This window comes from Rhizobium sp. BK418 (assembly GCF_004341105.1).
Classification (GTDB): domain Bacteria; phylum Pseudomonadota; class Alphaproteobacteria; order Rhizobiales; family Rhizobiaceae; genus Rhizobium.
In genome coordinates this window covers 115,343-172,639 of sequence record NZ_SLZK01000004.1, presented here as the reverse complement: position 1 = coordinate 172,639, position 57,297 = coordinate 115,343, and the positions used below count along the sequence as shown (strand labels likewise).

At 59.7% G+C, this 57,297-nt stretch carries 54 protein-coding genes (2 of these 54 only partly in view); 23 read left to right on the top strand and 31 right to left on the bottom strand.

The window, feature by feature from the left end; all coding sequences use genetic code 11:
* From EV281_RS17755 to EV281_RS17685, 15 genes are all read right to left on the bottom strand, one after another.
* Positions 1–111 carry the beginning of a sugar ABC transporter permease gene (locus EV281_RS17755; RefSeq protein WP_132654657.1) on the bottom strand. Its footprint begins 774 nt before the window's first position, so 111 of the gene's 885 nt are visible here — the first part of the coding sequence; the start codon lies at positions 109–111; its stop codon lies off the left edge, out of view.
* A gap of 13 nt (positions 112–124) precedes the next feature.
* Positions 125–1,282 carry a Gfo/Idh/MocA family oxidoreductase gene (locus EV281_RS17750; RefSeq protein ID WP_132654655.1) on the bottom strand — a complete coding sequence of 386 codons (1,158 nt, stop codon included), beginning with the start codon at positions 1,280–1,282 and terminating at the stop codon, positions 125–127.
* Positions 1,279–1,626 (bottom strand): hypothetical protein, encoded by a 348-nt coding sequence (locus EV281_RS17745; protein ID WP_132654653.1) that lies wholly within the window; start codon positions 1,624–1,626, stop codon positions 1,279–1,281. The genes EV281_RS17750 and EV281_RS17745 overlap by 4 nt, the downstream gene beginning before the upstream one ends.
* Positions 1,627–2,094: 468 nt before the next feature.
* The gene (locus EV281_RS17740) at positions 2,095–3,123 is read right to left on the bottom strand and encodes a LacI family DNA-binding transcriptional regulator (protein ID WP_132654651.1); all 1,029 of its coding nucleotides are present in this window, start codon (positions 3,121–3,123) and stop codon (positions 2,095–2,097) included.
* A gap of 14 nt (positions 3,124–3,137) precedes the next feature.
* Complete coding sequence (locus EV281_RS17735) at positions 3,138–4,421, bottom strand: sulfatase-like hydrolase/transferase (RefSeq protein WP_132654649.1); 1,284 nt, start codon at positions 4,419–4,421, stop codon at positions 3,138–3,140.
* A gap of 16 nt (positions 4,422–4,437) precedes the next feature.
* Positions 4,438–5,274: a carbohydrate ABC transporter permease gene (locus EV281_RS17730; RefSeq protein ID WP_132654647.1), complete on the bottom strand. Its 837-nt coding sequence runs from the start codon at positions 5,272–5,274 to the stop codon at positions 4,438–4,440.
* Positions 5,274–6,161 (bottom strand): sugar ABC transporter permease, encoded by an 888-nt coding sequence (locus EV281_RS17725; protein WP_132654645.1) that lies wholly within the window; start codon positions 6,159–6,161, stop codon positions 5,274–5,276. The genes EV281_RS17730 and EV281_RS17725 overlap by 1 nt, the downstream gene beginning before the upstream one ends.
* A 27-nt stretch (positions 6,162–6,188) precedes the next feature.
* On the bottom strand, positions 6,189–7,430 hold the full coding sequence (locus EV281_RS17720; RefSeq protein ID WP_132654643.1) for a sugar ABC transporter substrate-binding protein: 1,242 nt from the start codon (positions 7,428–7,430) through the stop codon (positions 6,189–6,191).
* A gap of 177 nt (positions 7,431–7,607) precedes the next feature.
* Positions 7,608–8,387, bottom strand: a complete 780-nt coding sequence (locus EV281_RS17715) for an SDR family oxidoreductase (RefSeq protein WP_132654641.1) — start codon at positions 8,385–8,387, stop codon at positions 7,608–7,610.
* A 14-nt stretch (positions 8,388–8,401) separates the two neighbouring features.
* Entirely contained in the window at positions 8,402–9,550 is a 1,149-nt protein-coding gene (gene dgoD, locus EV281_RS17710) for a galactonate dehydratase (RefSeq protein ID WP_132654639.1), read from the bottom strand.
* Positions 9,551–9,561: 11 nt separating this feature from the next.
* Complete coding sequence (locus EV281_RS17705; RefSeq protein WP_132654637.1) at positions 9,562–11,187, bottom strand: GMC family oxidoreductase N-terminal domain-containing protein; 1,626 nt, start codon at positions 11,185–11,187, stop codon at positions 9,562–9,564.
* 25 nt (positions 11,188–11,212) lie between these two features.
* Positions 11,213–12,103, bottom strand: a complete 891-nt coding sequence (locus EV281_RS17700; RefSeq protein ID WP_132654635.1) for an aldose 1-epimerase — start codon at positions 12,101–12,103, stop codon at positions 11,213–11,215.
* Between the two features lie 5 nt (positions 12,104–12,108).
* Complete coding sequence (locus EV281_RS17695) at positions 12,109–13,116, bottom strand: ABC transporter permease (protein ID WP_132655421.1); 1,008 nt, start codon at positions 13,114–13,116, stop codon at positions 12,109–12,111.
* Between the two features lie 12 nt (positions 13,117–13,128).
* A complete protein-coding gene (locus tag EV281_RS17690) occupies positions 13,129–14,652 on the bottom strand; it encodes a sugar ABC transporter ATP-binding protein (RefSeq protein ID WP_245508301.1) in 1,524 nt (507 codons plus the stop codon).
* Positions 14,653–14,722: 70 nt separating this feature from the next.
* Positions 14,723–15,703, bottom strand: a complete 981-nt coding sequence (locus EV281_RS17685; protein WP_132654633.1) for a substrate-binding domain-containing protein — start codon at positions 15,701–15,703, stop codon at positions 14,723–14,725.
* Between the two features lie 262 nt (positions 15,704–15,965).
* Here EV281_RS17685 and EV281_RS17680 point away from each other — a divergent pair, with 262 nt between their 5' ends.
* Entirely contained in the window at positions 15,966–16,727 is a 762-nt protein-coding gene (locus EV281_RS17680; RefSeq protein ID WP_132655417.1) for a FadR/GntR family transcriptional regulator, read from the top strand.
* A 23-nt stretch (positions 16,728–16,750) separates the two neighbouring features.
* Complete coding sequence (locus EV281_RS17675; RefSeq protein WP_132654631.1) at positions 16,751–16,978, top strand: Ldh family oxidoreductase; 228 nt, start codon at positions 16,751–16,753, stop codon at positions 16,976–16,978.
* 142 nt (positions 16,979–17,120) lie between these two features.
* Here the strand turns inward: EV281_RS17675 and EV281_RS17670 are convergent, their stop codons facing one another.
* Positions 17,121–18,143, bottom strand: coding sequence for a class I SAM-dependent methyltransferase (locus EV281_RS17670; RefSeq protein ID WP_132654629.1), 1,023 nt, complete (start codon positions 18,141–18,143; stop codon positions 17,121–17,123).
* A gap of 472 nt (positions 18,144–18,615) precedes the next feature.
* Between EV281_RS17670 and EV281_RS17665 the strand changes: the two genes are divergently transcribed.
* Positions 18,616–20,277 carry a Na/Pi symporter gene (locus EV281_RS17665; RefSeq protein WP_132654627.1) on the top strand — a complete coding sequence of 554 codons (1,662 nt, stop codon included), beginning with the start codon at positions 18,616–18,618 and terminating at the stop codon, positions 20,275–20,277.
* Positions 20,278–20,726: 449 nt separating this feature from the next.
* Here EV281_RS17665 and EV281_RS17660 read toward each other — a convergent pair whose 3' ends face one another.
* Complete coding sequence (locus tag EV281_RS17660; RefSeq protein WP_245508318.1) at positions 20,727–21,080, bottom strand: YbaN family protein; 354 nt, start codon at positions 21,078–21,080, stop codon at positions 20,727–20,729.
* Positions 21,081–21,268: 188 nt separating this feature from the next.
* On the opposite strand from EV281_RS17660, the gene EV281_RS17655 reads away from it, so the two are divergent.
* Positions 21,269–22,180, top strand: coding sequence for an acetamidase/formamidase family protein (locus tag EV281_RS17655; protein WP_132654623.1), 912 nt, complete (start codon positions 21,269–21,271; stop codon positions 22,178–22,180).
* Positions 22,181–22,239: 59 nt separating this feature from the next.
* On the top strand, positions 22,240–22,995 hold the full coding sequence (locus tag EV281_RS17650) for an IclR family transcriptional regulator (RefSeq protein ID WP_132654621.1): 756 nt from the start codon (positions 22,240–22,242) through the stop codon (positions 22,993–22,995).
* Here the strand turns inward: EV281_RS17650 and EV281_RS17645 are convergent.
* The 6 genes from EV281_RS17645 to pcaQ form a co-directional block, all read right to left on the bottom strand.
* Positions 22,992–23,477 carry a VTT domain-containing protein gene (locus tag EV281_RS17645; protein WP_132654619.1) on the bottom strand — a complete coding sequence of 162 codons (486 nt, stop codon included), beginning with the start codon at positions 23,475–23,477 and terminating at the stop codon, positions 22,992–22,994. The genes EV281_RS17650 and EV281_RS17645 overlap by 4 nt on opposite strands.
* 6 nt (positions 23,478–23,483) lie before the next feature.
* Complete coding sequence (locus EV281_RS17640) at positions 23,484–24,053, bottom strand: rRNA adenine N-6-methyltransferase family protein (protein WP_132654617.1); 570 nt, start codon at positions 24,051–24,053, stop codon at positions 23,484–23,486.
* An 86-nt stretch (positions 24,054–24,139) separates the two neighbouring features.
* Complete coding sequence (locus EV281_RS17635; RefSeq protein ID WP_132654615.1) at positions 24,140–25,510, bottom strand: HAMP domain-containing sensor histidine kinase; 1,371 nt, start codon at positions 25,508–25,510, stop codon at positions 24,140–24,142.
* A complete protein-coding gene (locus tag EV281_RS17630; RefSeq protein ID WP_132654613.1) occupies positions 25,507–26,184 on the bottom strand; it encodes a response regulator transcription factor in 678 nt (225 codons plus the stop codon). Before EV281_RS17630 ends, EV281_RS17635 begins: the two co-directional genes overlap by 4 nt.
* A gap of 83 nt (positions 26,185–26,267) precedes the next feature.
* Positions 26,268–27,194: an NAD(P)-dependent oxidoreductase gene (locus EV281_RS17625; protein ID WP_348631032.1), complete on the bottom strand. Its 927-nt coding sequence runs from the start codon at positions 27,192–27,194 to the stop codon at positions 26,268–26,270.
* A 33-nt stretch (positions 27,195–27,227) separates the two neighbouring features.
* Positions 27,228–28,166: a pca operon transcription factor PcaQ gene (pcaQ, locus tag EV281_RS17620; protein ID WP_132654609.1), complete on the bottom strand. Its 939-nt coding sequence runs from the start codon at positions 28,164–28,166 to the stop codon at positions 27,228–27,230.
* Positions 28,167–28,259: 93 nt separating this feature from the next.
* Between pcaQ and pcaD the strand changes: the two genes are divergently transcribed.
* From pcaD to EV281_RS17590, 6 genes are all read left to right on the top strand, one after another.
* Complete coding sequence (gene pcaD, locus EV281_RS17615; RefSeq protein WP_132654607.1) at positions 28,260–29,063, top strand: 3-oxoadipate enol-lactonase; 804 nt, start codon at positions 28,260–28,262, stop codon at positions 29,061–29,063.
* A complete protein-coding gene (pcaC, locus tag EV281_RS17610) occupies positions 29,060–29,458 on the top strand; it encodes a 4-carboxymuconolactone decarboxylase (protein ID WP_132654605.1) in 399 nt (132 codons plus the stop codon). Before pcaD ends, pcaC begins: the two co-directional genes overlap by 4 nt.
* A gap of 10 nt (positions 29,459–29,468) precedes the next feature.
* Positions 29,469–30,218, top strand: coding sequence for a protocatechuate 3,4-dioxygenase subunit beta (pcaH, locus tag EV281_RS17605; protein ID WP_132654603.1), 750 nt, complete (start codon positions 29,469–29,471; stop codon positions 30,216–30,218).
* A gap of 1 nt (position 30,219) precedes the next feature.
* The gene (gene pcaG / locus EV281_RS17600) at positions 30,220–30,831 is read left to right on the top strand and encodes a protocatechuate 3,4-dioxygenase subunit alpha (RefSeq protein ID WP_132654601.1); all 612 of its coding nucleotides are present in this window, start codon (positions 30,220–30,222) and stop codon (positions 30,829–30,831) included.
* Between the two features lie 121 nt (positions 30,832–30,952).
* The gene (locus EV281_RS17595) at positions 30,953–31,999 is read left to right on the top strand and encodes a 3-carboxy-cis,cis-muconate cycloisomerase (RefSeq protein WP_132654599.1); all 1,047 of its coding nucleotides are present in this window, start codon (positions 30,953–30,955) and stop codon (positions 31,997–31,999) included.
* Between the two features lie 62 nt (positions 32,000–32,061).
* Positions 32,062–32,832, top strand: a complete 771-nt coding sequence (locus tag EV281_RS17590) for an SDR family oxidoreductase (protein ID WP_132654597.1) — start codon at positions 32,062–32,064, stop codon at positions 32,830–32,832.
* 2 nt (positions 32,833–32,834) lie between these two features.
* Here EV281_RS17590 and EV281_RS17585 read toward each other — a convergent pair whose 3' ends face one another.
* The 4 genes from EV281_RS17585 to EV281_RS17570 form a co-directional block, all read right to left on the bottom strand.
* A complete protein-coding gene (locus tag EV281_RS17585; protein WP_132654595.1) occupies positions 32,835–33,044 on the bottom strand; it encodes a hypothetical protein in 210 nt (69 codons plus the stop codon).
* A 79-nt stretch (positions 33,045–33,123) separates the two neighbouring features.
* Positions 33,124–34,803, bottom strand: coding sequence for an iron ABC transporter permease (locus EV281_RS17580; protein ID WP_132654593.1), 1,680 nt, complete (start codon positions 34,801–34,803; stop codon positions 33,124–33,126).
* A gap of 11 nt (positions 34,804–34,814) precedes the next feature.
* The gene (locus EV281_RS17575) at positions 34,815–35,774 is read right to left on the bottom strand and encodes an ABC transporter substrate-binding protein (protein WP_132654591.1); all 960 of its coding nucleotides are present in this window, start codon (positions 35,772–35,774) and stop codon (positions 34,815–34,817) included.
* Positions 35,767–36,882: an ABC transporter ATP-binding protein gene (locus EV281_RS17570; RefSeq protein WP_132654589.1), complete on the bottom strand. Its 1,116-nt coding sequence runs from the start codon at positions 36,880–36,882 to the stop codon at positions 35,767–35,769. Before EV281_RS17570 ends, EV281_RS17575 begins: the two co-directional genes overlap by 8 nt.
* A 496-nt stretch (positions 36,883–37,378) precedes the next feature.
* Between EV281_RS17570 and EV281_RS17565 the strand changes: the two genes are divergently transcribed.
* A complete protein-coding gene (locus EV281_RS17565; protein ID WP_132654587.1) occupies positions 37,379–38,209 on the top strand; it encodes an MBL fold metallo-hydrolase in 831 nt (276 codons plus the stop codon).
* On the opposite strand, the gene EV281_RS17560 is transcribed toward EV281_RS17565, so the two are convergent.
* Together EV281_RS17560 and EV281_RS17555 are read right to left on the bottom strand one after the other, a co-directional pair.
* On the bottom strand, positions 38,191–38,958 hold the full coding sequence (locus EV281_RS17560; RefSeq protein ID WP_132654585.1) for a polysaccharide deacetylase family protein: 768 nt from the start codon (positions 38,956–38,958) through the stop codon (positions 38,191–38,193). The genes EV281_RS17565 and EV281_RS17560 overlap by 19 nt on opposite strands.
* Entirely contained in the window at positions 38,948–40,042 is a 1,095-nt protein-coding gene (locus EV281_RS17555) for a glycosyltransferase family 4 protein (RefSeq protein WP_132654583.1), read from the bottom strand. The genes EV281_RS17560 and EV281_RS17555 overlap by 11 nt, the downstream gene beginning before the upstream one ends.
* 190 nt (positions 40,043–40,232) lie before the next feature.
* On the opposite strand from EV281_RS17555, the gene EV281_RS17550 reads away from it, so the two are divergent.
* Both EV281_RS17550 and EV281_RS17545 read left to right on the top strand, forming a co-directional pair.
* Positions 40,233–41,948, top strand: a complete 1,716-nt coding sequence (locus EV281_RS17550) for an adenylate/guanylate cyclase domain-containing protein (protein ID WP_132654581.1) — start codon at positions 40,233–40,235, stop codon at positions 41,946–41,948.
* Positions 41,948–42,826, top strand: a complete 879-nt coding sequence (locus EV281_RS17545; RefSeq protein WP_132654579.1) for an FkbM family methyltransferase — start codon at positions 41,948–41,950, stop codon at positions 42,824–42,826. The genes EV281_RS17550 and EV281_RS17545 overlap by 1 nt, the downstream gene beginning before the upstream one ends.
* Positions 42,827–42,866: 40 nt before the next feature.
* Here the strand turns inward: EV281_RS17545 and EV281_RS17540 are convergent, their stop codons facing one another.
* Positions 42,867–43,346 carry a class I SAM-dependent methyltransferase gene (locus EV281_RS17540; protein WP_132654577.1) on the bottom strand — a complete coding sequence of 160 codons (480 nt, stop codon included), beginning with the start codon at positions 43,344–43,346 and terminating at the stop codon, positions 42,867–42,869.
* A gap of 121 nt (positions 43,347–43,467) precedes the next feature.
* On the opposite strand from EV281_RS17540, the gene EV281_RS17535 reads away from it, so the two are divergent.
* Positions 43,468–44,643, top strand: coding sequence for a DUF3095 domain-containing protein (locus EV281_RS17535; protein ID WP_132654575.1), 1,176 nt, complete (start codon positions 43,468–43,470; stop codon positions 44,641–44,643).
* On the opposite strand, the gene EV281_RS17530 is transcribed toward EV281_RS17535, so the two are convergent.
* The gene (locus tag EV281_RS17530) at positions 44,633–45,976 is read right to left on the bottom strand and encodes a nucleotide sugar dehydrogenase (RefSeq protein WP_132654573.1); all 1,344 of its coding nucleotides are present in this window, start codon (positions 45,974–45,976) and stop codon (positions 44,633–44,635) included. The genes EV281_RS17535 and EV281_RS17530 overlap by 11 nt on opposite strands.
* A 425-nt stretch (positions 45,977–46,401) precedes the next feature.
* Between EV281_RS17530 and EV281_RS17525 the strand changes: the two genes are divergently transcribed.
* The 8 genes from EV281_RS17525 to EV281_RS17490 all read left to right on the top strand — a co-directional run.
* Positions 46,402–47,742, top strand: coding sequence for an adenylate/guanylate cyclase domain-containing protein (locus EV281_RS17525; RefSeq protein ID WP_132654571.1), 1,341 nt, complete (start codon positions 46,402–46,404; stop codon positions 47,740–47,742).
* A gap of 186 nt (positions 47,743–47,928) precedes the next feature.
* Complete coding sequence (locus tag EV281_RS17520; RefSeq protein ID WP_132654569.1) at positions 47,929–49,818, top strand: ABC transporter ATP-binding protein; 1,890 nt, start codon at positions 47,929–47,931, stop codon at positions 49,816–49,818.
* Entirely contained in the window at positions 49,818–51,722 is a 1,905-nt protein-coding gene (locus EV281_RS17515; protein ID WP_132654567.1) for an ABC transporter substrate-binding protein, read from the top strand. The genes EV281_RS17520 and EV281_RS17515 overlap by 1 nt, the downstream gene beginning before the upstream one ends.
* 3 nt (positions 51,723–51,725) lie before the next feature.
* On the top strand, positions 51,726–52,724 hold the full coding sequence (locus tag EV281_RS17510; protein ID WP_132654565.1) for an ABC transporter permease: 999 nt from the start codon (positions 51,726–51,728) through the stop codon (positions 52,722–52,724).
* Entirely contained in the window at positions 52,724–53,899 is a 1,176-nt protein-coding gene (locus EV281_RS17505; protein WP_165911918.1) for an ABC transporter permease, read from the top strand. The genes EV281_RS17510 and EV281_RS17505 overlap by 1 nt, the downstream gene beginning before the upstream one ends.
* Before the next feature lie 95 nt (positions 53,900–53,994).
* Positions 53,995–55,203 carry a glycosyltransferase family protein gene (locus EV281_RS17500; protein ID WP_132654561.1) on the top strand — a complete coding sequence of 403 codons (1,209 nt, stop codon included), beginning with the start codon at positions 53,995–53,997 and terminating at the stop codon, positions 55,201–55,203.
* Between the two features lie 12 nt (positions 55,204–55,215).
* Entirely contained in the window at positions 55,216–56,463 is a 1,248-nt protein-coding gene (locus tag EV281_RS17495) for a glycosyltransferase (RefSeq protein ID WP_132654559.1), read from the top strand.
* Positions 56,460–57,297, top strand: the 5' portion of a protein-coding gene (locus tag EV281_RS17490; protein ID WP_132655415.1) for a glycosyltransferase. Its footprint extends 296 nt past the window's final position; 838 of the gene's 1,134 nt are visible here — the first part of the coding sequence; its start codon is at positions 56,460–56,462; its stop codon lies beyond the right edge, outside the window. Before EV281_RS17495 ends, EV281_RS17490 begins: the two co-directional genes overlap by 4 nt.

Sequence of the window (57,297 nt, the reverse complement as noted above, 5' to 3'; positions counted from 1 at the left end):
CGACAGGATGAATGTATCGACGAGCGGATAGGCGACGATCGCGGCCACGTAAAAGACAGCTGGAAGGAGAAGAATGCAGGCGAAGATGACGGCACTTTTCTGGGCACTCATCTTGCCGGTCTCCTCAGGCTGCTCTTGAGTGAAGCGCCTCGTCGAAGCGGTCCCAGATGGGACGAAGGTCGATTACGGCCTTTTTCATGCGAGCTTCGTCCATGGCGAGCGCCAGGATGCCTGCCTCCAATGCGTTGAGCGTGGAAACCGGAAGTTCCGACCCCGTGCGCACGCTTTGCAGAATATCGGCTGCCATCTGCTCGTCGGCGCCATAGTGCTGCGACAGCTCGGTCGCGGCATATTTGTTCTCGACGATCTTGTTGCCGGTCAGCTGTTCGTGGACGTCGAGATAGCCGCGGACGAAATCGCCTTCGGCCATTCCACGCGAGCCCATGATGGCGAAGCGGCGGAACTGGTCTGGAACATTCAGATTGGTGTGGAAATTCATGCCGACGCCATTGGCGTATTCGACGATTGCCACCTGGTAATCGATGATGTCGGCATCGCTGTCGAATACCTTGTCCGAGCCCATCCAGCCGCTCGGCTTGCGGTGGAAGAGCTCCAGATCGTTGATACCTTCGCGCGTCGGGTCGTTGGCGGGGATAAAGCTCTTGCGGCCGCCGAAACTTGCAACGCGTTCGGGGCGGGCGCCGACGATACCATTGTAAAGGTCGAGATCGTGGCAACACTTTTCCAGCATGAAACTGCCGGAATAGCGCTCGTAGCGGCGCCAGTCTCGCATGAAGAAGGCGCCGTGATAGGGCTCGATATGTTCGCTGGCTTCGATGGAAACGATATGGCCGAGCTTGCCTGCGGCCTGAATGGCGCGCAGATCCTTGTAAAGCAGTGAGTAGCGCAACACGAGACCGACCATCAGCCGCTCATGGCCGAACTTCGCCATCAGATGAGCAAGTTCGATGCTCTCGCCGATTGTCGTAACGATCGGCTTTTCGCAGAAGACCTTGAGGCCAGCCTCGAGACCGAGGCGAATATGATCGAGATGCATGTGGTTGGGAGAGCCGATCATCAGGAGATCGAGCTTTTCTGAAGCGAGGAGCTCTTGCGGCGAGTCATAAGCCTTGCCGACGGGGATGCCTTTTTCCGTCAGTCCGGGAAGTCCCGCAGGGTCGGGATCGAAGTAGCCGACAATCTCGAAGCTGTTGTCGATAGTTTTGAAAACATGGCCAAGATAGCCGAGCCGGAAGCCTAGCCCAATGATTCCCACTCTCATGCCAAAATGTTCCCAACTCGTAATTTATTTTCTTCAAGTTGGGACAAAAAACGAAGCCCGTCAACTAAAAATGGGGTTAGAGCGTAAATGATGAAATTAATTTTCATCATCGATGATGTAAGCGTTATTTTGCGGCGAGACGCAAGTAAGACGTGCAGCGGCACAAGCACCAGCGCCTTTCGCGTGAGAAGTGTTCCTGGGCAGGACAAGCAAGCTCGCCCCACGGATGGCCGCCCTTCTTCCTGGAAATGCACCCTAATCCCTTCAGTCAGTTCAGAGCGACGCGCGGTAATGTCACCACGATGAAGATATTCGACAGTATCGATAGCGGCAGGATCAACCATTCTGTTCCTGTTGGAATCCTCGCCAACGCGGCCGCCGCGCGCGGAGGAATCGATTTTTGCTGTGCTGCCTGCGGCGCAGGCAAAATTGGGGGTGCCGCGATGTCCTCGACGGCGGAACGGAGGGCGCAAAATGGAAAGTCAGAGAGGTAAATCCGCGCCCTCAAGGGACGTGGCCGCTTGCCATCATCGATGGCCAGACACGTCGGCCCCGCATCCGCAAGAAGGCTGGAAGCGGCTTCGATACCGGCTCCGAAGCCCATGTTTCGGAAGGCCCCGCCTCTCCGGCGGTGCCGGCTCGTGTCAGTCCTGGCTGACGTGGCGCGACCAGATCAGGCCGGCAGCCGAGCAGCATTCACTCATTGCTCACGTCCAAACTAGTCGACCCCTGGCGGCTACTCCGACATCTCTGCCGCTATCCAACTGGATTTGGAGGTGGAAGAGATGCACTCCCCACAGGCGCTCAGCGGATCAGCAGCTCTCCCTCGGGATAAAGCGCCACGGTGTGAAAAAACGCTTCGGTGAAGATGGCTCGTTCGTTAAGAGGCAGTCGATGAGATATTGGCCGGCTTCCTCCAGCGGCAACCATTCCGGGCCGATCGTCGAAAGACGTGGCTGGCAATAGTAGCCCTCCTCCGCATTGCCGCAGCCGACGACGGCAATGTCGGTCGGAACCTTGACGCCAAGCCGCGCGAATTCCTCGATAACCGTCACGGCCGTAAAGTCGGATTCCAGCAGGACGGCGGTCGGCCGTTTCCGCATCTTCGCAATGTCCTGGGCACAGCTTGCAGCCGCGGCCCGGCTTTCGGCTCCCAACATCGCCTTGATGCTGACGGAGACACCGGCGCGTTCAGCACTATTCAACATAGCGACGAGCCGTGGGTTTTCATCCGCACCTGCGTTCTGAATATAGGTGAAATCCCTGTGGCCCTTGGCGAGCAGCGCGTCGAATGCCGCTTCGAGGGCGGATACGAGGCCGTTGTTCAGCACGCTGAAAGACGATGGGCGGGCCGTTGCGTGGATGACCAGACATTTTCTGGTAAGTCCGCTGAAGACCTCCTCGACCTCCTCTTCGGTGAGATAGCCGACATCGGCGACAACACCATCAGCCAGACCGGCTTCAACTTCACCCAGCACCTTCTGCAGTTCAGCTACGCTTGAGGCGGTTGATACGATCGGCAGCAGACTGCTTGCGACGGCAGCGCGACCGAGATCCTGGATCATCTTATCGGCATAGGGAATGCCAAGCTTCGGAAGGATGATGCAGAGCCGCTCACTTTTGAGGCGACGCAGATGCCGGGCGGTCTTGTTTGGTACATAACCCAGCACGTCGACGGCAGCACGGATGCGTTCCCGCGCTTCCGCTCCGACGCGTTTCAAATGTTCCGCCCGGTCACTGAAGTAAAATGAGACCGCAGCTGTCGAGACATTGGCGAGACGCGCGACATCCGCAACGGTCGCCGATCGTTCATGTCGAGTAGGAGCGGAACGATCAGTCATGCTTGCGTACTCATTCAGATCGGAACAATCTCAGGTCGAGGCTCTCCGGCCTCGACAATGCGACGCGACAGGTCCCTTCGCAAGATCTCGCGTACATCAGCATATTCTCCATGCCGGCACAGGTTGTCCAGTTCGTATGGATCATTCTCCAGATCATAGAGATGTGTTTCCACGTATCGCGACGCGTTCTTGTCATCCCAGCCGCTGAGCTCAGGCGCCCCAACCTCATATTTCCATCGTCGCGTGCGAAGCGCCCTCCCGACATGGTGTTCGCTGATCTGTATGAAGACGGCCTCATCGTCAGAGACCTTCCTGCCCAGAATCGACTGACCCTGCATCTCTGGCGGAACCGGAAGGCCGGCGGCCGCAAGCAAGGTCGGTGGCAGATCGATCAGGCTGACCAGGCCTTCATGCGGTCCACGGCCCATGAAGCCGGGGCCGTGAAAGAATGTTGGTACCCTGATCGACGCCTCGTGGCAGGAGCGCTTGTATTCGCTGTTGCGGGTCTTGAAGTGACATCCGTGATCGGACGTGAAGAGGATGATCGTATTGTCGAGCTGGTTGAGACTGATCAAGGCGTCGACGAGGCGTCCGAGTGCTTCGTCGAGCCGTTGGATCATTCCCATATAACCGGGGTAATGCTGATCGGACGATCCGCCGAGCGCGGCGAGATCCATCGGCAGTTGCATCTGCTTGCGGATCCGGTCTTCGTAGCCGACCGGTGCCGGATAATTGTCGAACTCGTTCTGGTGATGCGGCTCGATAAAGGACAAAAATAGGAAATAGGGATTTTCCCGCGGCCGCGAGATGTAACGGATAGCGGCATCCGCCAGTGCGTCGACGCGATATCCCGGCAGCTTGACCGGCTGGCCTGCGGCGTCAAACATCGTCGTATCATAGGCATAGGAGGTGAACTCGAGAATGTTCGAGGCCAGCCAATGCTGATAACCACCACGCTGATCCGCTGGCACCGGCTCCTGCGACGCCAAATGCCATTTGCCGATGTAACTCGTCTCATAGCCGCCCTCGGCAAACCGGTGAGCCAGAGTCTTCTGCTCCTTCGGCAGCGGAATATCGTTGCGGTAGCATCCGGTAGTGGTGGGATAAAGTCCGGTCTGCAGTGCGGAGCGCGCCGGAGCACAGACAGGCTGGCAGGTAAAGGAATTCGGTACGAACATACCGGCTTGAGCCAGACGGTCGAAATTCGGCGTCAGCTTCAACGGGTGACCGTGCAGGCCGACAGTATCCCAGCGCTGCTGATCGGTGAAGAAGACGATGACGTTCGGAGAGCTCTTCATGGATTCCTCATCTTGACTACTTCATGCCGGACATCATCACCGACTGGACGAAAAAGCGCTGCATGAACACGAAGAGCAGCAGGCTCGGAACGAACAGGATTACCCCGCCCGTCGCCGTGAGGTTCCACTGGGTGAAGAATTCCGAATTGAACAGGGTCAGGCCCGTTGTAATGGGCCGCATCTCGACCGAGCTGACGACGACCAGCGGCCAGAGAAACTCGTTAAACTGGAAGACGAAAGTCAATAGTCCGAGCGTAGCCATCGGCGGCCCGAGCTGCGGCAGGACGATGGCGCGGTAGATCCGCCATTCCGATGCCCCGTCGAGCCTTGCCGCGTCGAGAAGATCGACCGGGATCGGGCGGATGAACTGCCGCATCATGAAGATACCATAGGCGCTCATCGCAAACGGCATGATGAGCCCTTGATAGGTATCGAGCCAGCCAAGCTCAGCCGTCAGAATGTAAAGCGGGATCATGCGGATGAAGAAAGGCAGCATCAGCGTCGACAGAAGGGACGCGAACATGAAGCGCTTGCCGGGAAATTCGAGCTTCGCAAAGACATAGCCGACGAGCGGATCGAAGAGCAGGTGAAGAAACGTGATGCCGCCGGCGATCACAAAGCTGTTGACGATGAAGCGGGCGAATGGCGCCTTGTCCCAGATCGTAACGTAGTTGGAAAACTGCAGCTGCGAGGGGATGATGACTGGAACACCGCTGAACAGGTCGGCATCGCTCTGCAGCGATAGCGATAGCATGTAGAAGAACGGAAACAGGGCGAGAAGGACGAACACGCCGAGGACCAGGTAGGTCAATATCGATATGGCGGGGGGCCGCCGGTTCACGACACGCGTCATCAGTAGGTAATCTCCCGGTTCAGAAACTTGAACTGGAGGGCAGTCACAACCAGGATCACGATCAGCATCAGGAACGAAAGCGCCGAGGCATAGCCGATGTTGAGCTCGACGAAAGCGGTATTGTAGACGTGCAGCGCGTAGAGACGCGTTGCCTCTGCCGGTCCGCCTCCCGTCAGAAGATAGGGAGCAGACAGATCCTGCAGATGGGCAATCATGCTGATGACGGCGAGAAACAATGTCGTCGGAGTAAGGAGCGGCACCGTAATACGTACGAACTTCTGCAGTGGCGACGCGCCGTCGACGTCGGCCGCCTCATAGAGATCCTTGGGGATGGACTGGATGGCGGCGATATAGATCAGCATCGCATAGCCGATGTCCTTCCAGACGGTCACACCGATGATGACGGACAATGCAGTCGAGGGCGTGCTCAACCAGCTCTGCATAGGCAGGCCGAGGGTGGCGAGGACCGCATTGAGCATACCGGTATAGGGATCGAGAATGCTCTTCCACATCAGCGCGACGATGACGAAAGAGATGATATACGGAAAGAAGATGATCGCACGGATTGTCGTGGCCGCCTTCACGGGGCCACTCAGGATCGCCGCCAGACCTAAGGCAGGTAACAGAGTGAAGATGGTCCCACAGGTCGCAAAGATCGCGGTTCTGAAGAATGCGTCACGGACACGTTGGTCCGTGAGCGCCTGTATATAATTGTCGAAGCCGGCAAACTGGGACTCCCCGATCAGCGGCTGTCCCCGATAGAAACTGGCCCAGAGTTCAACCGCAATCGGGTAGAAGAAATAGATGACGAAATAGAGGATCGCCGGCGATAGAACGATGTAGGCAAAGGCTGCCTGACGGCCGCTATGACTTGCAAAGAACTTCATGCCGACGAACTCCGTCGTTGGTTTCGATCACTTCTTTTGAAGTTCCGCGTTTGCCTTGGCGGCATAGTCCGACAGCACGGCCTGCGCTGGCTTGTTGTTGTAGAGGATGTCCTGGACGGCTGCCGTAAAGAGGTCCTGCACGCTGGCGTTTTTGCCGGTAAGCGAAATATCGGCACTGTAATCGACGGCATACGGGAGGCACTGGCTGAATTTGCCGAGCACCGGATCTGCCTTGACCTTCGGATCTGCAGCCCAGGATTTGCGCGGCATTGTCATCCCGTTGGGGATGGAAGCGGCAAGCTCGGTGTCAAGCGCGACGAAACGCTTCAACAGATCCCATGCCTCCGCAGGATGCTTGGCATCTTTCGGAATGAAGAGACTGACGCCACCGGACATCGTCGCCTGACGCTTCTCCGTCAGGGACGGGGCAACATCCCAGTGAAGATTCGGATTGCCGGTTTTGATCGGACCGACGTCCCAGGGACCGGTCAGGATCATGGCGGCACGGCCGGCGGTGAAAAGTTTTTGCGGCCCTTCGTAGTCGGCACCGGCGACCGGAGCGGTCGCAGCCTTGTCCTTGTGGATCAGATCGGCAACGAACTGTAGCGCCTCGGCCGATTGCGGGCTATCGAAGGCAACTTTATTCGATGCCTTGTCGTAGAACTTGCCGTCATTCTGATAGATCCACGGCGTGAAATAGGCGGCAACCTGATTGGGCGCAAAACCAAAGCGCCCCGTCTTGGTCACCGCGATCGCCGCATCGCGAAATTCCTGCCAGTTGGATGGCGGCTTCTCGATCCCTGCCGCCTTTAGGAGGTCGGTATTATAGACGAGGGTGGCGCAGGTCAGATGCAGCTGGATGCCATAATATTTGCCGTCGATCGTATTTCGGGCGACCGAAAAATCTTGCCAATCGTCGGGATAGCCCATCGCCTTCCCGTCCTTGGCGACATAATCGTTGAGTGGCGTTATTTTTCCCTGAAGGGCAAATTCCGGAACCCAACCACCCGGTTCAGCGACAAGATCCGGTGCATTACCCACGGAAAGGTCCGCCACCAGCTTGGTGCGCAGGTCGGGCCACTGGAACCGCCCCCACTCGACGTTCCATCCCGGATGATCCTTCTCGAACTGCTTTATGACATCGGCGTAGGCCGGATAGGCGTGGCCAGCGTTCCAATAGATTTTTAAAGTCTCGGCCTTTACAGTCGTTGCGACACTTGCGAGCGCGAGCCCGAATGCGCCGACCATCAGTCGTTCAGCGAGTTTCATGCTATCTCCTCCCTAGCATATGGCAAGCCGCTACCGGACCGGTCACCCCTCCTCAAGAATGCCGGAATGCCAATAAGTTAATGGATTAACTTAGAAACGTTGAAAAGTCAATTCTTCAGCCGACTCAGAAATTTCGAGCGCGTGGGATAACCGCAGATTGGACGCGCAATCAGTTAATCAGGCCGGATGCTGCTGAACGCTCAAGCCGCCATCGACGGTTAGGCAGGTAGCGTTCATAAACGGGCACTCGTCGGAGATCATGAAGACGGCCGCCATGGCGATCTCCTCCGGCGCGGCAATTCGCCCGCCAGGATGTAGTTTCATAGTCTCGGCTTTGGCCGCTTCCGGATCGGGAAAACCGGCCCAATAGTCGATGACTTTCTGGGTCGCGACATAGCCAGGAGCAAGCGCGTTAACCCGGATGTTCTTCGGTGCATATTCGAGCCCAAGAGACTTGGTCATGCCAAGAAGCGCGTGCTTGGCGAGCGGATATGGGAACGTATGCGGGATGATCGTGAAGGAGTGCGTCGAGGTAATATTCAGGATCACGCCGCCGCCCTGTTCGATCAGCCCGGGCAGCACGGCTTTCGAGCAGTTCCACGCACCCTTGAGATTGATATCGAAACAGCGGTTCCATTCCTCGTCGCTGGTCTCCAGCGGCTCGGCAAAGACGTTGACGCCGGCGTTGTTGACGAGCGCGTTAATCCGTCCGATCTCTGATTGCGCCTGGGAGACGGCAGCGGCGATGGCTTTCGCGTCGGTGATATCAGCCGCTTGAGCGCCGACGCGATATCCCTCGTTCTTAAGCTTTGCAGCCTCTTGGTAAAGCAGAGTCTCATCGCGATCGATGAGAAAGATGCTCGCGTCCTCGCGGACAAAAGCATTTGCGATCGCAAGACCAATACCTTGGGCCGCGCCTGTAATCAGGATGCGTTTGTTGCTTAGGCGCCTCGACATAGGACCCTCTCTTCTCACCATTCGGCAAAGCTGCCGTCTTCATGGCGCCAGATCGGATTGCGCCAGCGGTGGCTTTGCTTGGCGCGCTCGATGACATAGGCTTCGTCCACTTCGACGCCGAGGCCGGCGCCTTGCGGAATGGAGACGAAACCGTCGGCATATTGGAAGACGTCCTTGTTGGAGATGTAGTCCAGAATGTCATTGCCCTTGTTGTAGTGGATGCCGAGGCTCTGCTCCTGAATGAAGGCATTATAGGAGACGGCATCGACCTGCAGGCAGGCAGCAAGTGCGATCGGCCCGAGCGGGCAGTGGGGCGCCAGCGCTACATCATAGGCCTCGGCCATGGCGGCGATCTTGCGGCATTCGGTAATGCCGCCGGCATGCGACAGATCCGGCTGGATGATGTCGACATAGCCGTCCGACAGGACCGACTTGAAGTCCCAGCGCGAATAGAGGCGTTCGCCGAGCGCGATCGGCGTCGAGCAATGGTTGGCGATTTCCTTCAGGGTTTCGCGGTGTTCGGAGAGAACCGGCTCCTCGATGAACATCAGCTTGTAGGGCTCGAGTTCCTTGGCGAGAACTTTTGCCATGGGCTTGTGCACACGGCCGTGGAAATCGACGCCGATGCCGATATGCGGGCCGATCGCCTCGCGGATCGTGGCGATGGTCTCGACCGCCTTGTCGATCTTCTCGTTGCTATCGACGATCTGCATTTCCTCGCAGCCATTGAGCTTGATGGCTTTGAAGCCGCGGGCGACGACATCCTTGGCGTTGCGGGCGACATCGGAGGGACGGTCGCCGCCGATCCAGGAATAGACCTTGATGCGGTCGCGCACCTGGCCGCCAAGCAGCGAATGAATCGGCTGGCCGAGCGCCTTGCCCTTGATGTCCCAGAGCGCCTGGTCGATACCCGAGATCGCTGACATGTGGATCGCGCCGCCGCGATAGAAACCACCGCGATACATCACCGTCCAGTGGTCTTCGATTAGGAAGGGATCCTTCCCGATAAGGTAATCGGCGAGTTCGTGGACGGCGGCCTCGACGGTCAGCGCACGGCCTTCGACGACCGGTTCACCCCAGCCGACGATGCCTTCATCGGTTTCGATCTTCAGAAACAGCCAGCGCGGCGGGACGATATAGGTGGTCAGCTTGGTGATTTTCATCTTGGAACCTATTAGCTAAGGATCAGGTCGGCGGCCTTTCCGGCCGCCGCCATAACGGCTGCGTTGGTATTCCCGCTGACGATTGTCGGCATCAGCGAGGCGTCGACGACGCGCAGACCGCGCGTTCCGCGAACCCGAAGATTGGTATCGAGCACCGCTTCCGGATCGGCGTCAGTCCCCATCTTGCAAGTCCCGACCGGATGGTATCCCGTCTTTACGGTCCGCTTGCAGTGAGCGGCGATCGCCTCATCGCTGGTTACGTCTGGACCCGGGAATATCTCCTTGTCGATGAACTCCTTCATGGGCATCGCCTCCAGCACCGTTCGAGCGAAACGGAAGCCAGCCATTGTCAGACGCAAGTCGTCCGGATGGCCAAAAATCTGGGTATCAACGATCGGATCGGCGAATGGATCACTGGAGGCCAAGGTCACTGAGCCGCGCGCCTTGGGACGAAGCAGGAGCGAATTGATGGTCACACCGTCACCCGGCTCTGTCCCCATGACGTCACGGTCTAGATAAACGGTTGGAACGCAGAACATCTGGATCGTTGGCCGGTCGTTGTTTCCATCGGGATCGTAAAAAGCGCAGGTCTCGACTCCAGTAGTCGAGACAGGTCCCGACTTGAACATGAGATACTGCAATCCTGCCTTGATCATTGGCCATCCGCGATCCTGCCCGTAGTAGCCGAACGAGCCCCTGGTGGTCGCGACGACCGGGCATTCGTAGTGATCCTGCAGATTTTTTCCGACGCCTGGCAAGGCGACGGTAGTTTTTAAACCGTGGCGCTTCAGGTCCTCCTGCGGGCCGATACCGGAAAGCATCATCAGCTTGGGAGTTTGATACGCACCGGCAGCAAGAATGACTTCGTTGCCGGCCTTGGCTTGCTTCCGCGCACCCTTCTGCACATAGAAAACGCCCACGGCGCGGTCACCATCCATTTCAAGAGACGTGACGGTCGCCTCAGTCTCGATCGTCAGCAACGGGTCGTTGATGACGGGAGCGAGGAAAGCGTCGACGGCGCTCGAGCGCTTTCGTGTCGTCCAGTCGATCGTATGCTGCATGAATCCGACGCCGAACTGATGCGCGCCGTTGAAGTCGGGATTGTACGGTATGCCCATTGCCTGAAGCGTTTTCACATAGGTTCGCGTCATCGGGCTGGTGTGACCGAGATGGGAAATCTTGAGCGGCCCACCAACCCCGTGAAATTCGTTGGCGAGATGGTCGTTGTCTTCCTGGGCCTTGAAGTATGGGAGCAGATCGGCGTAGGACCACGCATTGTCATTCGATCCTTCCGGCTTGATCAGCGCGTTCCAGAGGTCGAAATCTGCTGCCTGCCCGCGCATATAAACCATGGCATTGACCGTGCTGCCGCCGCCGAGCACCTTACCTTGCGGGACGATCGGGCCGCGTCCGTTCAACTGCGGCTGCGGCTTCGTCTGATGCATGGACAGGTAGGTGTCTTTGGCAAGGAACTTCATGTAGCCGGCAGGAAAATGCATGATTGGGCTTGCCTTGGCGGGTCCCCGCTCAAGCAGAAGGACTTTCGCCTTTCCTTCTCGAACAAGCTTAGCCGCGACCACACAGGCGGAGCTTCCGCCGCCAACGATAATGTAGTCGTAACGGTCTTCCGTAGACATTCATGAACTCCGATATGGATATCTGTTAGATATTTTCGGGATGCAATCGGACACTTCCGGACAGGTGCCCGCCCGGGCCAAGAACCTTCAGGCCGCCAAGATCGGGAAGGTTATGGCCATTGGCCAGATGCGTCATGGGCTCAAAGCAGAAGTAGTCACACTCGAAGTTCGGATCGAAGGCCGTATCAGACACGAAAACAAACGCATGCTTGAAGATCGGATCCGCCGAAAGCCTCAGCGCGGTGCGGCGTTCGGGCCATGCGATCCTCGCCTCGCCATTCCAGTCCTCGAATCCGTTATTGACCCATCGATGCGGCAATTCGGCAGGTTTGCTGAAATCAAGATCGACCGGAATATCGGTGCGCTCACCTGGCAACCACTCGTCCACTTCGGTCCAGAATTTCTCCGATCGAGCCTGAAGCGTTGTTTCCGGCGTCATCGGGAAATACGGATGCCAGCCAAGACCAAACGGCATAGCGCGTTCACCAAGGTTCTCGACTGTAAGCGTCATCGTGAGGCTGGCGTCGTTCAATACAAAACCCTGGCTCGCGCGGTAAGCGTAAGGCGTATTGCCTCCGCGGTGGAGGAAACTCATTTCGACTGAAGTCTGTGTTTGCCCGTTGATCGACCAGTCCGCCTGCCAGCCTTCGCCGTGCAGGTAATGCTTATCCCACTTGGTATTTGGCTCGAACCGATATTCGATGCCCTCAAAGGCGAACCGGTTGCCTTTGACACGGTTGCCAAAGGGGATCAATGGATAGCAGGAGGACGAGAGTGCATCAGCCTCGGCCGATGGCGCAGGACGCAATAGCGGCACTCTACCGACATCTGCTTCTTTCCAGAAACCCAGCACCAGCCCACCCTTCGATGAAACACGAAGCGAGAGCGGTCCGGACTGCAGGTCCACGATCGTCATCGCCCTCACCCCCTGTTGCGTGACATGCTGCGCTTGATCGCCTGGATATTGGCGAGAACGGCGATGACGATGATGAGACCACGGACAACCTGCTGGAAGAACGGGTTGATACCGAGAAGAACCAGGCCGTTTCCAATCAGGGTGATGACGAGAACGCCTAGCAGCGTGCCAAGCATCGACCCGCGTCCGCCCGAAAGCGAGGTGCCGCCCACGACGACAGCCGCGATGACGTCAAACTCCAGTCCCGTTGCTGCCGTGGCATTACCAGAGCCCAGACGTGAGACAAGAAGGATGCCCGAGATTGCAGCCATTGCTCCCGCGATCGCAAAGAGCGCTACGCGGATGCCCGAGACGCTGATACCGCTCAGAAAAGCCGCATGCGCATTGCCGCCGATTGCAAATACGGAGCGGCCGAATGCGGTTTTCCGGCTCACAAAGGCAAAGATCGCGAACAAGACCAACATGATGATTGCGGCTGGCGGTATCCCCAGAACCGAGCGATCGAGGGCGTCCAGCGTGTCGTTTCGACCGATGGAAACTGGCAGCGCGTCCGTTACGAACAGAGCCGTGCCCCTGAGCGCGCTCCAGAGCCCGAGCGTCGCGACGAATGAGGGAACGTCACAATATGCTCGCAAGGCTCCGGCGATGGAGCCGAGCAATGCTCCAACCACGATCGCAAGAGCAAAGGAAATTGGTGTCGGCACACCCCATTGAAGCAGGAACGCCAGCACGACCGAAATAAAGGCGACCATAGGGCCGACGCTGACGTCGATTTCGCCGGCGATGATGATCAGCGTCGCCGCCCAAGCCGCAATACCAATCGTGGCCGCATCACGCAGGATATTGATCTGGTTATTGAAGGAAAGGAAACCATTGGCAGTCGATGTGAAGACCACGTAGAGCACGAGGATTGCCACAAACAGGCTTAGCTCGTTCATGTGCTGCGAAAATGTAAAACCCGATTTCTTGGAAGTCCGGGCGGATGTGGGCTTTGCAGCCTGGTCGAGTGACATCATATGTCTCCCTCAATGTCCGGCGATGCAGGCAGCCATCAAGGCATCCTGATCGATGTTTGGCGATTTGAATTCTTCGCGAAGCCTACCGTCCCGGAGCACCAGCACACGGTCGCAAACGAGTGGCAATTCTTCGATTTCGCTGGAGACGAAGATGATGCTGCGTCCTTCAGCCGCCAACTGACGGATGATCGCGTAAATCTGCGCCTTCGCCTCCACGTCAACGCCTCTGGTGGGCTCATCGAGCAAAAGGACGCGGCTGTCAGCGTAGACCCAGCGCCCGATGACGACCTTTTGCTGGTTTCCGCCTGACAGCGTGCCGATCGGAGTATTTGTCCGCGCCGTCTTGACGTGCAGCCTTTCGATAACCCTGCGTGTCGCATCGGCCATCATCCTGGCGGAGAGAATCCCGCTCCTGCTCACTCCGGAAAAATTTGTCGCCAGAATGTTTTCGTCGACACCCAAAAGCGGGATGATGCCCTCCTCCTTCCGGCTTTCCGGCGTGTAACCGAAACCCCTGGAGATCATCCGCTTGTAGTGCCCTGGCCTAACCGTAACACCATCGACCAGCACGTCGCCTTGGTCTTGCGTTCGCACCCCCATGATAGCCTGGAGCAGTTCGGTCCGGCCCGCGCCGAGAAGACCTGCAATACCGAGAACCTCACCCTCCTTGAGCTCGAAGGATACCGAGCTCAGTTTCGGGGCAAGCGCAAGGTCCCTGACTTCAAGCACGGTCTTCTCAAGGCTTCTGTTTTCCAGCCCATCGGCTTGCGAAGCGTCCGACCCGAGCATGAGCCTGACGATCTCGCGGGTATCAGCACCCTTCACATCGACCGTGTCGATGATGCGCCCGTCCCGCATGATCGTCGCGGAATGCGCGATCTGGCGTATCTCGTTCATCCTGTGGCTGACATAGATGACCGCGATGCCTTGCGAAGCGATCCGTTTCACGGCCGCCATCACCTTCTCGGCCTCCGCCGCTGCGAGCGAGCTCGTCGGCTCATCAAGAATAACGAGTTTGGGTTTTCCGAGCAGGACACGGGCGATTTCCAGCAACTGACGCTCTGCGGGGCTTAAGCTCGCAACCAGCGTGTTGGGAGCTCGATCGAGACCAAGGCGGCTCATTGCCTCGGATGCCTCAGCTTCCATATCGGCATATTGGATGACGCCACCCCTTCGCGGCCATCGCCCAAGGAACAGGTTTTCGGCAAGCGTCATTCCCGGCACCAGGCTTAGCTCCTGGTAGACGACGCGAACACCTTTGTCGAACGCATCCTGAGCACGGCTCGAACCGCTGTGCCGCAGCTCTTCGCCATCGATCTCCACGGTTCCGGCATTCGGAATTTCGGCTCCTGTCAGCAGACGAATGAGCGTCGATTTGCCAGCGCCGTTTTTGCCAAGCAGCGCCCGTACCTCACCGCCGACCACTTCAAACGTCGCATTGTCAAGAGCAAGCACACCGGGATACTGCCGGGTGCAGCCTCTAACCGATGCAAGTGGGCGATGCGGCCCTTTGCTCGAACGGGATGTCTGCATAATACCTTCCACCGATCAGATGCGCCGCCGGTTTCCCGGCGGCCTCAATATATGACCTTCAGACGGGGCCTCACGGAATTCCGTCGGCATGAGCCTTGAGCCAAGCCTTGCCATCTTCCGATGACTTGTACAGATCGATGTCGTAAGGAACCTTGATGTCGGCGGGAGCTTGGCCATCGATCGACTTGATTGCCTGCGCAAGCGCGAGCTTGCCAAGACCCTGACCCGAGATGTCGACGACAGCCTTGATGACTGTAAAGTCTGCGAGCTCCTGGGCGATCTCGGTCGTCATGTCGCCGCCGAAGACCACGACCTTACCGGTTTTGCCCTGGCTCTTGACGGCCCGAGCTGCGCCAAGCGTGGCACCGCCGGCTTCGCCAAAGAACGCATCGATGTCAGGGTTCGAGGACAACATCGTGCTGGCGACCGAGACGGCCTTGTCGAGAATTGCGCCTTCCTGATTGGCAACGATTTGAGCGCCTGGAACCTTTGCCTTCAGTGCATCTTCAAAGCCCTTGCGGCGCGTTACGCAAACCTCGACGAACTCGCAGTTCAGGACCGCGATCTTAGGTGCATCCTTCTTCTCGGCGAGGAAGTAATCGGCCGCGGCATCGCCGAGCTTGTGACCAAAATCATAAGGGTCGCCGACGGCGTAAGCGGAGATGTATTGCTTCATGTCGGCATCGTTCAGGCACGTATTGTAGCATACGACCGGGATGCCCGCGTCATGCGCCCGGCGGATTGCGCGATAGGAGCCGTCCGCCGAAACCGGGGAGACGATGATCGCCTGCACGCCTGACGAAATAAGCGAGTCGATAAACGAAGATTCTTTGCTGACATCGCCCTGGGCGTTGGTCTCGACAATGTCCAGCTTCCGGCCGGCATCGCTCGCTCCGGTCTGAATACCCTTGCGAACGCCGGCATAAAAGCCTTGAGCGTCCATATAGATCGCACCCACCTTGAGGTCCTTATCCTGCGCAAAAGCAGGCGTTGCGCCAGTTGCTACAAGTGTTCCCAGCGCCAGCATGGCGGCGCGCGTGATGAGCTTCATCGCTCCCTCCCTTTAAGATCGACGGCATCATTGAACTCGGACGCATCCGGTCCCTCCAGCCGAACTCACCATAGTCCGGGTCGTATCAATGTCAATATAAATACGATTTATTTTTTTAAACGTGTGGTTTTTGGTTGGCTTTCTATGATAAATGATTTCTTAGAATGGAATGCGCGTGGAGATACATAATATTTTGGCACCAGCGCTTGACTGGCCTCCGGCCGGAAGCAAGTTGGAGCCAACCGAATGGGGAGGGAAATCGGTGGCGATTACGCGAACTGATTGGAAATTGACTGAAGGCGGAGATGAGATTCTCTCCCGAGGAAAAAGGACAGTGCGCGAATCCCTCCTGTCCCGCTTCGTTCACATGATTGTGGCGGGGGAGTTCGTCGAAGGATCAACGCTTCCCAATGAAGCAGAGTTGGCCGAAAAGTTCGACGTCAGCCGGACGAGCCTGCGTGAAGCGATGCAATATCTGGCCGCTCTCGGAATGGTCCGGTCTCGCACGAGAGCAGGGACAATCGTTCTGCATCGGGAGAACTGGAACCACCTCGACCCACTGGTGCTCGACGTTATGCTTTCAATCGGCGGCGACGAAGCATTCTACACCTCGCTGATCGATGCTCGCCAGCTTCTGGAACCGGCTGCAGCCGCACAGGCGGCGGCCAAAGCCACGGCCAAGCAGCTGGCGCGAATTGCCCAGGCGTTTGAGGACATGGTTGACGCAAACGCGCGCGATAACGAAGAATGGAGCCGGGCGGACCTCGAGTTCCATACAGCAATTATCAATGCCAGCGGCAATTGGGTGTATCGCCAGTTTGCCAGCGCAATACGCGCAGCGCTCCTTGCAAGCTTCCGCCTGACAAATCGCGCCAGCCAATCGCACGAGCAGGCGATCCAAAAACACCAGGACGTTTTAGAAGCCATTCGCATGCGCAATCCTGAAGATGCAAGGCACGCAATGGAAGTCCTGATCGGGGTTGCCCGCGCCGAAATCACAGACGCCCTCAAGCGAAACATCTGAATTGCGATGATGTCGCGCGTGGGATGGCAGCGCATCAAAGGGACACTGACATTCCGGATAACTGGGCGCTCGACGCTGATAGGACACGAACCAGAAGCCCCGGCGACGCTTTGATTGGCACGATGATGCTCCTTGGCGAAGCGAGGGACACTGCGCTGGCGATCATGGTCGAAATCCTTGCGGCGGGCATTATCGGCAGCAATTACTCCTTGAAGCTACCTCTCTCTTCGATGACCGCAGCAACCGCCTGAGCTTGGGGCAGATGATCATCGCGATCGATCCCAAAGCAACGGGCGGCGCCGGGACGGTCTCCTGCCTTACTCTGCTTGCGTCAGCGATTACGGCCGATCCGAAGGTGCGCCTGCCGGCCCAACGCAGCCAATGGTCCGCTGACTATTCGAAGAGAATGAGGCTTGCTGGAGTTGGCGGCATCGGTTTGACCATGACGCCGGTAAGGCCAGCCAATCTTGCCATCTCTGTCAGTTCCCTCTGCGAATAGGCCTGGCCTGCAGGCGTGCCGGCGAGCATCTCCCAAGAGAACGCCGCGGGAAAAGGAGGCGAAACGCCATCTTCATTCGGCACGAAATCGACCGCGACAATCCGACCATCCTCTGCAAGGCTCGCTCTGATCTTTCGTAAGAGCTGGGCACATGTTGGCAGATCGAAATGGTGCAGAAAATTCGGAAGCAGGACGAGATCATAACTCGTACCCCATTCCACATCGAAGGCACTGCCGGTGATCGTCCGGTACCGGTTAGCCACGCCGGCTTTTTCCGCATTCTGCTTCGACAGCTCCAATACGGCCGCCCAGTCGACGGCGACGATCTCGGCAGACGGAAAGGCCTTCGCAATTTCGATCCCGAAAACACCTGGACCTGCAGCGATGTCTAAAACCTTTTGGGGAGGCTTGGTCCAGCCGGAGATTTCGTCCGCCAGTATTTTGGCGCTTAGACCCGTAAAGGAGCCCATGCCGCGCGCAAACTTCACCCAGACGGGGTTGTCTGGCGACATGTTCGCAAGCCCGGCCGAACCGCCGTTTCGCACAACGGCGGCCGGATCGCGCAAAAAGTTATCCAATATTTCGGGCGCGGCTGTGAACTCGACGGCAGCGCCCATATAAGCCGGCGAATTGCGATCCAGGAACATTCTGGTCGAGGGCGTCATTCGGTACTGCCCGCTATCCTTTGTCAGAAAACCATGGACCACGAGGTAGTCGCACAGGATGCGCACCCCACGCTCCGAGGCGCTTATTGCCGCTGCCAGCTGCGCTGCAGACTTGCCCTCGCCAATATGAGTGAAGAGATCGAGCTCGATGGCCGCCCTGATCGCTGCAGTCTTTCGACATGCAAACAGTGCATCGACCACGAGTTCCGGTGACACGACGCCCGCATGGGCATCCTCAACGATTGTTTCCATGAGACCCTCCCAGAGCTCTCGATTGCTCTTGCCTGGCAGCGCCAGCCCGAGAAATTATGCGTGCATTCGCATATTCTACAATACTTACCGAGCTAACCCTATCTGGTACCCCCTCGTCCGCATAAACTACTAGTCTGATCGTACCACGTTGGCGTGTGCCGGAATCCATTCCGTTTGCGATAGACGCCGCGGCAGCTCTTCGCCTGGCGGCTCCCGCGCCCATCGATAATATGGACGACGTCGCCGGTGCTACCAAACATATGCCTTTCCTGCGATGAAAAAAGGAATCGCAACACAGGGTAGTATTCGCGTATGATTTGATTTAGCGAGCACTAAAGGGAAAAGCCGATGACCGCGATCGTCCAGACAGTGAAGAAGCTCGATCTCGAACATCTAAAAGTCTCGCCGGAGCAGATCAGGACCTGTCCGTGCCGCACGAAGTATTGATAGCGGAAGAGTAGACGGGGCGCCTATGTCGACCGTAATTGCCATTCTCGGCGGCGTCGGGCTGTTTCTGCTCGGGATGACCGTCATGACCGACGGACTGAAGGCGCTGGCCGGCTCGGCCCTGCGCTCGGTCCTCGGCAAAGCGGCGGCCACCCCGTTCACAGGCGCCTTCTGGGGCGCCCTCATCACGCTGCTCGTGCAATCGTCGAGCGCTGTGACGATGACGACGATCGGCCTCGTCAATGCCGGGCTTCTGACCTTCCCACAAGGACTCGGGCTCGTGTTCGGAGCCAATGTCGGAACGACGGGCACCGGCTGGCTCGTGGCGTTGCTGGGTGTGCGCGTCTCGCTGTCCGCCTACGCCCTGCCCATGATCTTCGCCGGCGCGCTGGCCAAGCTGTTGGGCGGCGGGCGGACTGCGGCAGCGGGCGGCGCGGTCGCAGGCTTTGCGTTGGTGCTCTACGGGCTCACGACACTGCAGCAGGGCATGGGGGGCCTTGCGGAAAGCCTGCACCCATCCGATTTGCCTGCTGTGCTGGGTGTGCCAGGAGTTGGCTGGATCTCAGGCTCGATCGGTCTCCTGACCCTGATCGTCGTCGGCCTGGCGATGACCGCGGTCATGCAGTCATCGACGGCTGCCATCGCCGTCACCATTGCGGCTTTCTATGCCGGAGCAATCAGCCTCGAGCAGGGCTCGGCCCTGATCATCGGCCAGAATATCGGAACGGCGACGAGCTCTGCATTGGCAGCCATCGGCGCCAGCTCAACGGCCAAGCGCCTGGCGCTTGCCTATGTGCTGTTCAAGCTCACAGCCGCACTCATTGCAATTATCGCCTTTCCTTTTACTGCGAGTGCGATGAAGGCATTTGCCGCGTCCGTCGACGGGACGACGCTCCTGGCCGCCTACCACACGGCCTATAATATCGTCGGTGTCGCGGTTCTCCTTCCGGCAACGCAATGGTTCACCCGTGTCGTGGAGCGACTTCTGCCTTCCCGGGAGACGCCGCTCGAGCGTGCGCTCGATCCAAGCGCGCTCGTCAATCCGGTGATCGCGGTCGAAACCACACGACGCGTCGTGGCGGAAATCCTGAAGACATCGGCTGCTTCAATCGCCGCCGCCCTTTCGTCCGAGGGCGGCCGCGGGATGCAGGATACGGCAGCGGCAGCCGCCGCACTCTCACAGGCACGGGATTTTCTGTCCGAGCTGAAAGAACCACCCGAGACGGAAGAGGAGCGGCTGCGCATGACGAGCACGCTGCACGCGCTTGAACACGCCTCCAGGCTCGTGGAGATCCTCGGCGAAGGCGGAATCCCTGGACGAACGCCCGGTGCTTCCGACGATCTGAGCGCTACTGAGCTTTGCAGACAGGCGATGCGGGCGACGCAGATGGTCAGTGATTCGATTACCGCCGAGTCTGCACTCACGGCACGAGCCGAGCCGATCGGCTGGACCGTTTCGGCCGAGGTTGACGCCTCGTTCGCAGACATTGAACGCGCGGCGAAGGATCTTGATGCCAAGCAGCGCGATCACCGCGCCGAAACTCTCGCCGCCGTTGCGCCCGGAAAATTGACCGCTACCGAAGCCTTTGCCCGCGTCGACGCTGTTCGGCGGCTCGATCGGATCACGCATCATGCCTGGCGCTCGGCGGCGCATCTCCTCGGCCGACACGAGGCGATCGATCCCTGAACCTGGCAATCGAGACCAGTGGCCCGACCTGAAACCCAGCAACAGGAAGGGAAGACGATGCGTCAGGAGAGACGATAGCGACAGGTTCGGAGGCCTAACGTCCTCTGGTTTCCCGTGATGCCGGCAGCGTCGTGCTTTCCCAATGCCATTCGACATTTCCGGGTACAAATCCGAGCTTGGGGTTCCTGCGGCCGATAATTCGACGGCTTCCGGTATTCGGCGCCAGGTGATCGACGTCGATCAGAAAGGCGTCAAAACTGTCGCGCCAACGTGGATCGATGTGGTGGTCGGACGCAAGCATGCGTCGATACTGTTCCCGCAGGAACTTGTGTTTATGAGTTTTTGGCATGGCGCTCAGGTGGGATGCTGGGAGTGTCGAAGCAATAGTGAGCGGGCCGTATAATTTGAGTTTACACGCGTTGTAAAGTGCCTCTTTTCGACGAGATGGGTTAGCCGCCGCTTTCGTCGGGCTCGCTGCGTCCCGCTGAGTCTGGCCGCGAGGCGACGTATGCAGCGCAAGCCAGGATGAATGCACCGACGATGATCGCGAGAAGAAGAGAGGGTCCCGCGGTCACAAGGAAAATCGCGTATCCAGCCAACATCCCCACCAGGGCCAGCATCTTGGATTTCCGGGAAATTGCGCCATTCTCACGCCAGTCACGTAACGAGCTGCCGAAACGACTGTCCATCAGATAGGCCTCCAGACGAGGCGATGACCGGCTGAAGAACCACGCGGCCAGGATGAAGAAGATCGTCGTCGGCATGAGCGGAAGGATGGCACCAATAATTCCAAGGCCGACCATCAGGAGACCAAGGCAAATGTAGATCGCTCGTCGGAGCGAACTGCGCGATGGACTTGGTGTAGAATTCAATTCGCGCACTCCTCATCGGGATGATTGACATCGACGCTCACCTGGTTGACGCGTAAGCTCATCGAACCACAGGATCGCTTCGCGCAAAACATTCCAAACATCTGATCGGAACATCTACAATGACGACCCACCATTTCGTCGCAACCGCCTTTTACAATGTCATTGGGACCATGCCTCCGGCCTTGGAGATCGCCAGCGGCGACACCGTCGTGACCCGCACTATCGATGCATGGGGCTATGATGAGAATAACGTGCAGCGGGCACACGGCCCCAACCCCATGAACGGGCCGATCTTCGTCGAAGGTGCGGAGCCTGGAGATGCCCTCAAGGTCGAAATCCTGGAAATGAAACCCACCAGGGATACCGGCTTTACGCGAAGCGTATTGGCGGCAAATGTCATTGATCCGGAGGCGGTTCGCGATCTTCCAAGGCCAGAGAAGACGCTTTGGGACATCGACCGGCAAGCAATGACTGTGAAGCTCAGGGAACCCGTTGCCGGCATCGAAAACCTTGTGCTGCCGCTGTCGCCGATGATCGGATGCTTCGGCGTAGCGCCGAGCCATGGCCAGGCGATCTCGACGGCGACCAGTGGCGCCTACGGTGGAAACATGGACTACCGCCTGCTGGGCCCGGGCGCAACAATCTGGTTTCCGGTCTCCGCGCCCGGTGCCTTGTTCTTTCTCGGCGATTGCCATGCAGTCCAGGGAGATGGAGAAATTGTCGGCACTGGCGTCGAGACCACGTTCGAAGTTACCGTCCGTCTGACCGTTGAAAAGGGAAGGCCGATCTCCTGGCCAAGGGCCGACGTTGCTGACGATATCGTCACTATCGGCAATGCGAGACCGCTGGATCAGGCTCTGCAGCATGCAACGAGCGAAATGCTGAACGTGCTTGTCGCCGACTACGGTCTGACGAAGGTCGCGGCCAGCCATTTGCTCGGCCAGGTCGTCCGCTACGACATAGGCAACGTCTTCGACCCCGCCTATACGGTTGCCTGCCGGGTTGCAAAGAAATGGCTTCCAGTGCGCTGATTAATCCAGATAGATCGGTGCCGAACTTCCGAGCCTTCATCAGGGAGCCAGACCAGCCCATGCGGGAAAGTGATTTCGTCAGCGGCTTCGCCCGCGGCCTCAAAGTGATCGAAGCCTTCGGCGAAATGCACCGCCGGCTGTCTATCACCGATGCCGCAAAGCTGACCGGCCTCGATCGGGCAACCGTCCGCCGTTCGCTGCTAACGCTTGCTGAACTCGGTTATGCCGACTACGACGGCAAGTTCTTCACCCTGACGCCCAGGATCCTGCGGCTCGGTCACGCCTATCTGGAAGCGACACCGCTGCCGGTGCTGATCCAACCGCATCTCGATGCGCTCTCCGAAAAGGCCGGCCAAAGCGCCTCGGCCTCGGTGCTTGAAGGCACAGAGATCGTCTATATCGCCCGCGCCTCGCAGCGCCGCGTCATGTCGATCAATCTGACGCCTGGCAGCCGGCTTCCCGCCTATTGCGCTTCAATGGGTCGGGTCCTGCTTGCCGCTTTGCCTCAAGCTGAAGCCCTGGCCGTTCTTTCCAGGAGCGAACTGAAAGCGAATACGCCGAGAACCAAGACCGATATTCAGGAACTGATGGCTGAGCTCCGTAAGGTTCGTGCGCAGGGCTATGCCTTGATCGATCAGGAACTGGAGCTGGGCCTCTGCTCCATTGCCGTACCAGTCCAGAACGAGCGTGGCCAGACAGTCGCCGCGATCAATATCGGTGCGCCGGCCGCTCATGTGCCGGCAACCGAGATGGTCGCGCGCTACCTGTCGCTGTTGCGGGAAGCCCAAGTCACCCTGCGCACAGTGCTTCGCTAAAGGTGCCGAACCATCCAACCGGCGAAGATCAGTGTGCCATTCCAGATTAGACAGCCAATGAAAGTGGCAATCGCGAAACGGGTCACATCGATCGTGACAACCGCCGACGCGAGGGCTGAATAGACGCGGGCGGCCGGCACGAGCTGCACCAGCGCCATGCGCGTCACGCTTTCCGAGTACCAACTCGAGGCCTGCCGCACGGCCGCGAAGCGCCCAAGCCAGTTCGACAGCAGCCGCAACTGCGGATGGGCGCCCGAGAACCGGGCCAGATAATACCAGCAGAGCGAACCCGACATCGAGCCAAAAGCCGAGATGACGATGAGCGGCATCACCGCGGAAAACTCCGAACCCGCCGTCAGCCCGAAGAGGAGATAGAGGCCGACAGAAGGGACGACAGGCACAAGCTTTTCCAGCATAGCGACGATCATCACGCCTCCGAGCCCTGTTGCGAGCAGGCAGGTGACGAAGTTCGGCAAGACCATCTTCGCTCACTCCTCTATGCGCGAGATACGGAAGACGCTTGCGGGCGGAAGATTCAGGCGCACCCGGCCGAGCCTCTCCGCCCGCAGGCCGAGTTCGCCGAGCACATCTGACGGCACCGAACAGGATTGTCCGTAGGTGAACTGGTAGAAGGCACCGCCACGTTCCAGCAGACTGAATCCACCGCCGACGATGGCGGTAATGACCTCGATCGGCATGTTACGAAAAGGCAGACCGCTGACGATTGCCACCTGTGACCCGAGCTCAGCCCTGCAGGAGGCAAGTTCGCGCGCATCCCGCTGAAGAACGGTCACATTCGGAAAGCGCTGCTGCAGCGGAGCGATGAAACGGGTTTCGAGCTCCACCAATGTCAGGTCTCGGGCCGGCAAGCCACGTTTGAGAAGTGCCGCTGTGAAAACCCCCGTGCCCGGGCCAAGCTCCAGCACTTTACCTGCCGTGGGCTCGATCTCGCTAGTCATCAGCCGCGCCAGCCGCCCTCCGGAGGGCACAATCGCGCCGATTTTCCTGGGCTCGGCGAGAAGCGCGCCAAAGAAGGCGGCCAGCGGCGGCTGTTTCATGCAGTTCTCCGGTATCGATCAGTCGACACCCGATATCAGCTCTTCAAATGATGCGAGCATGACGCCCTTCCTCAGCGCCAAAAGATTTAAGCGTTCTGGATCGCTGGTTCGAAGCTCATATTGAACGCCGCTCCGCCGCCAGTCGCATCCGACACCCACACCCGCCCGTGATGTATTTTGACGATCTCACGCACAAGGTGGAGGCCGAGGCCAATACCCTGGCCGCCCGCGTTGGCGCGCTGGAAGGGCTCGAAAATCCGCTCCCGGTCTTCCGGCGCAATGCCTGGGCCCTCATCGCTGACGCAAATCTGCGCCGGACGCTCCACGGCAATGGTGATCGTGCCGCTCCTGCCGCCGTGCTGGATAGCATTCTGCACCAGATTGGCGATTGCCCGTTCCAGCGCAGTCTCGTCCCCGAGAATGCGTTCCGGCATCGAGCGCAGCTCGAAATTGGCCTGATAGCCGGCAGCGATGATCAGCGGCGCAAGCTCCGCAGCCTGTCGTCTTGCGACCGACGCAAGGTCGATCGTGCAGTTCGGCACCGGTTCCTGATTGAGCCGCTGCAGGTCGAGCAATTGCTGGGCTAACGTCGAGAGGCGAGCGACATCCTCCAGGAGCCGATTGGTCGCGTCCGTTGGCGGCATGGTCTCCAGCCGGTTCTGCAGGATGGCAATCGGTGTGCGCAATTCATGGGCAGCGGCCAGCATGAAACGCCGCTGTTTGTTGTGATCATCGTCGAGGCGCTGCAGCGTCTCGTTCATGGCAATGACCAGCGGCGCGACTTCCTCCGGCACGTTTTCCAGCGGCAGGCGATAACCGCGTGTCGTTCCGTCAATACCTTGTGCTGCCTGCGCCACCTCATTCAATCCTCGGTGGATACCGCGCGCAACGAAGGGCGTAACCGCCAGTGTGATCAGACCCGTCAGCAAAATGACCGGCAGAACAACGCCGGAGGCGATCGCCACGAAGACGACCAGAAGTTTTCCGGCCGAGAGACTGCCCTGACGTCCGACGATGACGAGGAGATCACCGTGATCGGTCTTCACCTTTTGCAGGCGCGCTGCAATTGTCGCCGGATTGTCCTCATCACCGTTGAAACGCGCCTCGGCGATATCCGTGCCCGAGTTCGCTATGGCTCGATATTGCGCCGGCACATTCCCGTCTGTCAGCATCTGCCCCTGCTGATCGCGCACCAGGAACCAGAAGTCGGCTGCTTTGTCGCGCTGGTAATCCAGATCATCCGTGTTGGTGATGCGCATCGAACCATCTGGATTCCAGGCCAGCGATTGCGTCACCGCGTCGATTGCATGTTCATCTGGAGCGAAAATCCCGCTCATGCCCGAGATCCAGGAGACGAAGGCGAAGGCAATGGCGATCAGCACAAGCGTCGCGGCCTGCAACGCCACCAGCCGGCGGATCAACCGCCATTTCAGCGAATAGAACTTCATCTTCTTCATGGCCGGGCCTGCCGGATCAGATAACCGACGCCGCGGATCGTATGGATTTCGACACGCGCGCCTGCCGTATCGAGCTTGCGGCGCACACGGGAGACATGCGCATCGAGCGCATTGGACTGGATCTCGTCATCCATGCCGTAGACGGCCTCTTCCAGGCTCGATCGCTCAACCGTACGGCCGGCGCGGCGCATAAGCGCTTCCAACACCAGCAATTCACGTCGCGGCAATTCCAGCGGAACGTCACCGACACGCGCCTCGCGGTTACGCAGGTCGAAATACAGCCGGCCGAGGCAAAGGCTCTCGATCTCGATGTTGCCCGGACGGCGCAGGATGGCTCTCAGACGCGCCATCAGCTCCTCGACGGCGAAGGGTTTGGCAAGATAATCGTCGGCGCCGAGATCGAGCCCCTCGATCCGGTCCTTCAGATCGCCGCGCGCCGTCAGAATGATAACGGGGACGGCGGCCTGAATGCGGCGCGCTTCGGCGATCAGTTCGAGCCCATCACCATCGGGCAGGCTACGATCGAGCAGCAGAGCATCGTAGCTGTTCAGCCGTACGGCCTCCTCGGCCGCCTCAATGGTTGAAACGTGGTCCGTGATGATATTGTTGTTACGAAGCGCCGCCGTCAGCACGGCGGCCATTTCCGGTTCATCTTCCGCCAGCAAGACGCGCATTCGATCGTCCAACTTCAAAAGCCGCTCTCTGCACAGACAAGATTGCGTCAGCATGACGCGAAAGACTAGAGCCACGCGGCGTTTCAGTCTCCGAATGGCAGCTTCAGTTCTTCCGTCCGGGCTTCGAGGGCGTAAACGACGGCCGCCATGTCCTCGCGCCCGAATCCCAGGCTTTCGGTTTCGGCGTAGAGCTGATGACAGGCATCGAGCAGCGGCGAAGCAATGCCCGCCTGCCGCGCCGCTTCGGCCACCAGCCTGTTGTTCTTCAAAACGTCCGATATTGCCGCCTGCACGGAGAAATCCCGTTCGACAAGCTTGCCGCTCTTGATCCGCGATATGCCGCTTGCCATCTGGCCGGCATCGACCACCGCCTTGAAAAGCCCCATGTCCAGCCCCTGGCGGCCGGCAAAGTGTGCTGCTTCGGCAAGCCCCGTGACCGTGCTGATCAGGAAGATATTGACGGCAAGCTTCATCAGAAGCGCATTGGGCACGGCGCCGCAGACGACCGTCTCCCGGCACATCGGCCTCAGGAGCGGGCGGACCTCTTCAATGACATCCGCCTCCCCCGCAAGCATCGCCACGAGCTGCCCCTCCTCAGCCGGCCGGCGCGAACCTGAAACAGGCGCCTCGACATAACGGCCGCCGACGGCTCGGATATCTGCTTCAAGTCCTCTCGAATATTCAGGCGCGGTGGTACCCATATGAACAAGCACATGGCCAGCCATTCGATCGGCAAAGGCCGGCGTGGCGCGCTCCAGAACCGCGTCGATCACCGCCTCCGTCGCCAGCATCAGGAAGACGGTCCGGGCTTTGCCAAACACCTCGTCGATATCGGCGGCCACCTCGGCGCCCGCAGCCCGCAACGCCTCCACGCTTTCCGGCGAACGGTTCCAGACGATAAGGTCGGTGCCCGCGCGCAGGAGATTGAGCGCCATAGGCGTGCCCATCACACCAAGACCGATGAAGCCTGTCTTCATTGTTGCCGCCTCCTTGAATGCTCGAGATGGCAAGTCTACGAGCGAACGAGGCGACTGTCTTGAAGCTTAGTGCTCAGGCGCGGGCTCGCCTGAAATTTCCAGCGCCGCCTCGCGGATCGTCTGCATGAGGATGGAAAGCGGAAGCGAGGGAATGGAATCGGCGCGCATCGTCAACCCGACAGGCCCTTTCGTTTCACCGGTATCGATCGGAAGAGCGGCAAGCACGCCATCGGCGATATCCCGCGCGACCACACCATTGGAAATGATCCAAATCGCGTCGCTATCGCGCACGAAAGCGCGCCCGAAGGCATCGGAAACGGTTTCGATCTGACTCGGCAGGCTGGCGACACCATTGGCAATGAGGAAATTCTCGACAACCGGCCGGATAATCGAACTGCGGGTCGGCATCAGGAGCGTATAGCGACCAAGTTCGGCAAAGAGGGATTTTCTGGCGTTAAGCAACGGATGGCCGGCGCGCACGGCAAAGACAACTTGTTCGGAATACAGATGCTCGAAGGAAAAGCCTGCCATCCTTTCCGCTCCCGCCAGGCGCCCGACAACGAGATCGAGATCGCCAACACGCAACTGCTCCAGGAGCACGCCATTGTCACCAGTGACGATCTTCACCCGGCTCCAGGTCTTTTCCTTCAGAAACAGATCCATCGCCCGCGGCATGATGCGCGTCGAAACCGTCGGCAGCGCGCCGACACGGATCGGCGGGGCGTCACCGAACTGCTCCTGAGAGACGGAGTCGAGCCCTTGCCGAAGCGCCGTCAGCGCAGCACCCGCATGGCGCAGGAAGACTTCCCCGTGACGAGTGATCCTGATGCCACGCCCCTCGCGCTCGAAGACGCCGACGCCGAGCGCCTGTTCCAGCTCACGGATCGTCTTCGTCACCGCCGGCTGGCTGACATGCAGGAGTTCAGCCGCCTTCATGACGCTTTTCTGCCGCGCCACCTCGACAAAGGTCTGGAGATGGCGAAACTTGATGCGGCTATCGATCATTGCTTTCATAACTCATGAGTTATCGGAAAGCCAAGAAATATCATTTTACTTAACCGGATCAACTCATCAAAATTGGTGTCGAGGAGATTTAAAGTGCAGTTTGCCCGTATCAACGATGTAACGATCCACTACCAGCTCATCAGTGCGCCGGCGGACCGACCGGTTATTGTCTTTGCCAATTCGCTCGGCACCGATTTCCGTATCTGGCGTGACGTGATCGTGCGTCTTGCCGGCGATTTTGGCATCATCCTATACGACATGCGCGGCCACGGTCTCTCCGACGTTGGCCAGGTGCCCTACGCCATGGAGGATCATGCCACCGATCTTGCCGGCCTGCTTGATCTGCTTTCGGTCAAGGATGCCGTCATCTGCGGGCTCTCGGTCGGCGGCCTGATCGCCCAGTCGCTCTACCAGCGCCGCCCGGATCTGGTGAAAGCGCTCATCCTCTGCGACACCGCCCACAAGATCGGCACCGCCGATAGCTGGAACAGCCGTATCGCCGCCGTCGAGGCGAATGGCATTGCCAGCATCGTCGACATGGTCATGGAGCGGTGGTTCACGCCGGCGTTCCGCAGACCGGAGAACATCGCCTATGCCGGCTATTGCAACATGCTGATCCGCCAGCCCGTTGAAGGTTACAACGCGACCTGTGCGGCGATCCGCGACGCTGATTTCACCGAAGCCGCGGCCAGGATCAAGGTGCCGACCATCTGCATCGTCGGCGATCAGGACGGCTCGACGCCACCGGATCTGGTGCTCTCTACGGCCAAGATGATCCCGCACGCGCGCTACGAAGTCATCAAGGATTGCGCCCATATTCCGCCCGTCGAGCAGCCTGAAGCGCTCACCGCAATCATCCGCGCCTTCCTCTCATCCATTGGAGACAAGAGCCCATGAGCGACACAGCGTCCGAACGCTTCAGGCAGGGCATGGCAACCCGTCGTTCCGTTCTCGGCGATGCCCATGTCGACCGCGCCCAAGCCGCTGTGACCGAATTCGACAAACCGTTCCAGGAGCTGATCACTGAGGCCGCCTGGGGCCATGTCTGGTCCCGTCCGGCACTGACGAAGCGTGAGCGCTCGATGATCACGATCGCGCTGCTTGCCGCGCTCGGCCAGGACGACGAGGTGGCCATGCATGTGCGCGCCACCGCCAATACCGGCGCCTCCCGGGAGGATATTCGCGAGGCGCTGTTGCATGTGGCAATCTATGCCGGCGTGCCGGCAGCCAATCATGCGATCAAGATCGCAAAACAGGTTTTCGAGCAGATGGACGCCGGCAAGGCGGCCTGAGGGGGAGCGAATGTCCGACTTACCGAACCGCAAGCCAGAAACCGGCGCCTTCTTCGCCCGCGACCGCGCCTGGCATCCGCCAGCCTATGCGCCGGGTTACAAGACCTCCATCCTGCGTTCGCCGCAGCGCGCGCTGCTGTCGCTGGACGGCACCATCTCCGAAATCACCGGCCCGGTTTTCGGTCACTCGATGATCGGCGAGATGGATAACGACCTGATCCATAATTTTGCGCGGCCCGGCGAGAGCGCCATCGGTGAACGCATCATCGTGCACGGCAGAGTGCTCGATGAACGCGGCCGTCCGCAATCTGGCGTTCTGGTGGAATTCTGGCAGGCCAATGCCGGCGGCCGTTATCGCCACAAGAAAGAGACCTATCTTGCCGCCATCGACCCGAATTTCGGCGGCTGCGGCCGCTTCGTCACCGACGAGGAGGGACGCTACTTCTTCCGCACCGTGCGCCCCGGCGCCTATCCCTGGCCGAACGGCGTCAACGATTGGCGCCCGGCCCACATCCATTTCTCGATCTTCGGCCATGGCTTCTCGCAGCGCCTGATCACCCAGATGTATTTCGAGGGTGATCCAATGATCTGGAAATGTCCGATCGTCGGTACGATCCCTGACAAGGCGGCGATTGAGCAGCTCATTGCGCCGCTCGATTGGGGCAATACGATCCCAATGGACAGCCGCGCCTACAAGTTCGATATCGTGTTGCGCGGTCGCCGCTCGACCATGTTCGAAAACAAGATGGAGGGGAACTGACATGCAGGAACTCGGCTACCTCAAAGAAACCCCGTCCCAGACCGCCGGCCCCTATGTGCATATCGGCCTGACGCCGAATTTCTGCGACATCACCGGCGTCTATGACAGCGATCTCGGCACGCAGATGGTCAATGACAAGACGCTCGGTGAGCGGATTACCGTCAGCGGACGTATCTTCGACGGCGCCGGCGCCCTCGTTCGCGATGCCGTCGTCGAGATCTGGCACGCCGACAGCGCCGGTCTCTACAACAGCCCCTCGGAAATGCGTGGCACGGCCGACCCGAATTTCACCGGCTGGGGCCGCTGCCCAACCCGCGCCGAAGACGGCGTCTACTCTTTCGAAACCATCAAGCCCGGCAAGGTCCCGTTCAAGGACGGCCGCAAGATGGCGCCGCACATCACCTTCTGGATCGTCGCCCGCGGCATCAATATCGGCCTGCACACACGCATGTATTTCCCGGAAGAGCAGGATGCCAATGCGGCAGACCCAATTCTGGCGCGGATCGAACACCGCGAGCGTGTGGCAACGCTGATTGCCGCTCGCGATGGCGCGAAGCTGAGCTTCGATATCCACCTGCAGGGACCGAAGGAAACGGTGTTCCTGGATATTTAAGCGATCTCGACTGGCGACTTGCCCGCGGTCCGTCGGGCAAGTAGCGTCGGCTTCGCCCTTCCGTGTTTGGGTCGAGATAAGCCGACGAGTGGACGGGGATTGCCATGAAACGAGTTGCCACATGACCACATCCCCTTTCGACCATCCCTTCCTTTCCGGCCTGCTCGGCGACGCTGAAATCGCCGCCTATTTCTCAGCCGAGGCTGATATCAGGGCGATGCTCTCCTTCGAAGCGGCACTTGCACGCTCCGAGGCAACGCATGGTATCATTCCGGCGGAAGCCGCGCCAACGATCGGCGAGGCCTGCGCTGGCTTTACCGCAGATATGCAAAGCCTGAAGGTTGCAACGGCCAGAGACGGTGTCGTTATTCCCGACCTCGTCAAGCAACTGAGAGAAGCGGTCGGCAACGAGGCGGGCGAGCATGTCCATTTCGGCGCGACCAGCCAGGATGTCATCGACACCAGCCTGATGTTGCGGCTGAAATCCGTGACCTTCCTGTTCGGCGGACGGTTGCATGCCATCGTCACGAAACTGGCAGCGCTCGAGCGGCAGCTCGGCGCCAACCGCCTGATGGGCCACACGCGCATGCAGGCGGCAATCCCCATTACCGCCGCCGACCGCATCGCCGCCTGGCGGATGCCGCTGGAGATCTATCGCGACCGGCTGACGGAGCAAACTTTCCCCGTGCAATTCGGCGGTGCTGCCGGCACACTCGAAAAGTTAGGAGCCGAGGCGTCCGCTGTGCGCGCCTCGCTGGCGCAGGAACTGGGATTGACCGATGAGCCGCAGTGGCACAGCCGCCGTAGCCGCATTGCCGATCTCGCCAATCTCTATTCCTTGATCTCAGGCAGTCTCGGAAAATTCGGGCAGGATATCGCATTGCTCGCCGAAGCCGGAGGCGAGATCGAGCTTGCGGGTGGCGGCACGTCCTCGGCCATGGCCCACAAGCAGAATCCGGTCGCCGCCGAAACGCTTGTTGCGCTCGCCCGCTTCAACGCCACACAGCTTTCTGCCATTCACCATTCGCTTGTCCACGAACAGGAACGCTCGGGGGCAGCCTGGACGCTCGAATGGCTGGTGCTGCCGCAGATGGCCATGGCGACTGCAGCCTCGCTGCGGCTGGCGGCGGAACTTATCGGCAATATCAAGCGTCTGGGGGCAGGCTGATCGCCTTTGCAAGAAAGCGGCAAAACCGGCTATGCAGGGGCGTTGATTTCAGGAGTGATCCCGTGACCTTTCCCCTCTTCGATCTTTCCGGCCGCCGCGCACTAGTGACGGGCTCCAGCCAGGGCATCGGTTATGCGCTCGCACTCGGGCTTGCTGAACACGGCGCCTCCATCATCATCAACGGCCGCAACGCCCAGAAGGCGGAGGCTGCCGCCGAGACGATCCGCGAGCACAAAAAACATCACGCCGTCAGCGCTGCCTTCGACGTGACCGACGCCGAGGCCTGCCGCTCGGCAATTGCCTATATCGAAGCCGAGATCGGCCCGATCGATATCCTCATCAACAATGCCGGCATGCAGTTCCGCACGCCGCTGGAGAGCTTTCCCGTTGAAAAGTGGGACGAGCTCTTCCGCACTAATGTCTCCAGCGTCTTCTACGTCAGCCAACCGGTCGCGCAGGCGATGATCAGCCGCGGTCGCGGCAAGATCATCAACATCGCCTCGGTGCAGGCCGAGCTCGCCCGGCCCGGTATCGCGCCCTATACGGCAACCAAGGGTGCCATCCGCAATCTCACCCGCGGCATGGCAACCGACTGGGCAAAGCATGGCCTGCAGGTCAATGCCATTGCGCCTGGCTATTTCAAGACGCCGCTCAACCAAGCCCTCGTCGATGATCCGAAATTCTCGGGCTGGCTTGAAAGCCGCACGCCGGCTGGCCGCTGGGGCGATGTCGAGGAGCTCGTCGGCGCGGCCGTCTTCCTGGCCTCCGACGCGTCGTCCTTCGTCAACGGTCATACGCTGATGGTCGACGGTGGGATTACGGCATCGCTCTGATGTTAATCGCCTCCTCCGTCACCGCCGCCATCACCTCCATCGTCGCAGTCAAAACTCACTTCGAGGCCGCCCTCGCCTTGGCCAAGAACGAAACGCCCTGGAATACGAAGGCTCCTCCACCAGCTAGGGTTCCAAGACAGGAATACGGCAAATGCGACGATGAGGATGGAGACGACCGCGAGGCCTATAAGGATCTCCGTGACAGGAGCCATGTTCACTCCAAAGGTTGTGCGAGGAAATTATCTCAGCAATTTCCGCGAGAAACAAGAACGTTTCGATGTCGCTCGCGCCTCAATCCGCAACCATATTGCCGCGGCGCATCAGCCCCATCAGGATCAGTGGCAGCAGCGTGGTAGTGCAAATGGCGATGAAGGCCATCGCCATGCCAAGGCCGATCGAGCCTTGCTCGAACTGACGCCAGATGAAGGTCGCGATCGTCTGCATGCCAACGGGTGCGACGACGACGGAAGCGACGAGTTCACGGGAGGCAAGCGCAAACACAAGCAGCATGGAGGAGGCAAGGCTCGGGAAGACGAGCGGCAACAGGATACGACGGAAGGCCGTGACTCCGCTAGCACCGCAAACGCGGGCAGCCGCCTCCAGATTGTCGCCGATCTGCTGGAAAGCTGCGGTGGTATAGCGTACCGGCTGCGGCAGCAGGATGCAGCAATAGGCCAAGAGCAGGATGAAAGCAGTATTGTAGGGCGTGATGGGTAGGCCCGGCATGTTCCAGGCGAGGATGAGGCCGACAGCAACGACGATACCGGGCAGAGCATTCGGCAGGACGGTCATGACATCGATCGCCATGCGGCCGGGCATTTTCGTCTTCACGCCGGTATAAGCGGCCGTGACCCCGATCAGGCCCGTTATCAGCGCCGTGCCGATACCGAGCGAGAAGCTGTTGACCAGCGCCGTCACGGCGCCGGCACTGTTGCCGAACACTGCCATGAAATTGTCGAGGCTGACATTGTCGAAGGATAGGCCACCGGAGATCGTGCGCGCCAGCGCCGTTGCGAGGATCGCAAGCAACGGCACGCCGGTCGCAAGGAAGGCGACGACGCTGAAAGCTATCATCACGGGCGCCTTCAGCGCGCCGAGCGGTCGCTTGTCTTTCGCCGTCGGCTTGCCGCTGACCGTCTGGTAGGAGCGGCGCGCGAGAATCCAGCGCTGCAGCAGGAAGGCGGCGAGCGACATGGCGACCAGCACCAGCGACAGGATGGCCGCACCTGGCAGGTCGATCGGCCAGTCGGTAACCCGCAGGTCGATGCCGGTCACCAGCACCTGGAAGCCAGCGCGGCGGCCCAGCGCTGCCGGTGTGCCGTATTCTTCTATCGCGGCGGCAAAAACCAGCATCAGGCTTGCCGTCAGTCCCGGTGCCGACAACGGCAGCGTGATGCGCCAGAAGGCGCGTGCCGGCGAGGCGCCAAAGACGCGGCCGACCTCGGCATAACGCGCACCGACGGCCTCGACCGTGCGCGATACGGCGAAATAGACGACCGGAAAAGTATTGAAGGCCATGACGAGCGTCATGCCAAAAATCGAAAACAGGAAAGGTGCCAGATTGAAGCCTGCAAACTGCTGCAGATAACCGCGCGGCTGCAGGGTCATGATCCAGCCGAGTGTGGCGATATAGGGCGGGATCATGAAGGGTACGAGCAGGAGCACGTCCCAGAGAGGCGCAAAAGGAATTCTGTAGAGAGCGCGGAAGACACCGAGCGGCACGGCGAGGAGAGCCGAGGCAAGCACCACGCAGGCACCGAGCAGGATAGTGTTCCCACCCATGCGGACCAGCGAACTGTCGGCAAGCGTCGCATAGAGTGAAGAGAAAGGGCTCGCAAAGGAACCCTGTCCGAGTTCAGGAAAAATTCCTTGCAGCACCACCGCGATAAAGGGAACGGCAACGACGAGAACAAGACTCGCTGTTGCCAGCCAGGCGGCCGGAGCCGTGCCGCCGATGCCGTTTCCTCTCATATGCCAACACCTTACTTCGCGCCGTAGAGATCGGCGAAGGCCTTCAGCGTTTCCTTGCGCTTGCCGTAGACAGCAGCCGTGTCATACTTCAGCAGCGTCAGGTCGCCGATCAGCGGACGGCTGGCAGCAACGTCGGTGCGCGACGGCATCAGCATCTCGTCGGCAACCAGCTTCTGGCCTTCCTCAGAGAGCATGTAGTCGATGAACTTCTTGGCGTCGTCCTGGTTCTTGGACCAGTTCATGATCATGGCCGGGCGCGGGGCGATAACCGTGCCGGACTTCGGGAACACGACTTCGATATTCTCGCCCTTCTTCTGGGCGGCGAGAGCGATGTAGTCGACGGCGCCGAAAACAACGGCCTTTGCGCCCTGCAGAACCGGGTTCAGGGCGTCGGCGTTGGCGCCGGCAATGATTGCGCCGTTGGCCTGCAGAGACTTGAAGAGCTTCCAGTCGTCCTGGCCGGCGAGAGCGGCGGTCAGTTCGAAGGAAGAGCCGGACTGTGCCGGATCCGGAATATTGACGAGGTCCTTGTATTCCGGCTTCGTCAGGTCAGCCCATTCGGCCGGCTTCGGCGTGCCGCTCTTGGTGTTCCAGACGATGCCGAGAGCAGAGATGCCCTGAGCGACAGCGCCTTCAGATTTCAGAAACTCGGGAACCTGGGCAGCGTTGGGACTGGAATAGTTGACGAGCCAGCCGCGCTTGGCGAAATCGTTTGCCGTATCCCACGAAGCCGAGATGACGACGTCAACAACCGGGTTGGCGGCTTCGGCCTCGATACGAGCCATGACCTTACCGGTCGTTGCCTGGAAAACATTGACCTTGACGCCGGTCTGCTTGGTAAAGCCGGCCGACAGCTTGTCGATCAGGCTCTGCGGGCCAGCGGTGTAAACGGTGACGTCGGCATGGGCGACGCCTGCCATCAGGGCGGCGGCGACGATGCCAAAAGTAATGCTCTTCAATGACTTAAACATGCTCCAGCTTCTCCTCTATGGATTGGGGTATTTTTTGTCGAAACCAGCGGATCTGTGCAGCGTCGATCGCTAGGCCGATCGTCTCACCGGCACGCAGCTTAACTCGGCTCAGAACCTGCAATTCCAAGCCCGGCAAACCGGGGAGCGAAACGCTTGCCAGATGCCCGTCGCCGCGAAACTGCGAGCGAAGCACTGTGGCCACGAGCCGATCGGAAGAGGCCTCGCCGACCGAGATCGAGGCGACAGGGATCAGCACGCGAGCAATACCTCCCCCTATGTCTTCGGCTTCGGAGAGCACGATGTCGCTGCCCTTGAAATGCCAGGCTGGTCCGCGCCGCTCGACTTCGGCAAGGCAGCCAAGCCGCAGGAAATCCGCGACCTCGGGCGTTGCAGGCCGTTCGATAAGATCGTCGGGTGAAGCAAGCTGCTCGATCAGGCCGGCGCGCATGACAGCGACCTCATCAGCGAGCGTCAGCGCTTCGCTATGGTCGTGTGTCACATAGATGGCCGTCAGGCCGAGCGAGGAGATGAGCTCGGCAAGCTCGCCCACCATGTTTTCCCGCAGTTCGCGGTCGAGATTTGAGAGCGGTTCGTCGAAGAGGATGAGCTGCGGCTCAGCAACGATGGCGCGGGCTATCGCCACGCGTTGCTGCTGGCCGCCCGAGAGATCGCTCGGCCGCCGGTCGGCATAGGCTGAGAGACCGACGCGTTCGAGCGCCCGCATCGTCCGGGTCTGACGCTCGGCTTTGCTCACGCCACGCATTTCCAGCGGAAAGGAAACGTTGCCGCCGACCGTCAAATGTGGCCAGAGCGCATAGTCCTGGAAAACCATGCCGAGCCCGCGCCGCTCCGGCGGAACGAAAGCGCCGGTGGCGCCATCAGCAACTGTCGTACCGGCGATTGAAACGGACCCCTTCGTCGGCGCAAGCAGGCCGGCCACCAACCGCAGAAGCGTGGTCTTGCCGCAGCCAGATGGGCCGAGCAGCGCCAGCGTCTTGCCCTTTTCAAGAGAAAAATCAATACCTTTGAGAATCTGCGTCGACCCGTAACTCAATTCCAGGCCCGCCGTGGCAACGGCAGAAGACGATCGGATTGAGGGGGCGTTCATGGGCAGACCAAATGTCGCTGTAAAGAAAGTATGGCGACATTTAGGCACGGCAGATGACAGCTTTGCGACGGTTTGGTTTCGGTTTCGTGACAAGATCGTCGGCAGAAAGAGCCTCGGCTCTTTAGCGCAGTAATTGTAATCCCGGTGCCAACATGCCGGCTTTTCCGACATATCGTTTGATCAGGCAGCCTATCGTTCACACGGCATCAAGACCGGTAAAAGCCAAGAATTTGCATTTTCAGTCGCGCGCAACCATTTAAGATGCATGATCCGCGGAAATGTCGCGAGCTCGCCCATGCCGGAACGTTTACAGAAAACAAACCATACCGGCTTGCATTCTGAGCCAAAAGCCGATTGCTTAGGAAAATCTACTTCTTCTTCGGCTAGCCGTTGGAAGAGTGCGAGGAGACATAGGCAAACCCGTGGAATTCTGCAGCTTCGCATCGGGATCGATGATGACTACGATGGTGAAGCGGGAAAGCTGGTTTGAAAGAAGATGAGTAACGATCTGTTTCAGGTAAAATTTTGGGGCGTACGGGGCAGTATCCCCGTGTCAGGCCCAGAATTCGACCGCTATGGAGGCAACACCTCCTGCATTGAAATCCGCTGTGGGGAGCACCGGATGCTGTTCGACGCAGGCTCCGGCCTGCGTGAAGCCGGCCTGTCTCTCATTGCTGATGACGTCCACGATGTCGATCTCTTCTTCAGCCACTGCCATTACGATCACATCATCGGCCTACCCTTCTTCAAGGCCATCTACTACCCGTCGATCAACGTCAACATCTGGTCTGGTCATCTCGACGGCAAGATGAGCACGCGCGAAATGGTCGAGCAGTTCATCAGCCCGCCCTGGTTCCCGGTAAAGACCGATATCTGTCAGGCGACGATGAATTTCCGCGATTTCCATGCGGGCCAGACACTGACCCCGCATGACGGTGTAGAGATGCAGACCTATATGCTGAACCATCCAGGCGGGGCGATCGGCTATCGCATCCGCTGGAAGGGCCGCACCGTTTCGCTGATCTACGACATCGAGCACACGCCCGGTACCTGCGATCCGGTAGCCCTCGAAATGATGAAGGACGCCGATCTGGTCGTCTACGACTGCACCTACAATGAAGACGAGATGCAGCGCTTCAAGGGCTTCGGCCATTCCACATGGCAGCACGGCACCGAACTTGCAAAGATGGCCGGCGCCAAGCGTTTCGCTCTCTTCCATCATGCGCCTTCGCGCACCGATGAACAGCTAGGCATCATGGAAAGCCAGGCCCAGGCCGCCTTTGCCGGCGCCTTCGCTGCCCGCGACAATCAGGTTCTCGATATCTGATCCTGCACGAGTGCGGCAGCGGAGGCCCATTCCACCGCCGGATGGCCCGACGTCGCCTCGAAGAATTCGGCAAGGAAGTCCCAGGCCGCCGCATCATGCACCAGATGATGCCCGAGTATGCCGATGGGCTCGTTGCGACCGTTAAACCGATCCTGCAGTTCCGCGACCACTTCGCCGATCAGGTCTGCCGCCGGCCGCCCGCCGCGCGTGCCGTGCCAGTCCATGAGGTCGACATGGGAATTGACGATGGCGAGGGGGCTTTCGCCCCTGATGCGTCCGTAGGTGGAGAGGGATTCAAATCCGAGCGCAGGCAGCTTGCGAATGAGGCCGTTGTCGATCCGATTCCATGGCGGAACCAGCATGGCGAGAAAATGCGACGGATAGAGCCCCTTCAACTTCAGGAAGCCCTCATAGAGCTCGCCGAGAATCGCCTCTTCCGGGCGTGCTCCGCCGAGCTCCTGCTTCTTTTCGTGGGGTCCGGCATAATTGTGATGCGCCCAGCCGTGAACGGCCACGCCGACATGCACCTCATCTGCAAGCCGCGCGGCCAGCGCCTCTCCGGTCGACGCCGGGATGACCGCGAGCGTAACAGGAATGCCATAGCTCTTCGTCTCGGAAAGCAGCCGCTCCAGGGCCGCCGTCGGCTCGACCGCATCGTCATCCCGCAGCCAAAGCCGCGCCATGCGGCCGGCGTCGTGCCAGCGATCCAGCTCCCGATATAGCGGCTCGCGGATGGTGCTATCGATCATGTGCTGCTCCTGCATGATTACGTAGGATCATATCCAGTTCTCGTGCCGCGCCGGCAAGCGAACGTTTGTCGATGACGAAGCGGCGGGCGGCGGCGGCCAAGGCGTCACGGCGCGCCCGGTCATCCAGCAGTCCGGCAATAGCCTGCGCAAAAGCTTCCACATCGCCATCGGGCGTCAAGAACCCTGTCATATCGGCTTCAACCACGGCAGGCACACCTGCGGTCCTTTGCGCCACAACAGGAAGGCCTGCCGCCTGCGCCTCGAGATAGGCAAGTCCGTAGGCTTCTCCGCAGCCCGGCCAGACATAGATGCCGCCCTTCGAAAGCAATAGGGCGATCTCTTCCGGCCCCCTTTGGCCGAGCCAGTCGATTCGGCCGGGCGCAAAGCCGGCAAACAGCGCCTCCACCTCAGTCCTGAGCGGACCGTCGCCGATAATCTCGAGCGTCCAGGGCCGATCCTCGATTACGTGCAGTGCCGTTGCGAGCAGCTTGTAGCTCTCCATCTTGTCACCGGCCCGCATCATGGCCACGGTCATCAAGCGTAGCGGATCGGGCGCGGGCGTGATCGCTTCGAACAGCGCCGCGTCGATGAACGGCCTTACTTCAGCAATTCGCGCCTCTGGAAAGACCTCTTCCAATCCTTTCCGGTCGCGTTCGGTGAAGGCGATATTTACCGCTGCCTGGCGGATCGCGTCCCCTACCGGTTTCTGGAAGAAGGCCCAGCCCATCCCGTCCCGCTTGCGCGAATAAGAGGCTTCCGCCGTGACATAGGGAATGGCGAACTGTTCCGCGAACGCGGGACCGAAGAGATCCGGGGACTTGTAATAGGGATGGTAACTGAACCAGAGTTCCGGCCTCGTCTCGTTGCGCCATTTGCGTCGCAGTCGCTCGAATTCTTCTTCCGTCTTCGCAAGCACACCGGCCGCCGCCTCGGGCGTGCCGGCGTGGATGCGGAACTCGGACACGACTTCGACCGTGTGTCCGGCCATCTCCAGGGCACGGATCAACAGCCGCGCCATCAGCCGGTCGCCTGAAGGCACTGGATGATTTGGCGATTTCATCGGCGCATAGAAAGCAATCCGCATCGGACACTCCGCGTATGACAGTGTGTTTCCAATCGACGCTCACGCCGTAAGCGAAAATTTCCGCTATTGTCACTATCCTTGAGCGATACGGGCAGGCATATCGAAGCAATCGTGATCAGACGAGACGATAATTCCACCCTTTTCGTCTTCTCTAGTGCATTTGCGATTTGAGCTTCAAGAACAGGAATTGATGACGACGGACTGGGCCACAGGGATTTTTTCGGAGCGCACGATCAGGAGGGCCAGACTCGGTTCCGGCCTCGTGATGTTCGTCTTCATTATCCTGCATATGTCGAACCATGCGCTGGGGCTCGTTTCGCTGTCAGCTGCCGATGACGGGCGCCGGCTCTTTCTGGCGATCTGGCGCAATCCGGTGGGCACCCTGGTTTTCTATGCCTCCGTCCTCGTCCACATGACGCTCGTGCTGCGTGGCCTCTATGTGCGCCGCAGCCTCGTCATGCCGAAGAACGAGATGGCGCAGATCGCCCTCGGCCTTTTGATCCCGCTACTGCTCATCGACCATGTCGTCGGCACGCGCATCGTCCATGCGCTCTACAGCTATACCGACAATTACGAGACGATTGTCCGCACGCTCTGGATCAACTCGCCCGATAATGGCGTACGCCAGACTTTCGCGCTGCTCGTCGTGTGGATTCACGGCTGCATTGGCGTACATTTCTGGCTGCGCTATCGGCCTTGGTACGACAATTCCGCTTCGCTGCTTCTGGCGGTCGCCATCCTTCTGCCGGTGCTGGCGCTGCTCGGCTTCGTCGAGATGGGCCGCACGCTGTCCGATCCCTCCTTTATCAAGGCGGAATCCGGCCACTATGAGGAAACGATCAACACCCTCTATTACAACGATCCGGAGGCGCGCGAGCAAGTTGCGACGATCCGCGCCGGGCTCTACGGCAGCTTCTCCGCTGCCCTTGGCATCGTCATCCTGGCACGCGCGCGCCGCAGGCTGAAGGAGCGGGCGAACCAGGTAGCGGTTCGCTATGCCGGCGGAGAGACAGTTCGAGTACCCCGCGGTTTCACCGTGCTGGAAGCAAGCCGGCTCGGGGGCCTGCCGCATTATTCGGTCTGCGGCGGCAAGGGCCAGTGCTCCACCTGCCGCGTGCAGATCCTCAGCGATTATTGGACCCTGCCGCCGCCCGACAAGCTGGAGCAGACGACATTGAAGCGTATAAATGCCGCACCGGACGTGCGCCTCGCCTGTCAGCTCCGCCCGGACAGGGATGTGACCGTCGCACCGTTGCTCGTGCCACAGACCGAAGCTGCCCTTCCTGCCAACAGCCAGGAAACGAGCCCCGGCCGCGAGCGCGAGATCGCCGTGCTCTTCTGTGACATGCGGCATTTCACGACGCTCACCGAAACCCGCCTGCCTTTCGACGTCGTCTTCCTGCTCAACCGCTATTTCGGCATCGTCGGCAAGGCGGTGGAACAGGCCGGCGGACGGCTCGACAAGTTCATCGGCGACGGCGCAATGGCACTCTTCGGCCTCAATGCGTCACCCGAGGAAGCCTGCCGGCAAGCAATTTCGGCCGCGACCACGATCGTTGCCGAAGTGGACAAGCTCGCCGCCGAACTCTCCGACGAACTGCCTCTGCCGCTTCAGATCGCCATCGGCATCCACACCGGCCCAGCTGTCGTCGGCACGATGGGCTACGGGCGCGTGCGCAGCCTGACTGCCGTCGGCGACACGGTCAATGTCGCCAGCCGTCTGGAGACGGCCGCCAAAGAACTCGACGCCGCGATCGTCATATCCGAGCCGGTCGCGACGCGTGCCGGCATCGACCCTCGTACAGTTGAAAGCTGCGAAATCAACGTGCGCGGCCGGGCCCTGCCCTTGAAAGTCTATGTCATTCCGAGAGAGAAGGCGGCAGAACCGCTCGAAGGAAAAGCCTGATGTCCGGCAAGCCCTGGCTTACCGTCAAATACTGGAGCCGCCGCCTCCGCAAGGCGCGCAATGCCGCTGCCTCACGCCTCTTCGATACCCGTTTCGGCCGCCGCCTGCTGATCGAGAACATCGGCCCGCGCGTGCTCTCGATGACGGTCGACGCCGGCGACCATCTGATGACCTTCTCGCCCTCGGATTATATCGGTCGCAAGGTCTTCCGAAAGGGCCATTTCGAGCGCGAGGCCGTTGACCGCCTCATTGTCATCCTGCGCGAACGTGGCCTATTGAGAAAGGACACGACACTGCTCGAGATCGGCGCCAATATCGGCACCCAGACCGTCTATTTCGCGCTGAGCGGCGCCTACGCCCATATCGTCAGCATCGAGCCCGACCCTCGCAACTTCCCGCTGCTTGCGCTCAATATCCGCCAGAACCGGCTGGAAGAGAAAGTCCGGCTCGTCAATTGCGCTGCCGGCGAGATCGAAGGCGAGATCGACTTCTTCCTGAACAGCGCCAATCACGGCAAGAGCAGCGCCATCCGCCAGAGCCCCAGGGATACGAAGATCAGCGTGCCGGTGAAGCCGGTTTCCGAGATTCTTGCCGAACTTTCCGTCGATTCGGACTCGATTGGTCTTGTCTGGATGGATATCGAAGGTTACGAGCCGGTCGCCTGCCGATCGATGCAGTCGCTGCTTGCTCGCCGCGTGCCCCTTTATATGGAATTCACCCCTCTCTTTTACGGCCCGGGAGGCACGAAGGCCTTCATCGACATGCTCGCAGGCTTCTACGAGCATTGTCTCGTCGTCTTCGAGGACCGCGAGGATGAATTGAAGGTCCGCGACCTGCCAGGCAGTTTCGATCAATACAACGTGCTTTTCCTGCCCTAGCTCTCCAAGTCCGAAGCGACGAGGCTGCATTGAGCCGGCATCATTTCCTGCGGTAGAGGAAATAACGGCCTTCCTTGATGCCATCGGGCAATGGCAGAGACAGAAGCTCGGGATGGTCCAGCGGCAGGCCGCTGACGGCAATGCCGCGATGGGTAAGCACGCCGGCGATCAACTGCGGCAGCCAGGTCAGCGTCACCGCGTCGATTTCATCATGGCCGGTGCCGATATCGGCATGGGCGAGCGCTGCATTAATCCCGAGGAACGCCTGGCCGGTATCGCGGATATTACCTGTCACGATGTTTTCCGCTGGCGGCGTGGAGGCGGAATAGGAGCGTATTTCCCAATCGAAGGCAATGATACGGCGGTCGGAAAAATGCTCGCGCAGATGGTCGTAGGTGCGTCCGTTGCCGAGACCGAATTCGAGCACCGGCCCGTCAACTTCGTCTACAAGATCGATGATGGCGTTGAGAATATCGCGTTGAGCCGTCAATCGGCGAATGAAACTGTCGAGGCGGCTCATCTTGTCCTGTCCGTCATAAAATATGTCAGCGGTGCTACCATATCGAGACAGTGCAAGTCGATTGCCACAAACGCAAATTGCCGTTGCAGCGGCAACACGGGTCTGTGATAAACTCGGCGCCATGAACGAGATGTCCAACGACGCATTCTTCGCCGGCGTACCGGTCTTTACCGATTTCGAGGGCGTGACCGATGAGAGCAATTACCAGCCGCTCCCCGAAGGGTGGGTGCTGGCGATGGCCGATATTGTCGGCTCGACCAAGGCGATCGCCGGCGGGCGCTACAAGGACGTCAACATGGCCGGCGCCAGCGTCATCTCAGCGGTGCTGAATGCCGTCAGCAAGGGTGACTATCCCTTCGTCTTCGGCGGCGACGGGGCCCTGATCGCCTTGCCTGGATCACTCGAAGCGGCCGCTCGCGAGGCACTCGCCGCTACACAGGTCTGGGTGAAGGAGGATCTTGACCTTGATCTGCGCATCGCGATCGTGCCGATCGCCGATATCCGCTCGGAAGGTCTCGATGTGCGGGTCGCCCGCTATTCGGCAAGTCCTTATGTCACCTATGCGATGTTTTCCGGCGGCGGCACGAGCTGGGCCGAGAAGAACATGAAGATGGGCCGCTATGGCGTCGAGAAGGCCGCGCCGGGCACCCGGCCGGACCTCGCCGGCCTCTCTTGCCGCTGGAGCCCGATCGAGGCGCATAATGGCGCAATCGTCTCGATCATTGCCGTGCCGGGCGAAGCCGGGCCGGGGCCGGAATTCCAGGCCCTCGTTGCCGGCATCGTTTCCATCACCGCCGAACAGAACCGCAATGGTCATCCGGTGCCGGAAGATGGGCCGGAGCTTGCCTTTTCGATGAAGGGCATCAATCGCGAGGCGAATGCCACGGCGCCTAAAGACAAACGGCTGCGGCAAAAGCTGTTCATCCTCCTGCAAACCGGCCTGATCATTTTCCTGCACAAATTCGGCATCACCTTCGCCCATTTCAACGCGCGCCGCTACAAGCGGGACGTCTCGGGCAATTCGGATTTCCGAAAGTTCGACGACGGCCTGAAGATGACCATCGATGTGGATGCAGCCCACCTCGCCCGCATCGAGACGCTGCTGAAACAGGCACAGGAAAAAGGCGTGGCGCGCTACGGCCTGCACCGCCAGTCGTCGGCCTTAATGACCTGCTTCGTGCCCACTCCCCTGTCGCGCGATCACATGCACTTCATCGACGGCGCCGCCGGCGGCTATGCCGTCGCCGCCAGCCAGATCACCGGCAAGCAGCTTTCCGGCGTGCTCGTCACGCCTTGATGACGTGATCGGCCGAGAGACCGAGGCGGCTGAGGACGTTCCGGGTGTCGACGATCAGTTTGGCGCTCTTTGAAAGAGCTGCATAATCGATGATGTCGTGATCGGTCGCGATGAGAACCGCGTCATATCCCGCAATGGCATCCGGCGTCAGACCGATGGATTTGCGGCCCTTCAGCGCCTGGTATTCACGGGTAGGCGGAATCTCCGCGACGAAGGGATCATGATAATCCGCCTTGCCGCCGCGCTCCTCGATGATTTCGATCAGCCGCAGTGACGGGCTTTCCCTGATATCGGCAACGTTCTTCTTGTAGGCAAGACCAAGGACAAGGACGCGAGAGCGGCTGAGCGCCTTGCCCGCCTGGATATCCAGAGCCTCAGCCAGCTTGCCGACGACATAACGCGGCATTGCCGAGTTGATTTCGCCGGCAAGTTCGATGAACCGGGTCGGCAGCTCATATTCACGCGATTTCCAGGTGAGATAGAAAGGATCGATCGGAATGCAGTGGCCGCCGAGGCCGGGGCCGGGATAGAAGGGCATATAGCCGAAGGGTTTGGTCTTCGCCGCATCGATGACTTCCCAGATATCGATGCCCATCGCCGCATAAACGGTCTTCAACTCGTTGACGAGGGCAATATTGACCGAACGGAAGATGTTTTCGGTGAGCTTCACAGCCTCAGCTGTCGCGTTGGAGGAGACGGGAACGACGGTCGAGACGGCTGCCCCATAGAAGGATTTCATCAGCGACAGGGCTTCCGCGCCATCCCCGGCGACGACCTTTGGGATGGTCGCGGTGCGGTAATGCTGATTGCCAGGATCCTCGCGCTCCGGCGAAAAGCCGATGAAGAAGTCGGAACCGGATTTGAGCCCCGTCTCTTCGAGAATGACCTTCACGATATCATCGGTCGTACCGGGATAGGTGGTTGATTCCAGCACGATCAGCTGACCCGGCCGCAAGTGGGCGCCGATCGAACGCGACGTCGTTTCCACGAAGGAAAGATCGGGATCGCGATGTTTGGTGAGCGGCGTCGGAACGCAGATGACGATCACGTCGCAATCCGCAAGACCGGCGAAATCGGTCGTCGAGAAAAAACGTCCCGCATCGATCTCGGCTGCCAATACCTCATTGGTCACCGCATCGATATAGGAGTGGCGCGCATCCAGCGCGACGATCTTCTTCGGGTCGATATCGAAGCCGATCACTGCAAAGCCGCTGCGCGCCACAGCCATCGCCAAGGGCAAACCGACATAACCAAGGCCGATAATGCCGGCGCGTGCCGTGCGGTCCTCAATCCTTTTTGACAGCGTTTCGAAGGTGGAAGAGCGTGCGTCCAAGGCCGTGCCTCATGCGAAAAGTGAATCCGACCGTTGATCTAATGCATGATCACGGCAAATTAAACCCGGCTCCGTTGCGCCGCCTGTCCGTGCCGCGCGCTGGCCTCCTTAGCCGGGTGTGGCGGAAATGACTCGGCTTGGCCAATCCCGACAGCCAAGACGCACAAAAAATTCTAAATCCCATTGTTTCGCATCTACCGCGTGCCTATCTGGCAGTCGATAATAAACCATTTGCGAAGATTGCTCGCCCCGTTTCCAGGAGGTCGGAAGCCGGCGGGTGTCATGGCTGAGCCATAGGCATATCGTTGACACGATAATACCGCTCGTACATCCTGAATTCCTTTGAGATCTGCGCGTCATGAACGTGCAGGTCCGGGCGTTTTTTGTTTTCAGGATGGACGTGCGCCATGAGGATAATACCAAGAATGAGCACGATCGAATCCAGCGTATCCTCCATTTTGTTGGACCGTGTTGCTGAATGGCTGACGAATTCATCGCTGGCCGGCGACGACCTTGAAAACATCGTGCGCGGTTTCTGCGAGCGGCTTGCCGCCGCCGGCCTGCCACTCGCGCGCGTGCACCTGACGTTCTCGATGCTGCATCCGCTCTACGACGCGCTGAGCTTTACCTGGAAGCGCGCGAGCGGGGTCACGATCGAGGGCTTCCGCATGCCGGCCGGCCAGAAGCCGGACCGCTTCCTGCAGAGCCCCTATTTCTATCTTCTCGACAACAATCTGCAGCATATCCGCCGTCGCATCATGCCTGACGGCCCGAATGAATTTCCGATTTTCGAGGATCTGAGGCAGGAAAAGATCACCGACTATCTCGCCTTCGTGCAACCGTTCGGGGATGGCTCCGTGCAGGGCATGATGGGTTCATGGTCGACCGACAGCCCGGCCGGTTTTTCCGACGACATGATCGACGCGCTGCTGCGCATGCAGAACCATCTGGCGGTCGCCGCCAAGATGGCGGTGCTTGCCAAACTCGCCAACAATATGCTGACCACCTATCTCGGCGGCGATGCCGGCAAACGCGTGCTGAACGGCCAGGTCCGCCGCGGTGACGGCGAAACGATCCGTGCGGCCCTCGTCATGGCCGACATGCGCGAATCGACCATGTATGCCGAGAAGGAAGGCCGGCAGGCCTATATCGATACGCTGAACCAGTTCTTCGACGCGATCGCCGCGCCCTTCAACCGCAATGGCGGCGAAATCCTGAGCTTTCTCGGTGATGGCTTTCTCGCGGTCTACCCCTGTGGCCGGCACAAGGATCCGTCCAAGATCGCTTGCGAGGCGGCACTTTCCGCCGTGCACCATGCGCAGGCGCGCGTTGCAGAGCTTAACAAGGATCGCGAGTTCAAGGGGCTCCCGAAGATTGGCTATGGCATCGGCCTGCATGTCGGCAACGTCATGTTCGGCAACGTCGGCTTGAAAGACCGGCTCACCTTCTCCGCTTTTGGTTCGGCAGTGAACGAGGTACAGCGCCTGCAGATTCTGACGAAGAAATATAACCGCGAAGTCGTCGCGAGTCAGGCCTTCGCCGGCTATTGCGGCGGCGAGTGGATCACCCTCGGCGAGGAGAAACTGCGCGGCATCCGCCAGAAAGTGACGGTACTGCAACCGCGTGCGCCGGCATCTACCATCCATGTCGACGAAGGCTTCCGCGAATCCGTTCAGAATGGTCTTTCTGAAGCCGAGCAGGTCATCATGCTTCACCGCGACAAGAAACAGGTAAAACGCACACCGATCGAAAAGTTCATTCAGTAAATACGCGCTGACATTGCGGCCGCTTTAGCGGTTGCATCGTATAATGAGATCCTTCGCACCCGACGCCTCGTAAAACAGGCGCAAGGTGCTGCTTTTTCCTCACGCCTGTCATCAACTGGACACCCCGTTTACTGTACGATAGTGTGCCTTAACGGGAACACATAAGGACTGGGGAATTTCATTGGTATGGCGTCTGCAGCCGATCTGTTGCGTATTGAGAATCTGGATGTCGCCTTCTCCGTTTTCGGCGATCGGCTACGCGTCGTAAAGGAAGCCAATCTTCGCATACTGCCGGGGAAAGTGACTGCCCTCGTGGGCGAAAGCGGTTCCGGCAAATCCGTCATCAGCCAGTCGATCATGGGCATCCTGCCGGCGCCGGCAGACGCGAGCGGTCGCATCCTTTTTACCGATCCGCTGGATGGTAAGGCGACGGACATCTTGGCTCTGTCACGTGACAGTCCTGAGATGCGCGACCTGCGCGGCCGTCGCATGGCGACCATCTTCCAGGAGCCGATGACGTCGCTCTCACCGCTCCACACGGTCGGCAACCAGATCAGCGAAGTGCTCCTGATCCACACGGACGCCGACAAGAGGGAAGCGCGCGAGCGCACCGAGGAAATGCTCGGGCTTGTCGGTTTTTCCAATCCAAAGCGCACTTACGACATGTATCCGTTCGAGCTTTCCGGCGGCATGCGCCAGCGCGCCATGATCGCGATGGCGCTGATCTGTAAGCCGGCGCTGCTGATTGCCGACGAGCCGACGACAGCACTCGACGTGACGATACAGGCGCAGATCCTCGAATTGCTTCGCGACCTGCAGGCCAAGCTCGGCATGGCCATGCTGCTCATCACCCACGATCTCGGGGTTGTCGCCAATATGGCAGACGAGGTGGTGGTGATCTATCACGGCGAGATCATGGAAGCCGGCCCCGTCGATGCGATCTTCCGTAATCCGCAGCATCCCTACCTCAAAGCGCTGATGGCTGCGGTTCCGCATTTTGACATGAAGCCGGGCGAGCGACTGAAGGCGCTTCGCGAGGTTCCGGTCAATCTGGAATCGCTGATCGGCAAAAAGAAGCTCGTCGAGAAGGAAGCACCGGGCGTGCTGCTTTCCGTCTCCAATCTTTCCAAAACCTACAAGACGCGCAAACGCGGTTTCTTCGGCGGGCAGGAAGCGGCCGTCGTACACGCCGTCGATGACGTCAGTTTCGATATTCGTCGCGGCGAGTGCCTGGGACTGGTTGGTGAATCCGGCTGCGGCAAGACGACGGTGAGCAAGATCCTGATGCGCGCAGTGACACCGGATGGCGGCGCGGTCCTCTTCAACGACGGCAACGAAGTCATCGACGTCCTCTCAGTCAAGGGCTCGGCACTGCAAGAGCTGCGCACCAAGATTCAGATGGTCTTTCAGGACCCGGTCTCCTCGCTCTCGCCGCGCATGACAGTGCGCAACATCCTGAGCGAACCGCTCGAGATTCACGACCGTGGTAACAGTGCCGAACGCCAGCGGAAGGTCGAAGCGTTGATGGGCGCAATCGGCCTAGACCGGCGCTATCTCAACCGCTATCCGCATAGCTTCTCCGGCGGCCAGCGCCAGCGCATAGGTATTGCCCGCGCGCTCGCCCTCGGCCCCAAGCTCATCATTCTGGATGAACCTGTCTCGGCTCTCGACGTTTCGGTCCAGGCACAGATCCTCAACCTTCTGAAGGACCTGCAGAAGGAGCTAGGGCTGACCTATCTCTTCATCTCGCATAATCTCGCCGTCGTCGACTATATGGCTGATCGTATCGCCGTCATGTGCAAGGGCCATATCGTCGAGATCGCGCCGCGCGAGATCATCCTGCGCAACCCGATCCATCCCTATACGAAATCGCTGCTTGCCGCCGTTCCCTTCCCGGATCTCGACCGACCGCTCGACTTCAAGGCGCTGCAGGAAAACGGCGCAGCCGAAAAGCAGAATTGGGGTCGCGTCTTCTCGCCCGATCATGACGACGCCTCGGAACTCGCCTTTGCCGATCTTGGTGGCGGTCATCTGGTGCGTGCCCGCAAGGGCGCCGATGCGAAGGAGCTGGTCTGATGGTGACCCGCCGCATCTTTCTCGGCGGCCTAGTCGGCTCGGCCATCGCGCCTTCGCTGCTTCGAGCACAGCAGATCGACGAACCAGAATTCCTGAAGGCGAAGCTCGCCGACGGTAGTCTGCCTCCCATGGCTGAGCGCATTCCGAGCGAACCGCGTATCGTCAATCTCAAGGACATGGGTCGCGTGCCTGGCACCTACGGCGGCAACGTGCGGACCATCATCGGCGGTGCGCGCGATATCCGCTACATGACGGTCTACGGCTATTCTCGGCTTGTCGGCTACGATACCAAGCTGCAGTTCCAGCCCGATATCCTGCGCGACTTCACCTCGGAGAATGCCACGGTCTTCACCTTCCGTCTGCGCAAGGGACACAAGTGGTCGGACGGTCATCCCTTCACGGCGGAAGCCTTCCGCTACTGGTGGGAAGACGTCATCCTCAACAAGGAACTGACGCCTGGCGGCGGCGCTCTGGAGCTACGCCCGCACGGTTCCTTGCCCAAGTTCGAAATGCTCGACGAACTAACGGTGCGCTATAGCTGGGACAAGCCCAATCCGGTGTTTCTATCGTCGCTTGCCGGCCCGTTGCCGCTCGTCATCTATGGTCCCGGCCATTACCTGAAACAGTTCCACAAAGAATTTCAGGACAAGGCCAAGCTCGACGACCTGATGAAAAAGAACCGGGCTAAGAAATGGGCCGATCTGCACATCAAAATGGCGCTCGCATCCCGGCCGAACAACCCGGACCTGCCGACGCTGGATCCCTGGCAGAACCGCACTGCGCCACCTGCCGACCAGTTCATCTTCGAGCGCAATCCCTTCTTCCATCGCGTCGACGAGAACGGCAGGCAACTCCCCTATCTCGACAAGTTCATTCTCAACGTCTCCTCCTCGTCCATCATCGCCGCCAAGGCGGGCGCGGGCGAATCCGATCTGCAGGCGACCGGCATTGACTTCAACGACTACACCTTCCTGAAGGAGGCTGAAAAGCGCTTCCCGGTAAACGTCGAACTCTGGAAAATGGCGCGGGGCTCGCGCATCACGCTGCTGCCGAACCTCAATGTCGCCGACGAAACCTGGCGCGCCGTCTTCCGCGACGTGCGCTTCCGTCGGGCTTTGTCATTGGCGATCGATCGGCATGAGATCAACATGGTCGCCTTCTACGGTCTCGGCAAGGCGAGCGCCGATACGGTGCTGCCGGAAAGCCCGCTCTTCAGGCAGGAATATGCGGACGCCTTTGTGAATTTCGATCCGGATACCGCCAATAAGCTGCTCGACGAACTCGGCCTCGACAAGCGCGCCAGAGACGGCATCCGTTTGCTGCCAGATGGCCGCCGCTGCGAGATTACCGTCGAGACGGCCGGTGAAAGTAACCTCGACACCGACGTTCTGGAACTGGTGCACGATCATTGGGCCAATATTGGCCTGGCACTCTTCACCCGCACCTCGCAGCGCGACGTGTTCCGCAACCGCGCCATGAGCGGTTCGATCATGATGTCGATCTGGTACGGGTTGGATAATGGCGTGCCGACCGCCGACATGTCTCCCTATGGACTAGCCCCTACACTGGATGACCAGCTTCAATGGCCGCTCTGGGGCATGTATTATCTTTCGGCCGGACAGGAGGGCAAGGCGCCCGATCTGCCGGAAGCGGCCGAACTTGTGGACCTTCTGAACCAATGGGGCCGAAGTGCTACGACGCAAGAGCGTGAGGTTATCTGGCACAAGATGCTGTCCCTCTACACCCAACAGGTCTTCTCGATCGGCCTCATCAACAGCACGCTGCAGCCGATCCTCAGATCCGCCAAGATGCAGAACGTGCCGGAGCACGCGCTTTACGGCTTCGATCCAACCTCCTACCTCGGCGTCTATATGCCGGACACCTTCTGGTTCAAGGAGGCCTAAACGATGATCCGCTATATCCTCTGGCGTATCGCCGCCATGGTGCCTACGCTGCTCGTGATATCGGCGCTGGTCTTTGTCATCATCGAGCTGCCGCCCGGCGACTTCTTCGAAAGCCAGATCGCGGAAATGCGCGCCCAGGGCGAGACCGCAAACCTGCAGGAAATCGAGGAGTTGCGCCATCAATACGGCTTCGACCAGCCGGAGATCGTGCGCTATTTCTATTGGGTCGGCGGCATGTTGCGCGGCGATTTCGGCTATTCCTTCGAATATCAGCTGCCGGTTTCCGACGTGGTGGGCGACCGCTTGTGGTTGACGATCCTCGTCTCCTTCTCGACCATCCTTCTCACCTGGCTGATTGCCTTCCCAATCGGCATCTATTCGGCAACCCATCAATATAGCTGGGGCGATTACGGCCTGACCTTCCTCGGCCTGCTCGGCATCGCCATCCCCAACTTCATGCTGGCGCTGATCCTGATGTACTTCGCCAATGTCTGGTTCGGACTCTCGATCGGCCATCTGATGGACCAGCAATTTCTGAACGAGCCGATGAGTTGGGCTAAGGCGCGGTCCATCCTCGCGCATCTCTGGATCCCAGTGATCATCGTCGGCACTGCGGGTACAGCCGGTATGATTCGCCGCCTGCGCGCCAACCTGCTCGACGAGATGCAGAAGCAATATGTGACGACCGCACGCGCCAAGGGTCTGCACCCGGTGCGCGCGCTGGTCAAATACCCGCTGCGCATGGCGCTCAATTTCTTCGTCGCCGATATCGGCTCAATCCTGCCGTCGATCATTTCCGGTGCCGAGATCGTCGCCATCGTTCTGTCACTGGAAACCACCGGACCGATGCTCATCAAGGCGTTGCAGAGCCAGGACATGTATCTTGCCGGTTCGTTCCTGATGTTCCTCGCCTTCCTGAATGTCATAGGCGTACTGATCTCCGACATAGCACTCGGCTTCCTCGATCCCCGCATCCGTCTGCAAGGCAGGAGCACCAAATAATGTCGCCCCTACCCGCACCTGGCGCAGCACTGCCGCATTACGTCTCGACTGCCCCCTTCGATCCGATAGCAACGGAAACGATGACCTCGGCGCAGTCGCGCATCCACCTTGCCTCGCAAAAGCAGCTCATGTGGTGGAAGTTCAAGCGCCACAGGTTGGCGCTCGTATCCGGCATCTTCCTCGCCGCCGTCTATTTCATGATCCTGATCGTCGAGTTCCTGGCACCCTACGGTCTGCACACTCGCAATGTCGATTTCATCCATTCGCCACCGCAGCGGGTCCGTCTCTTCGATAGCCAGGGCAATTTCGTCGGCCCCTTCGTTTACGGCCGAAAGATGACGCTCGATATCGACACGCTGCATCGCCTCTATACCAATAATGAAAACGACATCCAGCCTATCCGCTTCTTTTGCCGCGGTGATGGCTATAAGTTCTGGGGACTTATCGCGTCCGACTTTCACCTCGTCTGTCCGGCAATCGGCGGACAGATGTTCCTGCTCGGGACCGACCGACTTGGTCGCGATGTGCTGTCGCGTATTCTTTACGGCGCGCGCATTTCGCTCACCATCGGCCTCATCGGCATCGCCATCAGCTTCGTGCTCGGTATCGTCATCGGCGGTCTTGCCGGCTATTGGGGTGGCATCTTCGACCTCGTCGTGCAACGACTGATCGAAGTGCTGCAATCCCTGCCTTCGCTGCCGCTGTGGATGGCGCTTGCTGCCATCATGCCGGTGACCTGGAGCCCGATTGTCATCTATTTCGGCATCACCGTCATTCTCGGCATCATCGACTGGACAGGGCTTGCTCGCGCCGTGCGCTCCAAGCTACTGGCGCTGCGCGAGGAGGATTACGTCCAGGCCGCCCAATTGATGGGCGCCAGCACGCCGCGCATCATCGGCCGACATCTGGTGCCGGGCTTCATGTCGCATCTTATCGCGTCCGCCACCATTTCCATTCCGGGCATGATCCTCGGCGAAACGGCGCTCTCCTTCCTCGGCCTCGGCCTGCGACCGCCCATCACCAGCTGGGGCATTCTGCTGACCGAGGCCAAGAGCGTCAGCGTCATCGCCTTCTACCCGTGGTTGCTATTCCCGATCGTTCCTGTAGTACTGGTGATATTGGCGTTCAATTTTCTGGGAGATGGCTTGCGTGATGCGGCAGATCCCTACAAATAGCGTCGGGCTGGATAAAGCGCTTCGCGTCTGCCGGCTCACGGCCTCCGAACCGCGGGGGTGGTAGAAGTATGTCGTCCACCTCAGAGGGCACGCCTATGGCCAGACGTCTCGAAGATGCACGCATCCTCATGTACAGCCACGATACTTTCGGCCTTGGTCACCTGCGACGCTGCCGGACGATCGCTCATGCCCTCGTCGAGGATTATCGCGGCCTGAACATCCTCATCATTTCAGGCGCGACGATCGCCGGCGCCTTCGATTACCGCGCCCGCGTCGATTTCGTGAAGATTCCGAGCGTCATCAAGCTTCGCAATGGCGAGTATACGTCGCTCGCCAGTCATATCGATCTTCAGGACACGCTGAAGATGCGCGAGTCGAGCATTCGCCACACCGCCGAGACTTTCCAGCCCGACATCTTCATCGTCGACAAGGAACCGATGGGCCTTAAGGGCGAGGTCGAAGATACGCTTGCCTATCTGAAGGCACAAGGCACCGTTCTCGTGCTGGGCCTTCGTGAAATCATGGACGCGCCGCATCTGCTCGAAGCCGAGTGGAAGAAGAACAGTGTCATGCAGAAGATCGACCAATATTACGATAGCATCTGGGTCTACGGACCACCGGATTTCTACGATCCGCTTGTTGGTCTCGACGTGCCGGCCGGCGTTCGCCGCAAAATGGATTTCGTTGGTTTCCTGCAGCGCAGCGTTTCCAAGGGCAAGAATTCGCTGAACGCCCGCAAGGACGATTATATCCTCGTCACCACAGGCGGCGGCGGCGACGGCTCCGACCTCGTCCACGACGTGATGAACGCTTATGAAGCCGACGAGACGCTGACGCAGAAGGCGTTGGTGGTGCTCGGTCCCTATATGCCGGCAGCCGAGCGGACGAAACTTGTCAGGAAAGGCGAAAAGATCCCCTATATCGAGGTGATCGAATTCGACAATCATATGGAAGAGCTCATCGACGGCGCGACCGCAGTCGTCGCCATGGGCGGCTACAACACCTATTGCGAGATTCTCTCCTTCGACAAGCCGGCGCTTATCGTGCCGCGCGTCGCTCCCCGCGAGGAGCAGCTTCTGCGCGCCCGCCGCGCGAGCGAACTCGGCCTCATCGATATGCTGCTGCCCGAGCAATCCGCTAACCCGGCCATCATGGCGGAGACGCTGAAGCGGCTCCCCTCACGGCTTCCACCGTCAAAGAGCGGCAGCAATATGCATCTTGAGGGGCTAAATCAGATTTCGCGGACCGTTGGCGCATGGCTGGACGGTCATGGACGTCATCTCTCCCTCGTCGGCGCAGAATAAAAGAGCCTTCCTTTGCCGCCACGCCGCAAGATTCTCGTCGTGCTGAAAGGCTATCCCCGTCTTTCGGAAACCTTCATCGCCCAGGAATTGCTTGGCCTCGAAAAGGCGGGCTTCGACCTGACGCTGATCTCCATGCGCCGACCGACCGACAAGAAGCGTCACCCCGTCCATGACGAGATCAAGGCGCGCGTCGTCTATCTGCCGGAATATTTGCATGAGGAGCCTATCCGCGTGCTGAAGGGCCTCATCGCCGGCTTTTCGAAACCCGGCTTCGGCGCGGCGATGAAGCGTTTCTTTGCCGACCTGCCGCGCGACATATCCCGCAACCGCTTTCGCCGGCTCGGGCAGGCGCTGGTCCTGGCGCGCGAATGGCCCGATAAGGGGGAGTGGCTGCACGCCCATTTCATCCACACCCCGGCCTCCGTTGCCGAATATGCCAGCATCCTGACCGGCACACCCTGGACCTGTTCGGCCCATGCGAAGGATATCTGGACCTCACCCGACTGGGACCTCGGCCAAAAGCTTGACAGCGCCCGCTGGGCAGTCACCTGCACCCGTAATGGCTACGAGCATATGAAGGCGCTGACGGGGCGCAAGGATACTGTGCACCTCAGCTATCACGGCCTTGATCTTGCCCGCTTCGGCCATTTTGCAGGCGAGCGCTCAAACCGCGACGGCAGCGATCCCGCCGACCCCGCTGTCATCCTCAGCGTGGGTCGGGCGGTGGAAAAGAAGGGCTACGACGTGCTGCTGCGCGCCCTCGCCCTACTGCCTGCGGAGATTAACTGGCGCATGGACCACATCGGCGGCGGTGAGCAACTGTCTAAGCTGAAAAAGCTCGCCGCCGAGCTCGGCCTTGCCGAGCGAATTGCCTGGAAAGGCGCATTGGCCCAGGAAGACGTGCTCGATCACTACCGTCGCGCCGATCTTTTCGTCCTTGCGTGTCGCATTGCCGCCAATGGCGACCGCGACGGGCTCCCGAACGTGCTGGTCGAAGCCTGCAGTCAGCGGCTCGTCTGCCTCTCTACCAACGTCTCCGGTGTGCCGGAACTGTTGACCGACGGCGAGAACGGTCTGGTCGTGCCGGCCGAAGACCCGGCAGTCCTCGCAAAGGCACTCGAAACGGCGATCCGCAATCCGGATCTGCGCAAGCGGCTCGGAGATGCGGCCGAAGAGCGCGTGCGCAGCCACTTCGATTATCATTCCAGCATCCGGCAGCTGAGCAGCCTGTTCGAGGCAGAATGGCAGAAGGCGTCATGACGGCTCCCCGCATCTTCTTTTATGTCCAGCATCTGCTCGGCATCGGCCATATTGCCCGTGCCAGCCGCATTGCCGATGCGATGGCGAGCGATGGTTTCGATGTGACGGTCGTCACCGGCGGCCTGCCAGTACCCGGCTTTCCGGGCGACAATATCAGAACGATCGAGCTCCCACCGGTCGTCGCCAGCAACGTGGGCTTTTCCGGTCTTGCAGATGCCAATGGACAAGCGGCGGGTGAAGAATTCCTCTCCAGGCGCCGCGACCTGCTGCTGCAAGCCTTTGACGAGGCGAAGCCTGATGTTGTGATCATCGAAGCCTTCCCCTTCGGGCGCCGGCAAATGCGCTTCGAACTGCTGCCGCTGATTGACGCGATCGAAAATGCCGAACCACGGCCGAAGCTTCTGAGTTCGGTCCGCGACATCCTGCAGGAAAATCGCAAGGCTGGACGCGACGACGAAACAGTCAAGCTCATTAAGGACCATTTCGACGCTGTGCTCATCCACGGCGATCCGAGTTTCGTGCGCCTGGAAGATACTTTTCCGCTGACGAGCGAGATTGCCGGCCGACTGCGTTACACAGGCCTTGTCGCGCCGCCGCCCGCGCCGGAACCAACCGAGGTATTCGACATCATCGCGTCAGCCGGCGGCGGTGCCGTCGGTCTTGAACTGATCCGAGCCGCGCGCGACGCAGCTGCGTCCCTCCCTTCTTATCTGAGCTGGCTGCTGATTACCGGCCCCAATCTTCCGGAAGCCGATTTTTCCGCGCTTTCGGACGATGCGCCCGCCAACGTTACGCTGGTCCGCTTCCGTAAGGATTTCCCGTCGCTGCTGCGCG

What these genes read in the sequence shown, in the direction of transcription:
- EV281_RS17555 (WP_132654583.1), bottom strand. Translation starts at nt 40,042, where the DNA reads ATGCGGATTGCTTTCTATGCGCCGATGAAATCGCCAAATCATCCAGTG.
- pcaC (WP_132654605.1), top strand. Translation starts at nt 29,060, where the DNA reads ATGAGCGACACAGCGTCCGAACGCTTCAGGCAGGGCATGGCAACCCGT.
- EV281_RS17630 (WP_132654613.1), bottom strand. Translation starts at nt 26,184, where the DNA reads ATGCGCGTCTTGCTGGCGGAAGATGAACCGGAAATGGCCGCCGTGCTG.
- EV281_RS17515 (WP_132654567.1), top strand. Translation starts at nt 49,818, where the DNA reads ATGGTGACCCGCCGCATCTTTCTCGGCGGCCTAGTCGGCTCGGCCATC.
- pcaQ (WP_132654609.1), bottom strand. Translation starts at nt 28,166, where the DNA reads ATGATCGATAGCCGCATCAAGTTTCGCCATCTCCAGACCTTTGTCGAG.
- EV281_RS17580 (WP_132654593.1), bottom strand. Translation starts at nt 34,803, where the DNA reads ATGAGAGGAAACGGCATCGGCGGCACGGCTCCGGCCGCCTGGCTGGCA.
- EV281_RS17550 (WP_132654581.1), top strand. Translation starts at nt 40,233, where the DNA reads ATGACGACGGACTGGGCCACAGGGATTTTTTCGGAGCGCACGATCAGG.
- EV281_RS17705 (WP_132654637.1), bottom strand. Translation starts at nt 11,187, where the DNA reads ATGTCTACGGAAGACCGTTACGACTACATTATCGTTGGCGGCGGAAGC.
- EV281_RS17650 (WP_132654621.1), top strand. Translation starts at nt 22,240, where the DNA reads ATGCGGGAAAGTGATTTCGTCAGCGGCTTCGCCCGCGGCCTCAAAGTG.
- dgoD (WP_132654639.1), bottom strand. Translation starts at nt 9,550, where the DNA reads ATGAAAATCACCAAGCTGACCACCTATATCGTCCCGCCGCGCTGGCTG.
- EV281_RS17565 (WP_132654587.1), top strand. Translation starts at nt 37,379, where the DNA reads ATGAGTAACGATCTGTTTCAGGTAAAATTTTGGGGCGTACGGGGCAGT.
- EV281_RS17540 (WP_132654577.1), bottom strand. Translation starts at nt 43,346, where the DNA reads ATGAGCCGCCTCGACAGTTTCATTCGCCGATTGACGGCTCAACGCGAT.
- EV281_RS17670 (WP_132654629.1), bottom strand. Translation starts at nt 18,143, where the DNA reads ATGGAAACAATCGTTGAGGATGCCCATGCGGGCGTCGTGTCACCGGAA.
- EV281_RS17645 (WP_132654619.1), bottom strand. Translation starts at nt 23,477, where the DNA reads ATGGTCTTGCCGAACTTCGTCACCTGCCTGCTCGCAACAGGGCTCGGA.
- EV281_RS17520 (WP_132654569.1), top strand. Translation starts at nt 47,929, where the DNA reads ATGGCGTCTGCAGCCGATCTGTTGCGTATTGAGAATCTGGATGTCGCC.
- EV281_RS17595 (WP_132654599.1), top strand. Translation starts at nt 30,953, where the DNA reads ATGACCACATCCCCTTTCGACCATCCCTTCCTTTCCGGCCTGCTCGGC.
- EV281_RS17655 (WP_132654623.1), top strand. Translation starts at nt 21,269, where the DNA reads ATGACGACCCACCATTTCGTCGCAACCGCCTTTTACAATGTCATTGGG.
- EV281_RS17575 (WP_132654591.1), bottom strand. Translation starts at nt 35,774, where the DNA reads ATGTTTAAGTCATTGAAGAGCATTACTTTTGGCATCGTCGCCGCCGCC.
- EV281_RS17505 (WP_165911918.1), top strand. Translation starts at nt 52,724, where the DNA reads ATGTCGCCCCTACCCGCACCTGGCGCAGCACTGCCGCATTACGTCTCG.
- EV281_RS17560 (WP_132654585.1), bottom strand. Translation starts at nt 38,958, where the DNA reads ATGATCGATAGCACCATCCGCGAGCCGCTATATCGGGAGCTGGATCGC.
- EV281_RS17660 (WP_245508318.1), bottom strand. Translation starts at nt 21,080, where the DNA reads ATGGTCGGCCTTGGAATTATTGGTGCCATCCTTCCGCTCATGCCGACG.
- EV281_RS17725 (WP_132654645.1), bottom strand. Translation starts at nt 6,161, where the DNA reads ATGAAGTTCTTTGCAAGTCATAGCGGCCGTCAGGCAGCCTTTGCCTAC.
- EV281_RS17745 (WP_132654653.1), bottom strand. Translation starts at nt 1,626, where the DNA reads ATGGTTGATCCTGCCGCTATCGATACTGTCGAATATCTTCATCGTGGT.
- EV281_RS17685 (WP_132654633.1), bottom strand. Translation starts at nt 15,703, where the DNA reads ATGAAGCTCATCACGCGCGCCGCCATGCTGGCGCTGGGAACACTTGTA.
- EV281_RS17640 (WP_132654617.1), bottom strand. Translation starts at nt 24,053, where the DNA reads ATGAAACAGCCGCCGCTGGCCGCCTTCTTTGGCGCGCTTCTCGCCGAG.
- EV281_RS17585 (WP_132654595.1), bottom strand. Translation starts at nt 33,044, where the DNA reads ATGGCTCCTGTCACGGAGATCCTTATAGGCCTCGCGGTCGTCTCCATC.
- EV281_RS17690 (WP_245508301.1), bottom strand. Translation starts at nt 14,652, where the DNA reads ATGCAGACATCCCGTTCGAGCAAAGGGCCGCATCGCCCACTTGCATCG.
- EV281_RS17735 (WP_132654649.1), bottom strand. Translation starts at nt 4,421, where the DNA reads ATGAAGAGCTCTCCGAACGTCATCGTCTTCTTCACCGATCAGCAGCGC.
- EV281_RS17535 (WP_132654575.1), top strand. Translation starts at nt 43,468, where the DNA reads ATGAACGAGATGTCCAACGACGCATTCTTCGCCGGCGTACCGGTCTTT.
- EV281_RS17730 (WP_132654647.1), bottom strand. Translation starts at nt 5,274, where the DNA reads ATGACGCGTGTCGTGAACCGGCGGCCCCCCGCCATATCGATATTGACC.
- EV281_RS17700 (WP_132654635.1), bottom strand. Translation starts at nt 12,103, where the DNA reads ATGACGATCGTGGACCTGCAGTCCGGACCGCTCTCGCTTCGTGTTTCA.
- EV281_RS17720 (WP_132654643.1), bottom strand. Translation starts at nt 7,430, where the DNA reads ATGAAACTCGCTGAACGACTGATGGTCGGCGCATTCGGGCTCGCGCTC.
- EV281_RS17500 (WP_132654561.1), top strand. Translation starts at nt 53,995, where the DNA reads ATGGCCAGACGTCTCGAAGATGCACGCATCCTCATGTACAGCCACGAT.
- EV281_RS17695 (WP_132655421.1), bottom strand. Translation starts at nt 13,116, where the DNA reads ATGTCACTCGACCAGGCTGCAAAGCCCACATCCGCCCGGACTTCCAAG.
- EV281_RS17750 (WP_132654655.1), bottom strand. Translation starts at nt 1,282, where the DNA reads ATGAGAGTGGGAATCATTGGGCTAGGCTTCCGGCTCGGCTATCTTGGC.
- EV281_RS17570 (WP_132654589.1), bottom strand. Translation starts at nt 36,882, where the DNA reads ATGAACGCCCCCTCAATCCGATCGTCTTCTGCCGTTGCCACGGCGGGC.
- pcaG (WP_132654601.1), top strand. Translation starts at nt 30,220, where the DNA reads ATGCAGGAACTCGGCTACCTCAAAGAAACCCCGTCCCAGACCGCCGGC.
- EV281_RS17715 (WP_132654641.1), bottom strand. Translation starts at nt 8,387, where the DNA reads ATGTCGAGGCGCCTAAGCAACAAACGCATCCTGATTACAGGCGCGGCC.
- EV281_RS17635 (WP_132654615.1), bottom strand. Translation starts at nt 25,510, where the DNA reads ATGAAGAAGATGAAGTTCTATTCGCTGAAATGGCGGTTGATCCGCCGG.
- pcaH (WP_132654603.1), top strand. Translation starts at nt 29,469, where the DNA reads ATGTCCGACTTACCGAACCGCAAGCCAGAAACCGGCGCCTTCTTCGCC.
- EV281_RS17665 (WP_132654627.1), top strand. Translation starts at nt 18,616, where the DNA reads ATGTCGACCGTAATTGCCATTCTCGGCGGCGTCGGGCTGTTTCTGCTC.
- EV281_RS17740 (WP_132654651.1), bottom strand. Translation starts at nt 3,123, where the DNA reads ATGACTGATCGTTCCGCTCCTACTCGACATGAACGATCGGCGACCGTT.
- EV281_RS17675 (WP_132654631.1), top strand. Translation starts at nt 16,751, where the DNA reads ATGGCAGCGCATCAAAGGGACACTGACATTCCGGATAACTGGGCGCTC.
- EV281_RS17525 (WP_132654571.1), top strand. Translation starts at nt 46,402, where the DNA reads ATGAGCACGATCGAATCCAGCGTATCCTCCATTTTGTTGGACCGTGTT.
- EV281_RS17545 (WP_132654579.1), top strand. Translation starts at nt 41,948, where the DNA reads ATGTCCGGCAAGCCCTGGCTTACCGTCAAATACTGGAGCCGCCGCCTC.
- EV281_RS17510 (WP_132654565.1), top strand. Translation starts at nt 51,726, where the DNA reads ATGATCCGCTATATCCTCTGGCGTATCGCCGCCATGGTGCCTACGCTG.